The sequence below is a fragment of the Psychrobacillus psychrodurans genome, assembly GCF_050209195.1.
GTDB classification, from domain to species: domain Bacteria; phylum Bacillota; class Bacilli; order Bacillales_A; family Planococcaceae; genus Psychrobacillus; species Psychrobacillus psychrodurans.
In genome coordinates this window covers 2,249,190-2,305,998 of record NZ_CP189791.1, presented here as the reverse complement: position 1 = coordinate 2,305,998, position 56,809 = coordinate 2,249,190, and the positions used below count along the sequence as shown (strand labels likewise).

At 35.5% G+C, this 56,809-nt stretch carries 68 protein-coding genes and 1 riboswitch (2 of these 69 only partly in view); of the genes, 53 read left to right on the top strand and 15 right to left on the bottom strand.

Annotation, left to right across the window (positions count from 1 at the left end):
* Nucleotides 1–1,099, top strand: partial view of a Nif3-like dinuclear metal center hexameric protein gene (locus ACQCPR_RS11135; RefSeq protein WP_427137052.1) — the 3' portion only. It extends 20 nt beyond the left edge of the window; 1,099 of the gene's 1,119 nt are visible here — the last part of the coding sequence; its start codon lies off the left edge, out of view; the stop codon is at nt 1,097–1,099.
* A gap of 41 nt (nt 1,100–1,140) precedes the next feature.
* On the opposite strand, the gene ACQCPR_RS11130 is transcribed toward ACQCPR_RS11135, so the two are convergent.
* On the bottom strand, nt 1,141–2,118 hold the full coding sequence (locus tag ACQCPR_RS11130; RefSeq protein WP_093496104.1) for a 4-hydroxy-3-methylbut-2-enyl diphosphate reductase: 978 nt from the start codon (nt 2,116–2,118) through the stop codon (nt 1,141–1,143).
* A 67-nt stretch (nt 2,119–2,185) separates the two neighbouring features.
* Nucleotides 2,186–2,689: a VrrA/YqfQ family protein gene (gene vrrA, locus ACQCPR_RS11125; protein WP_427137051.1), complete on the bottom strand. Its 504-nt coding sequence runs from the start codon at nt 2,687–2,689 to the stop codon at nt 2,186–2,188.
* A 104-nt stretch (nt 2,690–2,793) separates the two neighbouring features.
* On the opposite strand from vrrA, the gene ACQCPR_RS11120 reads away from it, so the two are divergent.
* On the top strand, nt 2,794–4,092 hold the full coding sequence (locus ACQCPR_RS11120) for a DEAD/DEAH box helicase (RefSeq protein WP_269922878.1): 1,299 nt from the start codon (nt 2,794–2,796) through the stop codon (nt 4,090–4,092).
* A gap of 12 nt (nt 4,093–4,104) precedes the next feature.
* Complete coding sequence (locus ACQCPR_RS11115) at nt 4,105–4,989, top strand: deoxyribonuclease IV (RefSeq protein WP_093496101.1); 885 nt, start codon at nt 4,105–4,107, stop codon at nt 4,987–4,989.
* Nucleotides 4,990–5,186: 197 nt separating this feature from the next.
* On the opposite strand, the gene ACQCPR_RS11110 is transcribed toward ACQCPR_RS11115, so the two are convergent.
* Nucleotides 5,187–5,339, bottom strand: coding sequence for a hypothetical protein (locus ACQCPR_RS11110; RefSeq protein WP_269915818.1), 153 nt, complete (start codon nt 5,337–5,339; stop codon nt 5,187–5,189).
* 210 nt (nt 5,340–5,549) lie between these two features.
* Here ACQCPR_RS11110 and ACQCPR_RS11105 point away from each other — a divergent pair, with 210 nt between their 5' ends.
* The 5 genes from ACQCPR_RS11105 (at nt 5,550) to ACQCPR_RS11085 (ending at nt 8,298) form a co-directional block, all read left to right on the top strand.
* Entirely contained in the window at nt 5,550–6,317 is a 768-nt protein-coding gene (locus tag ACQCPR_RS11105; protein WP_090563787.1) for a metal ABC transporter ATP-binding protein, read from the top strand.
* The gene (locus tag ACQCPR_RS11100) at nt 6,314–7,162 is read left to right on the top strand and encodes a metal ABC transporter permease (protein WP_090563783.1); all 849 of its coding nucleotides are present in this window, start codon (nt 6,314–6,316) and stop codon (nt 7,160–7,162) included. The genes ACQCPR_RS11105 and ACQCPR_RS11100 overlap by 4 nt, the downstream gene beginning before the upstream one ends.
* Nucleotides 7,159–7,569 carry a Fur family transcriptional regulator gene (locus ACQCPR_RS11095; RefSeq protein WP_090563782.1) on the top strand — a complete coding sequence of 137 codons (411 nt, stop codon included), beginning with the start codon at nt 7,159–7,161 and terminating at the stop codon, nt 7,567–7,569. Before ACQCPR_RS11100 ends, ACQCPR_RS11095 begins: the two co-directional genes overlap by 4 nt.
* A 139-nt stretch (nt 7,570–7,708) precedes the next feature.
* Entirely contained in the window at nt 7,709–7,912 is a 204-nt protein-coding gene (locus tag ACQCPR_RS11090) for a helix-turn-helix transcriptional regulator (protein ID WP_093496099.1), read from the top strand.
* Nucleotides 7,912–8,298 carry a hypothetical protein gene (locus ACQCPR_RS11085; protein WP_427137050.1) on the top strand — a complete coding sequence of 129 codons (387 nt, stop codon included), beginning with the start codon at nt 7,912–7,914 and terminating at the stop codon, nt 8,296–8,298. Before ACQCPR_RS11090 ends, ACQCPR_RS11085 begins: the two co-directional genes overlap by 1 nt.
* Before the next feature lie 58 nt (nt 8,299–8,356).
* Here ACQCPR_RS11085 and ACQCPR_RS11080 read toward each other — a convergent pair whose 3' ends face one another.
* The 4 genes from ACQCPR_RS11080 to ACQCPR_RS11065 all read right to left on the bottom strand — a co-directional run bounded on the left by ACQCPR_RS11080 (nt 8,357) and on the right by ACQCPR_RS11065 (nt 11,036).
* A complete protein-coding gene (locus ACQCPR_RS11080; RefSeq protein ID WP_090563777.1) occupies nt 8,357–8,935 on the bottom strand; it encodes a hypothetical protein in 579 nt (192 codons plus the stop codon).
* A gap of 12 nt (nt 8,936–8,947) precedes the next feature.
* Nucleotides 8,948–10,072 (bottom strand): flavodoxin-dependent (E)-4-hydroxy-3-methylbut-2-enyl-diphosphate synthase, encoded by a 1,125-nt coding sequence (gene ispG, locus ACQCPR_RS11075; RefSeq protein ID WP_090563774.1) that lies wholly within the window; start codon nt 10,070–10,072, stop codon nt 8,948–8,950.
* Between the two features lie 93 nt (nt 10,073–10,165).
* On the bottom strand, nt 10,166–10,486 hold the full coding sequence (locus ACQCPR_RS11070; RefSeq protein WP_427137049.1) for a hypothetical protein: 321 nt from the start codon (nt 10,484–10,486) through the stop codon (nt 10,166–10,168).
* Nucleotides 10,487–10,535: 49 nt separating this feature from the next.
* Nucleotides 10,536–11,036, bottom strand: a complete 501-nt coding sequence (locus ACQCPR_RS11065) for a DUF1189 family protein (protein ID WP_427137048.1) — start codon at nt 11,034–11,036, stop codon at nt 10,536–10,538.
* A 173-nt stretch (nt 11,037–11,209) separates the two neighbouring features.
* Between ACQCPR_RS11065 and ACQCPR_RS11060 the strand changes: the two genes are divergently transcribed.
* From ACQCPR_RS11060 to phoU, 9 genes are all read left to right on the top strand, one after another.
* The gene (locus tag ACQCPR_RS11060; RefSeq protein ID WP_090563768.1) at nt 11,210–12,841 is read left to right on the top strand and encodes a Na/Pi cotransporter family protein; all 1,632 of its coding nucleotides are present in this window, start codon (nt 11,210–11,212) and stop codon (nt 12,839–12,841) included.
* Nucleotides 12,841–13,320: a DUF456 domain-containing protein gene (locus ACQCPR_RS11055; RefSeq protein WP_427138939.1), complete on the top strand. Its 480-nt coding sequence runs from the start codon at nt 12,841–12,843 to the stop codon at nt 13,318–13,320. The genes ACQCPR_RS11060 and ACQCPR_RS11055 overlap by 1 nt, the downstream gene beginning before the upstream one ends.
* A 267-nt stretch (nt 13,321–13,587) precedes the next feature.
* The gene (locus tag ACQCPR_RS11050) at nt 13,588–14,196 is read left to right on the top strand and encodes a superoxide dismutase (RefSeq protein WP_427137047.1); all 609 of its coding nucleotides are present in this window, start codon (nt 13,588–13,590) and stop codon (nt 14,194–14,196) included.
* 126 nt (nt 14,197–14,322) lie between these two features.
* The gene (locus tag ACQCPR_RS11045) at nt 14,323–16,524 is read left to right on the top strand and encodes a peptidoglycan D,D-transpeptidase FtsI family protein (RefSeq protein ID WP_427137046.1); all 2,202 of its coding nucleotides are present in this window, start codon (nt 14,323–14,325) and stop codon (nt 16,522–16,524) included.
* 665 nt (nt 16,525–17,189) lie between these two features.
* The gene (locus ACQCPR_RS11040; protein WP_093496846.1) at nt 17,190–18,170 is read left to right on the top strand and encodes a PstS family phosphate ABC transporter substrate-binding protein; all 981 of its coding nucleotides are present in this window, start codon (nt 17,190–17,192) and stop codon (nt 18,168–18,170) included.
* Between the two features lie 64 nt (nt 18,171–18,234).
* Nucleotides 18,235–19,203 carry a phosphate ABC transporter permease subunit PstC gene (gene pstC, locus ACQCPR_RS11035; RefSeq protein ID WP_427138938.1) on the top strand — a complete coding sequence of 323 codons (969 nt, stop codon included), beginning with the start codon at nt 18,235–18,237 and terminating at the stop codon, nt 19,201–19,203.
* Between the two features lies 1 nt (nt 19,204).
* Nucleotides 19,205–20,083: a phosphate ABC transporter permease PstA gene (gene pstA, locus ACQCPR_RS11030; RefSeq protein WP_093496845.1), complete on the top strand. Its 879-nt coding sequence runs from the start codon at nt 19,205–19,207 to the stop codon at nt 20,081–20,083.
* A 27-nt stretch (nt 20,084–20,110) separates the two neighbouring features.
* Nucleotides 20,111–20,911 (top strand): phosphate ABC transporter ATP-binding protein PstB, encoded by an 801-nt coding sequence (pstB, locus tag ACQCPR_RS11025; RefSeq protein ID WP_090563758.1) that lies wholly within the window; start codon nt 20,111–20,113, stop codon nt 20,909–20,911.
* 19 nt (nt 20,912–20,930) lie between these two features.
* Nucleotides 20,931–21,590, top strand: a complete 660-nt coding sequence (gene phoU, locus ACQCPR_RS11020; RefSeq protein ID WP_093496844.1) for a phosphate signaling complex protein PhoU — start codon at nt 20,931–20,933, stop codon at nt 21,588–21,590.
* 500 nt (nt 21,591–22,090) lie between these two features.
* Here phoU and ACQCPR_RS11015 read toward each other — a convergent pair whose 3' ends face one another.
* Nucleotides 22,091–22,558, bottom strand: a complete 468-nt coding sequence (locus ACQCPR_RS11015) for a hypothetical protein (protein ID WP_427137045.1) — start codon at nt 22,556–22,558, stop codon at nt 22,091–22,093.
* Nucleotides 22,558–22,908 carry a hypothetical protein gene (locus ACQCPR_RS11010; RefSeq protein WP_090563749.1) on the bottom strand — a complete coding sequence of 117 codons (351 nt, stop codon included), beginning with the start codon at nt 22,906–22,908 and terminating at the stop codon, nt 22,558–22,560. Before ACQCPR_RS11010 ends, ACQCPR_RS11015 begins: the two co-directional genes overlap by 1 nt.
* A gap of 174 nt (nt 22,909–23,082) precedes the next feature.
* Here ACQCPR_RS11010 and rpmG point away from each other — a divergent pair, with 174 nt between their 5' ends.
* The 5 genes from rpmG to ACQCPR_RS10985 all read left to right on the top strand — a co-directional run bounded on the left by rpmG (nt 23,083) and on the right by ACQCPR_RS10985 (nt 27,396).
* Complete coding sequence (gene rpmG, locus ACQCPR_RS11005) at nt 23,083–23,232, top strand: 50S ribosomal protein L33 (protein WP_090563747.1); 150 nt, start codon at nt 23,083–23,085, stop codon at nt 23,230–23,232.
* Nucleotides 23,233–23,295: 63 nt separating this feature from the next.
* A complete protein-coding gene (locus ACQCPR_RS11000) occupies nt 23,296–23,880 on the top strand; it encodes a 5-formyltetrahydrofolate cyclo-ligase (RefSeq protein WP_427137044.1) in 585 nt (194 codons plus the stop codon).
* A 1-nt stretch (nt 23,881) separates the two neighbouring features.
* Complete coding sequence (locus tag ACQCPR_RS10995) at nt 23,882–24,076, top strand: YqgQ family protein (protein ID WP_427137043.1); 195 nt, start codon at nt 23,882–23,884, stop codon at nt 24,074–24,076.
* Between the two features lie 222 nt (nt 24,077–24,298).
* Nucleotides 24,299–26,203, top strand: a complete 1,905-nt coding sequence (locus tag ACQCPR_RS10990) for an LTA synthase family protein (RefSeq protein WP_427137042.1) — start codon at nt 24,299–24,301, stop codon at nt 26,201–26,203.
* Nucleotides 26,204–26,292: 89 nt separating this feature from the next.
* Complete coding sequence (locus ACQCPR_RS10985; protein ID WP_427137041.1) at nt 26,293–27,396, top strand: hypothetical protein; 1,104 nt, start codon at nt 26,293–26,295, stop codon at nt 27,394–27,396.
* Between the two features lie 52 nt (nt 27,397–27,448).
* Here ACQCPR_RS10985 and ACQCPR_RS10980 read toward each other — a convergent pair whose 3' ends face one another.
* Entirely contained in the window at nt 27,449–27,628 is a 180-nt protein-coding gene (locus tag ACQCPR_RS10980; RefSeq protein ID WP_090563737.1) for a DUF2759 domain-containing protein, read from the bottom strand.
* A gap of 154 nt (nt 27,629–27,782) precedes the next feature.
* On the opposite strand from ACQCPR_RS10980, the gene ACQCPR_RS10975 reads away from it, so the two are divergent.
* Nucleotides 27,783–28,421, top strand: coding sequence for an MBL fold metallo-hydrolase (locus tag ACQCPR_RS10975; RefSeq protein ID WP_093496628.1), 639 nt, complete (start codon nt 27,783–27,785; stop codon nt 28,419–28,421).
* Between the two features lie 368 nt (nt 28,422–28,789).
* Here the strand turns inward: ACQCPR_RS10975 and ACQCPR_RS10970 are convergent, their stop codons facing one another.
* The gene (locus ACQCPR_RS10970) at nt 28,790–29,032 is read right to left on the bottom strand and encodes a DUF2626 family protein (protein WP_090563733.1); all 243 of its coding nucleotides are present in this window, start codon (nt 29,030–29,032) and stop codon (nt 28,790–28,792) included.
* 141 nt (nt 29,033–29,173) lie between these two features.
* Nucleotides 29,174–29,854 carry a helix-turn-helix transcriptional regulator gene (locus ACQCPR_RS10965; protein WP_427137040.1) on the bottom strand — a complete coding sequence of 227 codons (681 nt, stop codon included), beginning with the start codon at nt 29,852–29,854 and terminating at the stop codon, nt 29,174–29,176.
* A gap of 175 nt (nt 29,855–30,029) precedes the next feature.
* Here ACQCPR_RS10965 and comGA point away from each other — a divergent pair, with 175 nt between their 5' ends.
* From comGA to ACQCPR_RS10905, 12 genes are all read left to right on the top strand, one after another.
* Nucleotides 30,030–31,046 carry a competence type IV pilus ATPase ComGA gene (gene comGA, locus ACQCPR_RS10960; RefSeq protein ID WP_427137039.1) on the top strand — a complete coding sequence of 339 codons (1,017 nt, stop codon included), beginning with the start codon at nt 30,030–30,032 and terminating at the stop codon, nt 31,044–31,046.
* Nucleotides 31,033–32,091: a competence type IV pilus assembly protein ComGB gene (gene comGB / locus ACQCPR_RS10955; protein WP_427137038.1), complete on the top strand. Its 1,059-nt coding sequence runs from the start codon at nt 31,033–31,035 to the stop codon at nt 32,089–32,091. The genes comGA and comGB overlap by 14 nt, the downstream gene beginning before the upstream one ends.
* Nucleotides 32,092–32,101: 10 nt before the next feature.
* On the top strand, nt 32,102–32,437 hold the full coding sequence (gene comGC / locus ACQCPR_RS10950; RefSeq protein ID WP_269922904.1) for a competence type IV pilus major pilin ComGC: 336 nt from the start codon (nt 32,102–32,104) through the stop codon (nt 32,435–32,437).
* Nucleotides 32,364–32,864, top strand: coding sequence for a competence type IV pilus minor pilin ComGD (gene comGD, locus ACQCPR_RS10945; RefSeq protein WP_427138937.1), 501 nt, complete (start codon nt 32,364–32,366; stop codon nt 32,862–32,864). Before comGC ends, comGD begins: the two co-directional genes overlap by 74 nt.
* Nucleotides 32,854–33,162, top strand: a complete 309-nt coding sequence (locus ACQCPR_RS10940) for a hypothetical protein (protein ID WP_090563719.1) — start codon at nt 32,854–32,856, stop codon at nt 33,160–33,162. Before comGD ends, ACQCPR_RS10940 begins: the two co-directional genes overlap by 11 nt.
* Nucleotides 33,141–33,593 carry a competence type IV pilus minor pilin ComGF gene (comGF, locus tag ACQCPR_RS10935; protein ID WP_427137037.1) on the top strand — a complete coding sequence of 151 codons (453 nt, stop codon included), beginning with the start codon at nt 33,141–33,143 and terminating at the stop codon, nt 33,591–33,593. The genes ACQCPR_RS10940 and comGF overlap by 22 nt, the downstream gene beginning before the upstream one ends.
* Nucleotides 33,571–33,768, top strand: coding sequence for a hypothetical protein (locus tag ACQCPR_RS10930; RefSeq protein WP_090563715.1), 198 nt, complete (start codon nt 33,571–33,573; stop codon nt 33,766–33,768). The genes comGF and ACQCPR_RS10930 overlap by 23 nt, the downstream gene beginning before the upstream one ends.
* A 116-nt stretch (nt 33,769–33,884) precedes the next feature.
* The gene (locus ACQCPR_RS10925; protein WP_090563713.1) at nt 33,885–34,397 is read left to right on the top strand and encodes a shikimate kinase; all 513 of its coding nucleotides are present in this window, start codon (nt 33,885–33,887) and stop codon (nt 34,395–34,397) included.
* Nucleotides 34,398–34,512: 115 nt separating this feature from the next.
* A riboswitch (glycine riboswitch) is annotated at nt 34,513–34,607 on the top strand.
* Nucleotides 34,608–34,764: 157 nt separating this feature from the next.
* Nucleotides 34,765–35,868 carry a glycine cleavage system aminomethyltransferase GcvT gene (gene gcvT, locus ACQCPR_RS10920; protein ID WP_427137036.1) on the top strand — a complete coding sequence of 368 codons (1,104 nt, stop codon included), beginning with the start codon at nt 34,765–34,767 and terminating at the stop codon, nt 35,866–35,868.
* Nucleotides 35,869–35,892: 24 nt separating this feature from the next.
* Complete coding sequence (gcvPA, locus tag ACQCPR_RS10915; protein ID WP_427137035.1) at nt 35,893–37,239, top strand: aminomethyl-transferring glycine dehydrogenase subunit GcvPA; 1,347 nt, start codon at nt 35,893–35,895, stop codon at nt 37,237–37,239.
* Nucleotides 37,232–38,692 (top strand): aminomethyl-transferring glycine dehydrogenase subunit GcvPB, encoded by a 1,461-nt coding sequence (gene gcvPB, locus ACQCPR_RS10910; RefSeq protein WP_090563708.1) that lies wholly within the window; start codon nt 37,232–37,234, stop codon nt 38,690–38,692. The genes gcvPA and gcvPB overlap by 8 nt, the downstream gene beginning before the upstream one ends.
* 114 nt (nt 38,693–38,806) lie before the next feature.
* Complete coding sequence (locus ACQCPR_RS10905) at nt 38,807–39,331, top strand: DinB family protein (protein WP_427137034.1); 525 nt, start codon at nt 38,807–38,809, stop codon at nt 39,329–39,331.
* A gap of 240 nt (nt 39,332–39,571) precedes the next feature.
* Here the strand turns inward: ACQCPR_RS10905 and ACQCPR_RS10900 are convergent, their stop codons facing one another.
* From ACQCPR_RS10900 to ACQCPR_RS10890, 3 genes are all read right to left on the bottom strand, one after another.
* Nucleotides 39,572–39,877 carry a DUF2809 domain-containing protein gene (locus ACQCPR_RS10900; protein ID WP_427138936.1) on the bottom strand — a complete coding sequence of 102 codons (306 nt, stop codon included), beginning with the start codon at nt 39,875–39,877 and terminating at the stop codon, nt 39,572–39,574.
* Nucleotides 39,878–39,994: 117 nt separating this feature from the next.
* Nucleotides 39,995–41,269 carry an AAA family ATPase gene (locus tag ACQCPR_RS10895; RefSeq protein WP_427137033.1) on the bottom strand — a complete coding sequence of 425 codons (1,275 nt, stop codon included), beginning with the start codon at nt 41,267–41,269 and terminating at the stop codon, nt 39,995–39,997.
* Between the two features lie 67 nt (nt 41,270–41,336).
* On the bottom strand, nt 41,337–41,720 hold the full coding sequence (locus ACQCPR_RS10890; RefSeq protein ID WP_090563703.1) for a rhodanese-like domain-containing protein: 384 nt from the start codon (nt 41,718–41,720) through the stop codon (nt 41,337–41,339).
* Nucleotides 41,721–41,822: 102 nt separating this feature from the next.
* Here ACQCPR_RS10890 and ACQCPR_RS10885 point away from each other — a divergent pair, with 102 nt between their 5' ends.
* The 18 genes from ACQCPR_RS10885 to folD form a co-directional block, all read left to right on the top strand.
* Complete coding sequence (locus ACQCPR_RS10885) at nt 41,823–42,659, top strand: lipoate--protein ligase family protein (RefSeq protein ID WP_427137032.1); 837 nt, start codon at nt 41,823–41,825, stop codon at nt 42,657–42,659.
* Nucleotides 42,660–42,818: 159 nt separating this feature from the next.
* Nucleotides 42,819–45,380, top strand: a complete 2,562-nt coding sequence (locus tag ACQCPR_RS10880; RefSeq protein WP_427137031.1) for a vitamin B12-dependent ribonucleotide reductase — start codon at nt 42,819–42,821, stop codon at nt 45,378–45,380.
* Nucleotides 45,381–46,084: 704 nt separating this feature from the next.
* Nucleotides 46,085–46,939 carry an ABC transporter ATP-binding protein gene (locus tag ACQCPR_RS10875; protein ID WP_427137030.1) on the top strand — a complete coding sequence of 285 codons (855 nt, stop codon included), beginning with the start codon at nt 46,085–46,087 and terminating at the stop codon, nt 46,937–46,939.
* Complete coding sequence (locus ACQCPR_RS10870; protein WP_427137029.1) at nt 46,932–47,585, top strand: ABC-2 transporter permease; 654 nt, start codon at nt 46,932–46,934, stop codon at nt 47,583–47,585. Before ACQCPR_RS10875 ends, ACQCPR_RS10870 begins: the two co-directional genes overlap by 8 nt.
* Entirely contained in the window at nt 47,585–47,950 is a 366-nt protein-coding gene (locus tag ACQCPR_RS10865) for a GntR family transcriptional regulator (protein ID WP_427137028.1), read from the top strand. Before ACQCPR_RS10870 ends, ACQCPR_RS10865 begins: the two co-directional genes overlap by 1 nt.
* 182 nt (nt 47,951–48,132) lie before the next feature.
* Complete coding sequence (locus ACQCPR_RS10860) at nt 48,133–48,555, top strand: hypothetical protein (protein WP_093496642.1); 423 nt, start codon at nt 48,133–48,135, stop codon at nt 48,553–48,555.
* 71 nt (nt 48,556–48,626) lie between these two features.
* Complete coding sequence (locus ACQCPR_RS10855) at nt 48,627–49,688, top strand: M24 family metallopeptidase (RefSeq protein WP_093496643.1); 1,062 nt, start codon at nt 48,627–48,629, stop codon at nt 49,686–49,688.
* Nucleotides 49,689–49,703: 15 nt separating this feature from the next.
* The gene (gene efp / locus ACQCPR_RS10850; protein ID WP_090563694.1) at nt 49,704–50,264 is read left to right on the top strand and encodes an elongation factor P; all 561 of its coding nucleotides are present in this window, start codon (nt 49,704–49,706) and stop codon (nt 50,262–50,264) included.
* 417 nt (nt 50,265–50,681) lie between these two features.
* Nucleotides 50,682–50,891 carry a SpoIIIAC/SpoIIIAD family protein gene (locus ACQCPR_RS10845; protein ID WP_090563692.1) on the top strand — a complete coding sequence of 70 codons (210 nt, stop codon included), beginning with the start codon at nt 50,682–50,684 and terminating at the stop codon, nt 50,889–50,891.
* Nucleotides 50,892–50,894: 3 nt separating this feature from the next.
* A complete protein-coding gene (locus tag ACQCPR_RS10840) occupies nt 50,895–51,278 on the top strand; it encodes a hypothetical protein (protein ID WP_090563690.1) in 384 nt (127 codons plus the stop codon).
* Nucleotides 51,279–51,292: 14 nt separating this feature from the next.
* Complete coding sequence (locus ACQCPR_RS10835; RefSeq protein WP_090563688.1) at nt 51,293–52,204, top strand: stage III sporulation protein AE; 912 nt, start codon at nt 51,293–51,295, stop codon at nt 52,202–52,204.
* Nucleotides 52,205–52,705: 501 nt separating this feature from the next.
* Nucleotides 52,706–52,843 (top strand): hypothetical protein, encoded by a 138-nt coding sequence (locus ACQCPR_RS10830; protein WP_241600037.1) that lies wholly within the window; start codon nt 52,706–52,708, stop codon nt 52,841–52,843.
* A gap of 1 nt (nt 52,844) precedes the next feature.
* Nucleotides 52,845–53,375: a SpoIIIAH-like family protein gene (locus ACQCPR_RS10825; protein ID WP_090563687.1), complete on the top strand. Its 531-nt coding sequence runs from the start codon at nt 52,845–52,847 to the stop codon at nt 53,373–53,375.
* Between the two features lie 634 nt (nt 53,376–54,009).
* A complete protein-coding gene (gene accB / locus ACQCPR_RS10820) occupies nt 54,010–54,507 on the top strand; it encodes an acetyl-CoA carboxylase biotin carboxyl carrier protein (RefSeq protein WP_427137027.1) in 498 nt (165 codons plus the stop codon).
* A gap of 13 nt (nt 54,508–54,520) precedes the next feature.
* A complete protein-coding gene (gene accC, locus ACQCPR_RS10815) occupies nt 54,521–55,873 on the top strand; it encodes an acetyl-CoA carboxylase biotin carboxylase subunit (protein WP_090563683.1) in 1,353 nt (450 codons plus the stop codon).
* A 15-nt stretch (nt 55,874–55,888) separates the two neighbouring features.
* The gene (locus tag ACQCPR_RS10810; protein WP_090563682.1) at nt 55,889–56,281 is read left to right on the top strand and encodes an Asp23/Gls24 family envelope stress response protein; all 393 of its coding nucleotides are present in this window, start codon (nt 55,889–55,891) and stop codon (nt 56,279–56,281) included.
* Between the two features lie 116 nt (nt 56,282–56,397).
* The gene (gene nusB / locus ACQCPR_RS10805; RefSeq protein WP_090563681.1) at nt 56,398–56,772 is read left to right on the top strand and encodes a transcription antitermination factor NusB; all 375 of its coding nucleotides are present in this window, start codon (nt 56,398–56,400) and stop codon (nt 56,770–56,772) included.
* A gap of 30 nt (nt 56,773–56,802) precedes the next feature.
* A protein-coding gene (gene folD, locus ACQCPR_RS10800) for a bifunctional methylenetetrahydrofolate dehydrogenase/methenyltetrahydrofolate cyclohydrolase FolD (RefSeq protein WP_427137026.1) crosses the window boundary here: on the top strand, nt 56,803–56,809 show its 5' end (the start). It continues 851 nt past the right edge of the window; the window shows 7 of its 858 coding nt (coding positions 1–7); it begins with the start codon at nt 56,803–56,805; the stop codon falls past the right edge of the window.

Genomic DNA, 56,809 nt, shown 5'->3' with positions numbered 1-56,809 from the left:
ACATCTTATTTCCCTTTTCGAACATTGGGCACCAAAATCTTTGGCAGTCGATGGAGATACAGTAGGCTTACAAATTGGTACTCTCAATAAAACTATTACAAAAGTTTTGGTTACCTTAGACGTGAATCTCGATACAGTAGAAGAAGCGATTAAAAATGGCTGCGAGCTTATTATTGCTCATCATCCTCCTATTTATAGAGGAATGAAAAATATGCGTACAGATTTACCTCAAGGAATTTTAATCGAGAAATTGATAAAAAATGATATAGCCGTATATGCTGCACATACGAATTTAGATATCGCCACAGGTGGAGTTAATGATTTACTAGCTAATGCTTTGCAGTTAGAAAATATAGAAATCCTTGAGCAAACTAACTCAGAACAACTGATGAAGTTAGCAGTTTTTACACCAAAAGAGTCTACAAATGTGGTAAGAGCTGCATTAGATATTGCTGGTGCAGGCCAAATTGGAGAATATCAATCATGCAGCTTTACATCAGCGGGGGAAGGAAGGTTTAAACCTTCAGACTTAGCAAACCCCTATATTGGACAAGCGAATGAATTAGAAGTAGTAGAAGAGGATAAAATCGAAGTAGTGTTTCCTGTTTCTATAAAAAATAAGGTATTAAAAGCATTGTTGACAAATCATCCATATGAAGAGCCTGCATATGATTTAATATTACTGGAATCTGAAGTAAACAAAAAGGGTCTAGGAAGAATTGGGAAACTGCCTAAAAAACTAATATTAGCTGAATATGCTGAAGTAGTTAAAAAGCAATTAAATGTACCTTTTGTTAGGGTTGTAGGGGATTTAACGCAAGAAGTTCAGAAAGTTGCTGTACTTGGTGGAGACGGTAACAAATATATACAAACAGCAAAAAGAGCTGGAGCAGATGTTTTTATAACTGGTGATTTGTATTTCCATGTTGCACAAGATGCAGAGGCTATTGGATTATCGGTTATTGATCCAGGGCATCATGTAGAACAAATTATGAAGCACGGAGTTGCGGAGTATATGACAGAGGTTTGCATTCAGAACAATCTCTTAGTTGAATTCATCTCCTCAAAAATTTCAACTGATCCCTTTCAATTAATTTAATATGAAGTATATAAAAAAAGCTGCCCATTTGAGCAGCTTTTTTATTTAACTGTATAAGGTTCAATCCGGTTTACCGGTTTTGGTATTTTGATTTTAGGAAGAATTTTTTCTGGTACTGTTTTTTTCGTTATATCGTGAGTTGTAGGATCGTTTGGATCGTACTTTTCTAAAAAGTGAATAACTTCTTTTACGATAGGAGTAGGTGTTGAGGCACCTGCAGTTACAGCTACATGTGAAATATTATTCAACCATTCCAATTTTAAATCAGAGATGTCTCCAATTCTATAAGAAGGCGTCCCAGCAATTTCCTCTGAAACTTGTGTCAGTCTATTAGAATTATTACTCATCGGATCGCCTACTACTATTAAAAGTTCTGCTTCGCCAGCCTGTTCAGCTACTGCTTCTTGACGAACTTGAGTAGCCAAGCAAATTTCTTTATGAACTTCAATGTGAGGGAATTTCTCTTCTAATTTTTTCATTAAATCCACAACATCCCACTGAGACATTGTTGTTTGATTGGTAACAAGAAGTTTTTCAACAGAGATTGTTAAATTTTCTACATCCTCTAATGTTTGAACTAGATGAACTTTGTCAGGAGCTACCCCAATTGCACCTTCTGGCTCAGGATGTCCTTTTTTGCCGATATAAATTATATCATAGCCTTCAGCTGTTTTTTCTCTAATAAGGTCATGAGTAACTGTAACATCTGGACATGTTGCATCTATTGAAACAAGCCCTTTTTTACGAGCTAACTCTTTTACCTCTGGAGAAACGCCGTGAGCAGTGAAAATTACTGTACCTGTTTCAACTTTCGATAATATATCTAAACGATTTTCACCGTCTAAAGTAATTATTCCGTCCATTTCAAATGCATCAGTTACATGTTTATTATGGACTATCATTCCTAAAATATATATAGGCCTTGGAAGAGAGGTGTCTAGTGCAGCATTTCGAGCAATAACCATTGCATCCACTACACCGTAACAGTATCCTCTAGGCGAAATTTTTTGTACAATCATTTTACGTAACTCCCTTCAATACGAGCATACTCATATTATAACGGAGCACATGGATGATTACAAAACTTTAAATTGGAGGCTGGAATATTCTAGGTATCGAGGCTCCGTTAGTTACAGATGTTGCAGTACTAGCTGCTCTTGCTGCTGACGATGCAGCAGAAGCAGTTACATTACCTGCAGCAGCGGCAGTTGTAGCAGCTGGGACGGATTGAAAACCACGATATAGTTTTAACAGAGCTGGAACATTTTGTATCATAGGAGCAAATTGTCTAACCATAGGCGTAAGCTGCTGAGCTGTATTTAAGAATTTGTCTGCTGTTTGTAAATAACTCATTGTTTTGGTCATTGGTTGACCTTGTTGAATGCCTCCTGTGGGAGCCGATTGAAACTGACTAAAAAAATTAGTAGCCGGTCCTGCAGGGGGAGGTGGTGGTGGTGAAGCCTGTTCTCCTCCAAAAAAGCCAAAGGGATTATTATTCGGAACATTTTGGGGGTTAGGGCTAGGATTGGACATGCCAAAAAAATCATTTCCCCTATTTTGAGCAAATGGATAAAAAGATTGGTAGCGCATTTTTTCATCTCCTTTCGAACAACAAAGACTATTCTATTCTATGCAAATTATACGTTTTATGTACAATCGTGGTACAATAAAGAAATGTGAGGGAGTGACGTAGGATGTCCAAATATACAGATTATAGTTTTCAGCCTTTTTTACTAGACGCAATAGAAAAATTAGGCTTCCAAGAACCAACGCCAATTCAAAGAGAAATGATTCCACTTGTTTTAAAAGGGAAAAGTGCGATTGGCCAAGCACATACTGGAACAGGAAAAACACATAGTTTTTTGATCCCAATTGTTGAAAAAATAGATGCTAGTAAAATAGAAGTACAAGCAGTTATTACATCACCAACAAGAGAGCTTGCAACACAAATTTATAATGAGTTGAACAAGCTAGTAGAAGGCACAGAAATTCAAACAAAATTATTTATCGGTGGAACGGACAAAGCCCGTTCAATCGAAAAACTAAAAACACAACCACAAATTGTTGTTGGAACACCAGGTAGACTTCGTGATCTTACAGTAGAGCAAGCATTACTTGTTCATACCTCTAATGTTTTAGTTGTTGATGAAGCTGACTTAGCTTTCGATCTAGGTTTTATCAATGAAATCGATCAGTTTGCATCTCGCATGCCTGAGAAACTAGAAATGTTTGTATTTTCTGCTACAATTCCAGAAAAATTACAACCTTTCTTAAAAAAATATATGGATTCACCTGTTCATATTAAAATAGGCGAGAAACGTCGAGTAGCAGAGGGTATTGAATTTATTGTAACTCCAGTTCGAAGCAAATCTAGGAAGAAACGTTTACTTGATGTAATGGAAGGTATTAATCCATACCTAGCAATTATATTTGCAAATACGAAACAACATGCAGATGAAGTAGCTAACTATTTACAAGGAAATGGTGTAAAAGTTGGTATAGTTCATGGGGACATTTCGCCACGTGATCGTAAACGAGTGATGAAACAAATACATGACCTAGAATTTCAGTATATTGTAGCAACAGACTTAGCTGCACGCGGAATCGATATTCCTGGTGTCAGCCATGTTATTAACTATGAACTTCCAGACGATTTAGAGTTTTTCGTTCATCGTGTAGGAAGAACGGCACGTGCTGGAATGACAGGTATTGCAATTTCATTATATGAACCATCGGACGAAGATGCGCTAGTACGTCTTGAAAAAATGGGTATTCCTCTTGAACATAAAGATGTGATAAATGGAGAATGGTCAGAACTTAAAGAACGTCATGCACGTAAAAACCGTACGAAAAATGAAAATGAGATAGATGCAATAGCTAAAGCTCAAGTACGTAAACCTAAAAAGGTTAAACCTGGCTACAAACGTAATATGAAGTGGGAAATGGATAAAGTGAAAAAAAGAGAGAGACGTATTAAAAACCGTAAGAAATAAGGAGTTGCTATCATGTTATTAGGGTCACATGTTTCTATGAGTGGGAAAGAAATGCTACTGGGTTCAAGTAAGGAAGCTGCATCGTATGGTGCAAATACCTTTATGATTTACACTGGTGCTCCACAAAATACTAGAAGAAAACCAATTGAAGAATTGAATATTGAAGCTGGTATTGCACATATGAAAGAAAATGGGATGTCCAATATAGTCGTACATGCTCCTTATATCATCAATCTAGGAAATACGACAAAACCCGAGACTTTCGCTCTTGGTGTAGAGTTTCTACAAAAAGAAATAGAACGAACTGCAAATATTGGTGCGACTCAAATTGTCTTGCATCCAGGAGCTCATGTGGGAGCTGGAGCAGATGCTGGTATTGCTAGAATTATTGAAGGTTTAAATGAAGTACTAGCAACTGACTTCCCAGTTCAAATAGCTTTAGAGACTATGGCAGGAAAAGGGTCAGAATGTGGTCGCTCTTTTGATGAGCTTGCACAGATCATAAACGGAGTTGTGAACAATCATCGATTATCCATTTGCATGGACACATGTCATATTCATGATGCTGGTTATAATATTGTAGACGATTTTGATGGAGTCCTAAATGAGTTTGATAAAATAATTGGTATTGATCGTTTAAAAGTAATTCACATTAATGATAGTAAAAATGTATGTGGAGCAGCAAAAGATAGACATGAAAATATTGGTTTTGGTGAAATTGGATTTGAGACATTACAATACATCGTTCATCATCCTCAATTGATGGAGCTGCCAAAAATTTTAGAAACACCATTTGTTGGTGTAGACGCTAAATCGAAGGAAGCTCCATACAAGTATGAGATTGAAATGCTTCGAAACAAACAGTTTAATCCAGAAGCTATCGATGCGTTACGCTAAGAAAGCTGTAAGTGAAAGCGTCTATGTAAGCCGTAAGCCCGGACAAGTGCCTAAAGTATTTCACGTGTAAAGGTATTCTTTTCCTTTGCAGAAATACCGAAGGACTCGTGGGGCTAGGCGCTGAACTTGAACAGATTATCAAATAATAAGAATTATATACTTTGTTATTAGCAGAAACTGAAGGGTATTATCTTCTTTTAACTAAAGGAAGATGGTGCCTTTTCTTTTATTTCTTTATAAAGATCCATAGCACGTTGTTCCCCAAGTATTTGTATCAATTTTTGTTGAATAGCGAGTGGTACCCCGAAAACAACCCAGGAAAGTGAAATTTCTTTTAATAGTGGATGCACACTTTTCAATTCTTTATCTGATATTTGAATATCAAAACCTTTTACAATTGTTTTAAACTCCTTTAAAGTACATGTTTGTAGCTGCTGAATAAATTTATGGATATCCAGAAAAACATCCTTTCAAGCAATTTTATTTACACATGGCGCGTTTTGGATTATACTTTAACTTTGTAAATCGTAATCATTCTTAATTAGAATCGAGGAATAATAATGGGAACCCCATTGATCAACCTACATAATATTTCGTATCAATACGAACAAACCAAGGCTTTAACAGATATAAATTTAACCATAGCAGAAGGTGACTTTTTAGCTATTATTGGACCAAATGGTTCTGGCAAATCTACATTATTAAAAATAATCCTAGGGCTTTTAAAACCGACAAAAGGGGAAGTACTTCTTTTTGGGAAACCAGTAACTCAGTTTAAAGATAAAGAACGCATTGGTTATGTTTCACAAAAGTCAAATTCGTTTAATACTGGATTTCCTGCTACTGTCACTGAGGTTGTAAGAAGCGGTTTAGTTAAGAAAACTGGATTATTTCACCGATATCCAGCAAACGTAGATAAACTAGTAAAGCAAGCATTAAAATCAGTAGGTATGGACGAATTCTCTATGAAGAATATAGGTGACCTTTCTGGAGGGCAACAACAGCGTGTATTTATCGCCAGAGCATTAATCAGTAATCCCAATATACTGATACTAGACGAGCCAACAGTAGGAGTAGATAGCAAAAATGTAAAATCTTTTTATAATATGTTAAGCCATTTAAATCGGGAACATAATATTACGATTGTTTTAGTTACACATGACGTTGATGCAGTATCAAAGAGTATTAGCCACGTGGCTTGTTTGAATCAGCGCATTCATTTTCATGGCTTTAAAAATGATATGGATCAGATGAGTGACGAACAATTGGAAGCGTGGTATGGACATGCAGTACGTAAAGTCGATCACCAAAGTGAGGTGAAATCATGATTGAGTCTATTTTTCAGTATGAGTTTTTACAAAATGCCTTTGCCTCGGGCTTAATCATCGGTTTCATTGCTCCACTATTAGGTGTATTTATCGTCGTGCGAAGGCTTTCGTTAATAGCAGATGCATTGAGTCATGTTACGTTAGCAGGTATCGCTGGTAGCCTATATTTAAGTCAATCTATTGGGGCACTTGCTTTATTAAACCCATTATATTTGGGGATTGTAGCATCTGTAACTGGTTCATTGTTTATTGAGAGATTAAGAAGATTGTATAAACACTATGAAGAGCTTGCTATCCCAATTATCATGTCAGCTGGTCTAGGATTTGGTGCGATTTTTATCTCATTAGCAGAGGGATTTAGTTCTGATCTATTTAGTTATTTATTTGGTTCTGTATCTGCAGTAAGTCGTCAGGATCTTTGGATAATTATTGGTATTGCTTTGATTGTGGTAATATTTTTAAGTTTATTTTTTAAAGAACTATTTGTTCTTTCTTTTGACGAGGAATATGCCAAAGCATCGGGTCTTCCCGCTAAATGGATTCATGTTTTGTTTATGATTGTGACCGCATTAGTTATTGCAGGATCCATGCGAATTGTTGGTATCCTACTTGTATCGTCGCTTATGACATTGCCGGTAGCTGCAGCTATGCGTATATCCAAAAGCTTTAAACAAGCGATTTTGCTATCTGTAATATTCGGCGAGTTGTCTGTTGTTATCGGTCTTGTTAGTGCATTCTATTTAGATTTAGCACCAGGTGGAACAATTGTTGTTACATCGATTATTATTTTACTTCTAACTATTTTATCGAAAAAGATTGGAAGCAAGGGAGCTGTTTCAGGGTGAACATAGAAAAAGCATGGGACATTCTAAAAAATAAAGGTTTCAAAAAAACAGATAAACGTGAACAAATTCTTAGTATTTTTTCAGAGACTGAAAAATATATAACTGCTAAAGACATTCTTAATGTGATGAAAAAAGAACATCCTGGGATGAGCTATGATACGATTTATAGAAATTTAAGTACATTTGTGGATCTGGGGATTTTGGAAGAGACTGAGTTAACTGGAGAAAAACATTTTAGAATGCAGTGTGAGGCTGATCATCATCATCACCATTTTATCTGCATGTCCTGTGGCAATATTAAAGAAATTCCGTTTTGCCCTATGGAAGTGCTTCAAAATGCAATACCTGGCTATGAGATTGAAAATCACAAGTTTGAAATCTACGGCAATTGTCCTTCATGTCATTAGTAAAAGTAGTGTGAACCAACATATGGTTTGCACTATTTTTTTATATATAGAAAAATGTGTAAAACATATTTGACATTTTTAGTGGTATTTTTTATAATATAAATGTCAAACATATTTGACATGATGTGAGGTGTTTTCGGTGGAAAATATAATAAAAAGAGCACGTAAGGATAAAAAAGTGTCCCAAGATGAGTTAGCAAAGCTGTGCGGAGTTTCGAGACAGACGATTAATGCAATAGAAAATAACAAGTATGATCCGAGTCTAGTTTTAGCCTTTCAGTTGGCGAAAAATTTAAGTTTAACTGTCGATGAATTATTTACTTTTAACGGAGGGGATAAATAATGAGTAAAAAAGAGGTTGTAAGTCTTATTCTAATGCTGATTGTTACTTTATATTTTGGTGCTACTTTAATTAGTTACGTTGTAATGCCGAATGCTGAATTTGGGGTTACAGAGATTTTATTAATTATCGCTATAGTTGTTGGATGGGCACAGTTTTTTACTTGGCATGCACGAAAAGATGTTAAAAAGGACGAATTAGGCAAAAAAATAGTTCGGGAAAGTGCCTATCTAAGTCATCAAATTGTATTTGGTTCTTTACTTTTATTGTGGATAATTGACTTCTTTTTTATCAATAAAGGGCAAAATTTTGCTTTGTTTATTGCACTGGCTATTTCATATATTACGTTTCCTATAGTGCAATTTGTACAAGTAAAAAAGTATCTATGAATTTTGGCATAACTATAGAAGGATAAAAAAAGCTAACCTTAAAAGGTTAGCTTTTAATTTATTTAATGGACATTGAAAATTCCTTTTCAATCCAGTTATTTGCTTCGATCCAATTATTTACTCGGATAACGCGTGAAGGGACTGGCAATTGATTATAAGGAGTATTAAATAATAACACTGGAATATCAAGTTCCTCACTAATTTCAACCGCGTTGTCATGTTTGTCTTCAAAAAAAGCATGAACACCATGTCTACGAGCAGTTTCGATTTTGTTATGTGTGCCTATTAACTCAATGTGATCGTATAACAGTTCTTGCTGCTTGAACCAATCTAACGTAACATCCATCACGTTATCTCCACGAGCAGAAATGAAATACAGTTCGTATTTTTCTTTCCAAGCAGATAATACTGCATGTGCATCAGGTTGAATTGGGGATGTTGCATAAATGATAGGCTCCGCTTTCTTAAACCATTCGTAGAAATCCTTTTCACTTACCGGAAACGCCTTCGTTAAATCGTATTCTTTAATATCTTCTAACTGTAAATTACATTTAAATGCTTCGTTAATATGTGGAAGCAAAGAAGTAGGGGAGGTTACCGTCCCGTCTATATCGATACCAAATCGTATATTCGTCAATTGCACCAGTCCTTACGCTTGTTGTTTTTCTTGATCCTGCTGTTTTTCTAGTTCTTTTTGAGCAAAATATTCTGCTGCAATTTTATCTATTTCTACTTTAAGTTCTTCGACCATTGTTTCCTCAGGAACTTTGCGAACCGTTTTACCCTTCATGAATAACAAACCTTCGCCACGTGCACCTGCGATTCCAATATCAGCCTCTCGAGCTTCACCAGGACCATTTACAGCACAGCCAAGTACTGCCACTTTAATAGGAGCCTTAATATGTGAAATATACTCTTCTACTTCATTTGCAATTGTTATTAAGTCAATTTCAATGCGTCCACATGTAGGACAAGAGATTAATGTAGCTGCATTAGAAGATAGACCGAAAACTTTTAATAGTTCTCGAGCAACTTTAATCTCTTCAACCGGGTCAGCGCTTAAAGACACACGCATTGTATTACCGATTCCCATACTTAGTAGTGTTCCTAATCCAGCAGCACTTTTGATAGAACCTGAGAACAATGTACCAGACTCTGTAATCCCTAAGTGAAGAGGGTAATCAAATGCTTCTGACGCTTTACGGTAAGCCTCAACAGCTAGTGTAACATCCGATGCTTTCATAGAGACGATGATGTCATGAAAGTCTAAATCTTCTAGTATTTTAATATGATGCAACGCACTTTCAACCATTCCATCTGCAGTCGGATAACCATATTTTTCTAGAATTTTTCTTTCTAGAGAACCAGCATTAACCCCAATTCGGATTGGAATACCTTTTGCTTTAGCTGCATTTACAACAGCTTCCACTTTTTCTTTACGACCGATATTACCCGGATTAATACGTATTTTATCGGCACCTTGCTCTATTGCAATAAGCGCTAACTTATAGTCAAAGTGTATATCTACTACTAATGGGATATTAATTCGTTTTTTTATTTCTCCTATAGAATAAGCTGCCCGTTCATCAGGGCACGCGACACGTACGATTTGACAACCTGCTTCTTCTAATCGTAGTATTTCAGCAACTGTTGCCTCTACGTCATGTGTTTTTGTTGTTGTCATACTTTGTATAAATAGTTCATTGCTACCACCTATTGTTAAGTCTCCAACTCGTACTGGACGAGTTTTGGAACGATGAATTATTCCGCTCATGAAATTCTCTCCTTCTTGAGGCATATGCCATCACTATCCTACATTTTATCAGTCTTATGAATGAAATGACAAGAAAGAAAGCTCTTCTTTACATTATTTACATTCTGCAGGCAGTGTATAAACTGGTAATAATACATTTTCTCCTACTTTGAAGGACTGATTAATAAAATGTGGATTTAGATTATAAAAGTCAGTGAGTCTTTCTGTATAAGTGATAGACTCAGCAGAAGGATATAGAGAGAATAGTGAATGTAGTGTATCTCCCGCCATAACTTCTACTGTAATGTAATCTAGTTTTTTTTCACATTCAATTTGCTGGGAAGAGTAGGCAAGTGGTATGGTTCCTTCGATTAAATCTACTTTTACGATATAAAAAGATATAAGTAATAGAATCGTTGCTACGAATATTTTCATATAAAAACCCCCTTAACCTACTCTATGCAGGATAAAGGGGTGCTATGTATTATCTTTTGATTGGATAGTATTTAGTTGCTAAAACTATAATTACGAAACTCAGAATGTAGATTACAGCTTGAATATAATTATTCGAAAACTGCAATATAGCAACAATGATAGATAGCAACAATGGAATCGTGCTTGCAAATAGAGCAGTCCTCCAAATATGACGATATTCACCTTTTCTTTTTCTAATAAGCAGGATGATACTTCCTATATATGCAAAAATACTAATCCGAACAAATATAAACAAAGTATTCAATACAAATAAGAACAAAAAGGAGAATGGGTATAAAAGCCATTGAATCTGAGAAAAGTACTCCAGTAAACCCTCCATAGATTCTTGTTGACTAGAAATCCCGTTGACAAAATAAATAAAAGAAATAATGGACATAATAAATATGTAAGTAAATATATATTGCATAACTTTACCAATCGAAATAAGCCGAAATGCAGCCATTTTTTTAGGACTATGTAAACTAGATTTAAATAATTGAAATAAACTCAAATGGTGTCACCCTCTCATCTATATTCTATCATCAAAGGAACTGGGAAAACAGAAGGAGATTTTGCTTTGTTAAGAAATTGTAAAGAATGTCCGAATCTATTTACAATGACTTCATAATTGATGAATAATAGATGTGTATGTGAAAATTGTCGAAAACGGGAGTTGAGTATAGAGTGGAATTAAATTGGCAGGAAATGCTCTTTCAATTTTTTGGTGGACTGGGTATTTTCTTATTCGCCATCAAATTTATGGGTGATGGACTTCAAAAAGCTGCGGGGGATAGACTTCGTGACATTTTAGATAAGTACACGACCAATCCTTTTATGGGTGTTTTAGTCGGTATTATCGTTACAGTTCTTATTCAATCTAGTTCAGGTACAACAGTTATAACAGTTGGATTAGTTAGTGCAGGATTTATGAAGCTTAGACAAGCAATTGGCGTAATTATGGGTGCCAATATCGGAACAACAATTACTGCTTTTATCATTGGTTTTGATGTTGGTGCATATGCATTACCGATTATGGCAATTGGAGCATTTCTTTTGTTCTTCTTTAAGAAAAACAAAGTTCAAAATTTAGGAGAAGTAATATTTGGTTTTGGAGGGTTATTCCTGGGGCTAGAGCTAATGAGTGGTGGAATGAAGCCGCTTAGAGAAATGACCGCTTTTACTGATTTTACACTTAGTATGAGTGATAGTCCTATTCTTGGAGTAATTGCAGGAACACTTTTCACATTAATCGTTCAAAGTTCAAGTGCAACAGTAGCAATTCTGCAAGGACTTTATGCGGAAAACCTTCTTTCACTCCACGGTTCTCTTCCAGTTCTATTTGGAGATAATATCGGTACTACTATTACTGCAGTACTTGCTTCTTTAGGAGCTTCAGTTGCTGCTAAACGTGCAGCTGCTACTCATGTATTGTTTAACGTAATTGGTTCCATTGTATTTTTGATACTATTAACACCTTTTACGATGTATATCGAATGGATTTCTGGTGTACTTGATTTGGAGAGTAAAATGCAAATTGCATTTGCTCACGGTTCATTTAATGTTGCGAACACAATTATTCAATTCCCACTTATTGGAGCATGGGCATATCTGGTAACTAAACTCATTCCTGGAGAAGATGTGTCGATCGAGTATAAACCGAAACATTTAGATGTTCATTTTATTGAGCAATCACCATCTATTGCAATTGGACAAGCTAAAGAGGAAATATTGCGCATGGGTGCATTAAGTGTTCAAGGACTAGAAACGACTTATTCCTATTTAAAAACGAATAACAAAAAAGAAGCAGATTTAGGTTATCAAATAGAGGATGCTTTAAATAATTTAGACCAAAAGATTACAGATTACCTAGTAAAAATCTCTTCTCAATCATTGTCTGTTCAAGACTCTGCTAGACATAATATTTTAATGGATACAGTACGGGATGTAGAAAGAATTGGGGATCATTTTGAAAATATAATTGAATTAATCGAGTATAGAGAAGTGAATCGTTTAATTCTTACAGAAGATGCTTTAAAAGATGTTTCGGAGATGTTTGAGCTTACAATAACAACAGTTTCGAAAGCATTAGAAGCATTAGATACGAACAATGTCGAATTAGCGCAAAACGTATCTGAACAAGAAAACGTGATTGATAAAATGGAACGTCAGTTTAGAAAAAATCATATACTTCGCGTGAATGAAGGGCGATGCTCGGGACAAGCTGGAATAATGTTCGTAGATATCTTAAGTAACTTAGAACGTATTGGTGATCACGCATCAAATATAGCGGAAGCAGTTTTAGGTAAAAGAATATGATAGAAATTATCGGTTGGATATTAATCGTCTTATGTTTCATCGTTGCCTTTGTTGGAACGTTTTATCCAATCATCCCGTCAGTAGTGTTTATGCTCTTAGGGTATGTGCTTTACGGATTATTTTTCTCCTTTACAGAGTTAACATTACTATTTTGGGTAATTCAAATTCTATTTGTTATTCTATTGTTTAGTGCAGATATGGCGGCAAATGCATTTGGTGTGAAAAAGTTCGGCGGTACCAAAGCAGGGATGTGGGGAAGTACAATTGGGTTGCTTTTTGGTCCCTTTGTTATTCCGGTAGCGGGTATTCTAATAGGACCTTTTATTGGGGCTGTAATTGCGGAATTATTCGTTACACGCCATGGTTTAAAACAAGCAATTAAGTCAGGTGTAGGATCTTTAATAGGTTTTTTAACATCATCTGTAGTAAAAGTGATAGTTTTAGTTATTATGCTCATTGTGTTTGTTTTCTTCGTATAAAGTGAAACTCAATCAGTGGGGCGTATCTCTATCTACTGTTTGTTAGTTGAACCATTCGGGAGTTTAAGGGGCGTTGATCTAAACCATATGCTCAATTCTTGGGCAAAGTGTTAATGTGGAGTCATTATTACCCGTTGATGCGGGATAAATTCAGTCAAAAGTATGATAATAAATATTTTAGTCGATTTTAATTGAACGATTGTTCATAGTTTGATACGCTAATACATGGAAAGAATTTTCTAAAATATTCTTTAGGAGGAAACAATAATGGCATACGAATTACCAGAATTACCTTACGCTTATGATGCACTAGAACCACATATCGACAAAGAAACGATGAATATTCATCACACTAAACACCACAATACTTACGTGACAAACGTAAATAATGCGCTTGCAGATTATTCTGATTTACAAGGCAAATCAGTGGAAGAGTTAATCGCTAATTTAGATGCTGTTCCTGAAGCAATCCGTACGGCAGTTCGCAACAATGGTGGCGGACATGCTAACCACTCACTATTTTGGCAAATCTTATCACCAAACGGTGGCGGAAATCCAACAGGTGAACTAGCTACTGCAATCGATGCTAAATTCGGTAGCTTTGATGCATTCAAAGAAGAGTTTGCTAAAGCAGCTACAACTCGCTTTGGTTCAGGTTGGGCTTGGTTATCAGTAGCTAATGGAGAAATAGAAGTTTCTTCTACGGCAAATCAAGATTCACCAATTATGGAAGGTAAAACTCCATTATTAGGTTTAGATGTTTGGGAACATGCTTACTACCTAAACTATCAAAACCGTCGTCCAGACTACATCGGTTCATTCTGGAATGTTGTAAACTGGGATGAAGTATCAAAACGTTTCGCTGCTACAAAATAATTATTTTGGTTTAGCAGTATATTTTGTATAATAATTGAAACTTAGCACACACTTTTTCGTCTAAAAGTGTGTGCTTTTTGTGTTACACTGTATATAAGTAAATTATTTAATAAAGAAGGTGATCTCATGCGAAAAATTACAAATAAACGTGCACAAAGTATGAAGGCTAAACAACGAGCAAATATTACTTTTCGTATGAACATATTGTTTTTCTCGATTTTTGTACTTTTTACAATGCTAATTCTTCGTTTAGGCTATTTACAAATAGTAAAGGGAGAAGAATATACAAGTTATTTAGCCCGTAAAGAAGAAGTTCCTGTAAATACTAGTGTACCGAGAGGGCGAATTTTCGATAGCGAAGGTCGAATAATGGTCGATAATCTTCCTCAACGAGCTATAACATATACAAAAATGCAAACAACGAAATCCAAAGAGATGTATGAAATTGCAGAAGAGTTAAGTCTTTTAATAGAAAAGGAACCAGACGACATCACCAAGAGTGATTTGCAGGATTTCTGGTTAAAAAAATATCCCGAAGAAGCACTTGAATTAGTAACAGATAAAGAGCGTAAAGCAATAGAAGCAGATGAAGACTTAGAAAAAAAGGATAAAAGTAGAGCAATTGACCGCTTGACTAGAGACAGAATAACAGAGGAACAATTGAACTCCTTTACACCAGAAGAACTAGAAGTCATAGCGATTTATCGAGTAATGGCCTCTGGGTATGCATTATCTCCTCAAATTATTAAAGGAGATGATGTGAAAGAGGAAGTAACAGTTGAAGAATTTGCGCGAGTCTCTGAAAGACTAGGTGAATTAGAAGGTGTAAATACTACAACTGATTGGAGAAGAATAAAAACTTCTTCACTAGCGATATTAGGCTCAACAACATTACCAAAAGTAGGTATTCCAAAAGATCGATTAGATTATTTTCTTTCTCGGGACTATTCTCGTAATGATCGTGTAGGTACAAGTTACATTGAACAACAGTATGAGGAAGTACTCCAGGGTCAAAAGAGTGTCGTCAAAAATATAACGGATGGAAAAGGAAGAGTTTTTGATATTCAGACAGTTTATGAAGGAGAGCCTGGTAAAGATTTAGTGTTAACAATGGACAGTGAAATTCAATTAGCACAAGAAGAAATTCTTGCAGAAGAACTACTTAAATATAGTAAAAGCTATGGTGGAAAATATTTAGAACACGCTTATTTTATTATGATGGATCCCTATTCGGGTGAAGTACTTTCATTAGTAGGTAAACGGGTTGGAATAAATGAAGATACAGGGGCAAAAGAAATACAAGACTACGCATTTGGTGCATTTACGAATGCATATGAAGTTGGATCCACTGTGAAACCAGCTACAATACTTACTGGTTATCGCGAGGGAGTCTTACAAATCGGAACCTCCCTTGTGGATGAACCAATCCGTATAAAGGATTCGAAGCCTAAAAGCTCTGTATTTAACCGATCCGGAAGTATACGGATGACTGATTTACAAGCACTAGAGCGTTCTTCCAACGTGTATATGTTTAAGACAGCTTATGGTATTGCAGGCAGTACTTATCGAGCAAATCAGTCTATTAACTTTGGGACAGATGCCTTTCTTAAAATGAGAAGTGGTTATGCTCAACTTGGACTCGGTACTTTAACAGGAATTGATCTTCCGGGGGAAGTAAACGGGAGCACGGGTGGATTTGAAGATGGTAAGCTACTTGACCTAAGTATTGGACAGTTTGATACGTACACTACATTGCAACTTGCTCAGTTCGCTAGTACTCTTGCAAATGGGGGCAGTAGAATTCAACCTCATGTAGTTAAGGAAATTAGGGAGCCTTCTGGGGATGGTATCCAACTAGGGAAAGTTGTAAAAGAAATGATTCCTACTATATTAAACACTGTAGATAATTCACGTGAAGAAATCGAACGTGTTCGTCAAGGGATGAAACTTGTGTATTTTGGTAGTAAAGGAACGGCTAGAAGCGCATTTGGAAACGCTCCATTCACTGGGGGAGGAAAAACTGGTACTGCTCAAGCTAGCCACTTCGATGCAGATTTATGGCAAACATTTAATACTGTTAACTTAACGCATATCGGATTTATACCTTATGATAATCCGGAAATAGCGTACGCGCTTGTTATTCCAGATGCTTCGTTGGAATCAACATATAAAACTAATTTTTCTACCCCAATAGCAAAAAGACTTGTCGATAAATATTTTGAGATTAAGCAAAAAAATAATGCAAAATCTGTAAGTGATTCTACTTCATCCTCACTTATTAAACCGGCATTCACAAATGCTAAAATAGATGAAGAAGAAACAGAATAATTACGTTGGTAATAGAGTAAAAAAGGGAAGTGAGTCCATCACTTCTCTTTTTTATTTGTTGAAAAGCTAACTCAGCCAAGAAATCCCTGTATACTTGCAGGGGTTTTTAAGTGCAGTGGTATTCTACTTCAATCAAAAAAGTGAGCAGATAAATTTATCGAATTCGCTATAACGAAACGATGATTAAGAATAGCATTAATACAGGTTCTAGTTAATATAAATAATGGATTACCATGCTTTGGAAAGTGTTTTCCCCCTCAGCTGCAATCACAAGGATATGCTGCTGAGCACATCCTTGTAGAATCCCCCCTCATCGGGTAGGTATATTTATACTGAAAGCTATTTATTTGCTGCGCCATGTCGTTTACTTGCCCTAAGTGCAACTCACTTAGTAAATGGTGATAATTCAACCAATTTCATACGAAGCATACAGAAGCGCACATTCTTGAGGACAGGATTTCTATTATATGGATACTTTGAGCTTCTTGATTAGATACTTTTTTCTATATAAATAGTTTTAACTGCATAAACTTCACTAATATTTCCGACCGCGCTCCGATTCTATTTACAAAAGCTTTACACTCCATTCATACCGACTAAACATAAACCCTTTAAAGTAAAGCTTGTAAGAAAAAGAAAACAAAACATATAGGGGGATTTACCTGATGAAAAGCTGGAAGTATTTTATGATGACAACAATGGTTGGTTCTGCACTTGCACTAGGAGCTTGTGGAGATGATTCAACTACAGATGAAGTTGAAAACGAAACTGGTACAGAAGAAGCTGCAACAGGTGATACTCAAGATGAAGAGGCAGTTCTAGAAGGACAAGTATCTGGTGACGGTTCAAGTACAGTAGCACCAATTATGGAAGCTCTTGTTGAAGAATATGCAGCGGTACAAAATAAAGTTCAAGTAACTGTAGGTGTATCTGGAACTGGTGGAGGATTTGAAAAATTCATCGCTGGTACAACTGATTTCTCAAATGCATCTCGTCCTATTAAAGATGAAGAGAAAGCAGAATTAGAAGCAGCGGGAATTGATTTTACAGAATTTAAACTTGCAAACGATGGTTTAACAGTAGTAGTAAGTAAAGATAATGACTGGGTTGAAGATGTAACAGTAGAAGATTTAAAGAAAATGTGGATTGAAGATGGAACGACAAAAAAATGGTCTGATATCAATCCAGATTGGCCAGCAGAAGAAATTGTCTTCTACTCTCCTGGTACAGATTCCGGAACTTATGACTATTTTGATGAAGTAATTCTTGATGAAGCAGATCTTGTGAAATCTGCAACGCTATCTGAGGATGATAATGTATTAGTTCAAGGTGTCCAAGCGGACAAAAATGCAATTGGTTTCTTCGGTTACGCTTACTACTTAGCAAACCAAGATACTTTAAAAGCAGTTAAAATTGGCGGGGTTGAGCCAAATAACGAAACAATTGAATCGGGTGAATATACACCACTTTCACGTCCACTATTCACTTACGTTAGTAACAAAGCACTTGCAGAAAATGCTGCATTATATGACTTCATGCAATATTCTTTAGAAAATGCAGGAGATATGGCTGAAGCGGTAGGGTACGTTCGTTTAGAAGATGCAGAGTATGATAAGGGTCTATCTACTCTAGAAGGCTTAAAATAAGTTGCTATATAGGTAAACGGAAAAGGTGAGGAATGGGTAGCTCATGCTACTCATTTCTTGCGTTATGGTAAAAGGGGGATTCACCGTGGGTCAAAAACATAGTGCCCAAAAGCTTTCAGTACAAGAGCTTATCCAGAAATCTAGTGGCAAAAAAAAGAAGAAAGTAATAGAAAAGATGATTCCGATTATCCTTTTATTGATAGCTTCTGTGTCTGTCCTAACGACATTTGGAATCGTTGGAACATTGATTGTTGAAACAGTTATATTTTTTAAAGAAGTAAAAGTTACAGAATTTATATTCGGTACAGAATGGTTTCCTTTTGCAAATACAGAACAATTATTTGGAATCCTTCCATTAATAGCAGGGACATTAAAGGTTACAGCTATTGCCGTCGTAGTTGCGGTTCCATTTGGAATTGCATCAGCAATTTTCTTGAGCGAGTATGCTTCTGATAAATCAAGAAGGATTATTAAACCGATTTTAGAAGTGCTAGCGGGAGTTCCTACTATTGTATACGGCTTCTTTGCACTAACATTTGTTACGCCTTTACTTCAACAGTTTATACCGGATTTAAAAATCTTTAATGCTCTAAGTCCTGGGATTGTCGTAGGCGTTATGATTTTACCGATGATTGCATCATTATCAGAAGATGCACTGTCATCTGTACCTAATTCAATACGCGAAGGTGCATTAGCAATGGGCTCTACTAAATTAGAAGTCGCATTGAAGGTAGTTTTACCAGCAGCACTTTCTGGAATTATGGCATCTATCGTACTAGCAGTTTCTCGTGCAATTGGTGAAACTATGATTGTTTCTCTAGCAGGTGGATCTACACCAAAGTTCGATTTTAATGTTACAGAATCTATTCAAACAATGACTGCGTATATCGTTCAAGTTTCATCAGGTGATGCAGGTTACGGAACAACTATTTATTATTCTATTTATGCGGTCGGATTTACGTTATTCCTCTTTACATTGTTAATGAACTATCTTGCTCATGTTATTTCCAAAAAGTATCGGGAGGAATATTGATATGAGATATGTAAATCATGAAGCGGTTGTAAAGAAAATGAACAAACGATTAATAGTAAACCGCATTTTCAAAACTATATTTTTTGCTGCAACTTTATTTGCTTTATTGGTTTTAGGAGTACTTTTCTACCGTATTATCTCTCAGGGAGTTGGTTACTTAACACCTGAATTCTTCCAAAACTTCGGGTCACGTATACCGGAAAAAGCAGGGATTAAAGCAGCGTTAATTGGTTCGATATGGTTGATGTGTGTAGTTGCACCGGTATCTATTATTCTAGGTGTTGGGACAGCTATTTATCTTGAAGAATATGCAACAAAAAATAAATTAAATGATTTTATACGAATGAATATTTCCAACCTAGCTGGTGTTCCATCTGTAGTGTTTGGTTTATTGGGTTTAACGATTTTTGTTCGGGCTTTGGCGCTAGGGAATAGTGTTTTAGCAGCAGGTTTTACAATGAGTTTGTTAATATTACCAGTCATTATTGTTGGAGCGCAAGAGGCAATAAGAGCAGTTCCGCAAGATGTTCGCGAGGCTTCTTATGGCATGGGTGCAACAAAATGGCAAACTATTATTAATATTGTACTGCCTTCAGCTATACCAGGTATTTTAACTGGCGCTATATTAGCACTTTCTCGTGCTGTAGGAGAGACGGCACCTTTAGTAGTAATTGGTATTCCGGTAATTGTACACTTTCTGCCGGATAATTTACTTAGTCAGTTTACAGCACTCCCGATGCAAATTTATGATTGGGCGAAAAGACCTCAAGAGGCTTTCCAATACGTTTCTTCAGCTGGAATCCTTGTTCTTATGATTTTCTTGCTCATTATGAACTCTATCGCTATCTTTATCCGAAATAAATTCCAAAAACGCTATTAAACATGATGAATATTAGGAGGAACTAAAATGGTACAATTGTTGGAAAAAGGGTCAGCAAGTAAAATGGAAACATCAAGTATTGTATACGACACACAAAAATTAAACTTATGGTATGGAAATCATCACGCACTGAAAAATATTGATCTACAAATTAAAGAAAATGAAGTTACTGCTATAATTGGACCTTCTGGCTGCGGTAAGTCAACATATATTAAAACTTTAAATCGTATGGTAGAACTAGTACCAACTGTCAAAACGTCTGGGGAAATCCTTTATCGTGAACGAAATATCTTTGATGCAAATTACGGGGTAGAAGAACTTCGCACAAAAGTAGGGATGGTTTTTCAAAAACCTAATCCATTTCCAAAGTCTATTTATGACAATATTGCTTATGGTCCGAGAATACATGGTATAAGAAATAAAAAGGTTTTAGACGAGATTGTTGAAAAAAGTTTACGTGGAGCTGCTATATGGGATGAAGTGAAAGATCGTTTAACAACGAATGCTTATAGTTTATCTGGTGGTCAGCAGCAACGTATTTGTATTGCTAGATGTCTTGCTATAGAACCAGATGTTATTTTAATGGATGAACCGACATCGGCACTCGATCCAATTTCAACTCTTAAAGTAGAGGAATTAATACAAGAACTAAAAGAAGACTATTCAATTATTATCGTAACACATAATATGCAACAAGCTGCTCGTATTTCTGATAAGACAGCATTTTTCCTGAATGGGGAAGTTGTAGAATTTGATGCAACAGATGTTATTTTTTCAACGCCTGAAGATAAACGGACAGAGGATTATATATCAGGTCGTTTTGGATGATAAAGGGGGTTATTCAAACATGGTAGGAAGAGAGAAATTCGATGCGGATTTAAACCAAGTTCAGTCATTGTTACTGGAGTTAAGTAATACAGCTATCGACACTTTAGATAATTCTATGAGTTATCTTTTTGAGAAAGATATTGAAGGTGCACTGGCTATACTTGATAATGATGAACACATTAACCATTTGGAAGAAGAAGTGAATGATCGAGTAATTTTGTTAATAGCAAAACAACAACCTGTTGCAACCGATCTACGTAGATTAATGGTGCTAGTCAAAATTGCGGCAGACATGGAGCGAATTGGTGATTATGCTTGTAATATTGCTAAGGAAACAATTCGTATTGGGAAAGATGAGCATATTGAGACAATTGCTTTGCTTGAAGAAATGCGCAGTAAAACGATTAAAATGCTTAAACAGGTTCTCGATGCATTTACGAACGAGAATATGGAAGAAGCTAAAAGTATAGCAAAATTGGATGATGAAGTAGATGAAATGTACGGGCATATTATTCGTACACTTCTCAATACAGGCGTAAATAATCCCGCCCAGCTAAGCCAGGTCACTCAATTATCTTTTGTGTGTCGTTATTTAGAGAGATCTGCCGACCACGCTACAAATATCGCAGAACGTCTATTATATTTATTAAAAGGAAAGCATTACGAATTAAATAATTAATACGTGAATCAATTTTATAAAGAATATTATATAGTTAAATCCGAACAACGCTGATTTCCGCTCTAGGCGGACGCTTTCCGCGGGCACGGCTTCAATCTCCTCGTCGCTATACTGATGGGACTGAAAAAATTACATTATATTTAATGATTTGTTTTTCAAGATTAAAATAGGGCACTTTTTGTTCAATATGAACAAAAAGCGCCCTATTTTATTGTCCAGTTCTTACTATGATTTGGCGAAGCGGATTGACATCACCTACATTTACTTTCCTTTAGTATACTAAGAAAATATTTTTGAAGGGAGTGAGTGCAAGTTACAAAATTGGATTGAAGTGAAGAGTGGCGACTCCAGTGGGAACAGCGCGAGCTGAAGACCCTGGACTGAGCGTGCGAAGGAAGCGGCTGAAGCCGTGCCCACGGAAAGCGTCCGTTCGAAGCGGAAATTAACGCATATCTTCATCTCTATTATTGAAGACCTAAAGTCTTTTTGCATGTTCTTTCTTAACGAGTAATTGTTTCGGCAATTTGTTTTAAAGACATGGAGGAGTTTAGTTCATAATTTCCTATTTGGATGCGTTCTGCTAAACCTTGATCTGATAAATAATTATCCATATCGACTTTGTTTAAAATGATACCAGCTTCTGCTAGCTGTGCACTTATTTCTGATGAAGCCATCCCTACCTCAACAGAGAGAGTCATCGACGCAACAGTTGGGGTTTGTTCAGTAGTTGCGGTTTCGACAACTTTATCTGTTGCATTTGTTTGGTCTTGTTGTGCAGTATTTAAATCTAGTTGCAGTTCAGCGAGTTGTTTTTTTACTTCAGTAAGTTCCTGTTGAGCCTGCTCATAATCATCCTCAGTACTAGTACTAGTAGAAGTTATTTCCTCTTTTTCGACAATTTCTTCTATTTGAAATGCAGCACCAGCAAGAAATAATCCGATTCCTATATTTCGAATGGTTTTATTCATCACTTTCCACCACCAATTACGTATTTTATTTCATCAATGGTTAAAGAGGAACGGGTACCAATTTCTTTTAATGAATAACCTTGTTTATGCAATTCTAAGACTTGGTTTTTTATAATGTCATGAATGACAGGTTTGTTTTGTTTCTTTAATGGTGCAGTTACTTTTGTAGATTCGATTAGTAGTTCTTCCTCTACTACTTTAAGTCTGCGCTTTATAGTGCTTGTTTCTTGATAAACCGTGAATGAAAGATCTTCTAATTCTGATTCCATTTTTTTGGAGGAATCCTTGAAGAAAAAAGAAATTGCTATTAATACAACACCAATAATCATTATAATGATGGAAAAGTCCATTGTATTCACCTCTATTGTTATATTCCTATACTCATACTACCATATTCAAAAAAACTTTGAATAAATTCTTGTATAAATAGTAGATTTTATTTGGATCTATGCTATAATTGGTTAGTCGTATAAATCATGCTCAAGTTTTATATTTAATCCTGACAAAGAGTGGGAGGGACAACCATGCGCGTTAATATTACATTAGCTTGTACAGATTGCGGAGAGCGCAACTATATTTCTAAGAAAAACAAGCGTAACAATCCAGAACGTCTTGAACTTAAAAAGTATTGCTCACGTGATAAGAAAATGACTCTTCATAGAGAAACTAAATAATAACCTAAACCAAAACCAAGTATGGTTTTGGTTTTTTTCTATTGTAAGGAGGAATGACTTACTTTGACAAAGAAAATTGCGAGAAGTGCGATGAGAGATCGATTAACTTCTTTAGATGAAGTAACATATAATAATTATTCAAAACAAATTGAAGTACAGTTTTTGAGACATATAATGGATTTAGACGTTTCCACTATTGGATTAACGATTTCTAACTTTCCTGAAGTCGATACATGGAGTATAATAAAACAATTATGGAGCATGGGAAAAAATGTTGTAGTTCCTAAATGTTCACCTTCGGATAAATCTATGGTATTTTATCAAATACAAAATTTTGATCAATTAGAACGTGTTTATATGCACTTACTCGAACCTAATCCACTGAAGTCTAAAGCAATTATCCCGCAAGAGATTGATATACTAGTCGTACCTGGAATTGTATATAGTGAAACAGGATATCGTATTGGTTATGGTGGGGGCTATTATGACCGTTTTCTAACCAATTTTAGTGGAGATACAATATCATTGGCCTTTGATATTCAAGTAGTGGAATTCGTTGAATATGACGTGTTTGATATTCCTGTAGATAAAATTATTACACCGAACCAAACTTTTCTGTGCAAACAGATTCGACAAAAGGATGAATAGTATGAATTCAGTATACGACGTTATGCAACTTTTGAAACGATTTGGGATATATGTATATACGAAAGATCGTCTAGCAGATTTAGAAATAATGGAAGATGAAATTCGAGAGCTATATAAAATGCAAATGATTGAGTCAAAAGAATTTCAACTAGCCATTTTATTATTGAGAAAAGAACAGAGTAATTGTAAAGTTTAGAACACGTCAGAGTTGATTTTGCTCTGACGTTTTATATTTTTATAAAAAAATGAAACTTTTTACTGGTTGAATCCGTCTAATATAGGGTATGGTATGTAAGACTTGTACAATTGTATCAAAATCCTTATTCTTTTATGTTGATTTATTGTAAAGAAAGGATTAAGATAAGTTTTGTTGCTTTTAACATATTAAATTAAAGAGTAAAAAGGGGAGGGTGTAGGCATGAATAAAAAAAATTGGCCAACACATTCTATTCTGATTCTTGCTATTGTGGCAACATGGATAAAAACATATATCGTTTACCACACGAGCTTTGACATGGATATTGAAAATTTGATGCAACAACTGATACTTTTTATTAATCCGCTAAGTTTTTTACTATTTATCTACGGACTTTCCTTATTTTTTAAGAGTCCTAAAGCTAGAAATAGATATATAGTAATTGCTAGTATAATACTTTCAGCTGTTGTATATGCAAACGCTGTATTTTACCGTTTTTTCACAGATTTCATTACAATACCGGTACTATTTCAAACAAGTAATTTTGGCGATTTGGGTTCCTCTGCAGCAGAAAGTATCTTTTTAACTGATATTTTCTATTTCACAGATGTTGCCATCATCATTATTGCATTGAAGTGGTTGAAAATCGGGGACAAAGTTACACTTGTAAAGCCTGCTGTAAGAAGAGCTTATTTTGTAATGACTGCAGCAATTCTATTTTTAAACTTAGGTTTATCTGAAATTGAGCGACCACAGCTACTAACACGAAGCTTTGATCGTGAAATGCTTGTAAAGAATATCGGACCGTATAACTATCATTTATATGATATATATATCCAATCTAAATCACATGCTCAAAGAGCACTTGCTGATGGTAGTGAATTAGTAGAAGTTAATAACTATGTGCGATCAAACCAATTAGATGCTAACGAAAAAATGTTTGGAGTTGCAGAAGATCGTAATTTAATCGTAGTTTCTATGGAATCCTTACAATCATTCGTTATTAACAATGATATGAATGGTCATGTAGTGACGCCATTCTTAAATTCTCTAACGCAAGATAAAGACACATATTATTTCTCTAATTTTTACCATCAAACAGGGTTAGGGAAAACGTCTGATTCTGAGTTTTTATTAGAAAATTCTTTGTACCCATTAGGTGGAGGAGCAGTATTCTTTACCCATAGTGGGAACACATTCCATTCGATGGCAGAAAGCTTAAATGAAGAAGGATACTATACAAATGTATTACATCCTAATAATAAAAGTTTCTGGAATAGAGATATAATGTATCGCGCATTGGATATTCAAAAGTATTATGATGAACAAAGTTTTGTAGTGAATGAAGAGGATTCTGTTAACTGGGGTATGAAGGATATTCCATTCTTAGAGCAATCAGTTGATTTAATGGCAGATATGCCTCAGCCATTCTATTCACGTCTAATTACATTAACAAATCATCATCCTTTTACTTTGGATGAAGAAGATATGCTTATTCCGGAGTATAATTCTAACTCTAATACACTCAATAGATATTTCCAATCTGTTCGATATATGGACGAAGCATTGAAACTATTCTTTGAGGACCTGAAAGAACAAGGGTTATATGATAACTCTATTATCGTTATGTACGGAGATCACTACGGAATTTCCGAAAATCATAACAAAGCAATGGAGCAATATTTAGGGAAAGAAATAACTCCATATGAATCGGCTAAACTTCAACGTGTTCCATTATTCGTTCATATTCCGAATAGTGGAGAAGGTAAAGAAGTTACCGAGACGTCTGGTCAAATTGATTTGCGTCCAACAATTTTACATGCATTGGGTGTTGACACATCTAAAGATATGCAGCTTGGAGCAGATTTGTTCTCAGAAGAACATGAAGAATTTGTTGTATTCCGAGATGGCGGTTTTGTAACTGATAAACTTGTTTATGCAGGCAATGCTTGTTATGATAATGGAACAGGTTTACAGATTGAGATGGAAAGCTGTCAGCCTTATATAGATAGAGCCACTCAAGAACTTGGATATTCCGATCAAATTATTAATGGTGATTTACTGCGTTTTTATGATTTGAAAACTGGGAACTTGCTTATAGATGAGGCAATAAAAGAAGATGAATAAGAAAAAGCACGGACATTTTATTGTCTGTGCTTTTTTATGAAACAAAATCGCTTTACATTCGTCTATTAAGATAAGAAGGGGGGAGTATGTTGAAAAAAGCTTTTATATTATTATTTTGTGCCATCTTCCTCCAAGCATGTGCAGACATTGAAACAAACATTCCTAAAAACGAGGTTGAAAAACCATCCGATATTGATATAGTTGAAGTCGATAAACCAACTGATAAAGAAATACCATCAATCTTGTTGGATAACAATGCCTTTCAAAGTGTGGTAGGGTGGATGTCTAATGAAGAAATAGTTTTTATTATTGCGGAAAAGGGACAATGGTTGGTTAGATCATATAATGTTTCAACGAATAGTTGGCGAACAATTTATACTACGACTACTCCTATTATTCAGGGTACCATTCATCCTTCTAAAGAAATGATTTTATTACATACTTCCAAAGACTCTTCAACAGCAGAAATTCAATTTTTACATAAAAATGGTTATGTTTCTCAAAGCCTATCGTTCGAATCCGCTGAAATTTACATGGATTGGCATCCAACAAATCCAAACTTAGTTGTTTTTTCTACCTTCTATGAGGATTGGTCTTATAGTACATTCGTATATGACGGTGTTACACAAGAGTTAACTTCTATTGAAGTAGAAAATCCTTTTGTGAAATGGTATGACGAGGAAAAATTAATGGTTTTTAGATGGTCTGACTCTGGATTAGATGGTAGTGAACTTTTGCTTTACTCAATCTTAGATGGAACATTAAAGACTACTGGTGAAGAAAAAATATTAGACGTAACAAACATAGGAGAAGCAATTGTTTACGTTCAAATTAACGAAGAGAAAAAGCAATTTGAGTACCGTCTTGAAGAGTTAAATGGTACTAAAAAATATGAGTGGGTAACACCTGCAGTTTCAAATTATTCCGAATGGGTCACTTCGTCTATGTCTATTATTTCACCAACAGAATTTATCTTACTAAACGCAAAAGAGTTTCGTAATCAGGATGATGATAACCAACAGAGTGTATTGTCAAAGATATCTTTAGACGGCCAACAGATATTGGGAGAAACAAATGAACAGCCTATATCTTGCTCTCCTAACGCAGAAAATTGCTTGGGAGGATTTGCAAAGGAAAATTGGATTATTACGAATCCGATGGTCGAAAAGAAATGGATTCATTTAAATGAATAGAAAAAAGCTGCTGTACATATATGAAATGTACAGCAGCTTTTTTAATTACGTTTTAGTGTAAGCTTGGTGGGAAGCCTTGGTTCACAATAGTCATGACTGTAAAGAAGCCAAAAACAGCGAATGTACCAAAGTTAAATAGAACACCTAACACATTCTTTTCTTTAAAAGCTTGATAAGTGCCAACTACAGCTAAAAGTGTAACTAGACCAAAGATAACCATTAATAAGTTCATGAAAAGACACTCCTTTCGACATCAGAAAATGAATGTCGCATTTGCATATTCCTCTTCTATTGTAATTCTAATTGTAAGTTTTGTCGAGTAGAAAAGTGGTGAATAATTGAACAAAAGATGGTATTTCGTTTATGATAGGTAAGAGGTGATTATTATGTTAAATGTTCGAACTTATCCACTAGGTTATATTCAAACAAATTGTTATTTGGTTTCTAATAACATGAAGCAATGCTTAATTTTTGATCCAGGAGGAGAAGGGGAAAGAATAATTAGTGAACTTCATCGTTTAAAGATGAAACCGCTAGCTATTTTATTAACTCATGCACATTTTGACCATATCGGAGCAGTAGAACAAGTGAGAGAGTGCTTTGATATTCCAGTATATATCCATACATCAGAGAAAAAATGGTTGGCAGATCCTTCAAAAAACGGCTCATCCAAATATGCTGAAATCCCTTCTATTATTTGTAAAGAGGCGGATTATTTAATAAATAATGAGTCAGAGTTAAAAATTGGAGAATTCCACATGGAACTACTACATACACCAGGACATTCACCTGGTAGTTTAACCTACTATTTTCAAGAAGAGAATTTTGCTATTGTGGGGGATACCCTTTTCCAAAACAGTATCGGGAGGACAGATCTCCCTGGAGGTAACCAATCTGAGCTAATGAAAGCCATTCATACAAAACTGCTAACACTACCCGAAACAACACTTGTTTATCCAGGTCATGGTCCATCCACAACTATTGAAGCAGAAACGGAGTCGAATCCATTTTTAAATGGATTTTAATAGATGTGCTCCTCCTAAATTAAAATTATATTTTGGGTTCACGGGACATATAGAATGTTTCAGGTAGACGCTTTAGGAGGCGTTACCTCAGCTTAACACGATAGATGGTCATGAAGGTGTCGCGATCGCGAGGGGGAAGTCTCAGCCTTCTTATTATAGTGTGCTACGTTGTTCAGCATAATATGTATTTACCCAGCTATATGATATTTACTTAGTTGATGAAAATGGTCATTATCACTAAAAACCCACTTGGGAAAAATAATACAAAACGTCTGTCCAATGGTCTTCGAGAACATTAGAAACAGGTTTATCCTAAATAAGCAAAAAAGCAACTCAATAAATGAGCTGCTTTTTTGGGGAATGAATTATTAATGTCCCGCGCCTGGTACATGCATGAATGTCGTGTAATATGTAAATCCTGCGAAGAAGAACATTAAGTAAGCTCCGAAGATGTACATATACATACGCTCTGAAAGGTTTAAAAACCCTAAAAGAAGGAATAATCCCGTATTTGCTAAAAATAGTAAAGAAGCTTCTGTCATATCACCTAAATAAAACATAACTGCAAAAATCCCTGTCCAGAAAGCCATTACTTTATACATATTGCCCATTTGTAGTCCCTCCTTTTACAACCATACAAATAATTCTCATATTTATTATAAATGAAAGTGTTGATACATGTAAACTGATTATTAGTTTTCTTTACACATTATACTCTGCATTGTCACAAATATGTATTATCTATGCACTCATTATAGAACTTCTATTTGATATACGCAATTGCTACAGTGATTTTGTTTACTTTCTAGCTGAACAAATTCATTATTTGGAAACAAAGCATCAAACTGTCCTTTTAAAAATGATTCATGGATACTACAAATAATGTGTGGATGATTAGACAGTTGTCCTTTATAGGGACAATTATAAATAGAAAATGTAATAATTTGTTTATCATCTTTATTCGTGATATTTGGAATATAGCCAACAGAGAGAGCGGCGGCAGATAGTAGCTCTATTTTCTGATCGAAGCTCTGCTCAGCTAATAATGACTGTTGGATAGAATTGTGCCCAGAAGTATAGCTGATATTTTTGGCTTTTTCAAGCGCTTCAATACCCATAGTTTCTACTAACTCTAATAACCACTCTAACAGTAAATGATTTTCCTGTTTAGGAAAACTTAAGTGTATTGGTAGATCTGCAAGTGAATATATACGTGCAGGGCGACCGCCTTTTTTGTTATTAAGTAACTCAGAAGTAATTAACTTAGATTCATTAAGTTTGGTTAAATGGAGTCGAGCAACATTTGGATGGATGCCGAATTGATCTGCAATTTGTTGCACATTTACTGATTGGACTTGTTTAACAATATATTGATAAATCGAATACCTAGTTTCGTCTGCTAATGCATTTGTTAGCTTTAAAGTATTTGGCATACAATTACCTTCTTTCTGATATTAGTTACTATTATAATAAAGAAAGAGAGATTAACAAAATAATTATCATATAACAGAAAATTTAAAAAACTACTTCCATTTCTCAATGTAACCAAGTATAATACTTAGTACAAGCTGTTTGCGGTCGCAACTTGTATCTGGGGAAAGGAAAATTATGCAACAAATAGAAAATATGATTGAACAAAAGTGTTTTCGCTTACTTAGTAAAGCCCATAAATTCGGTGCAACAGACTTGCACATGATTCCTAATGAAGAAAACTACATTTATTACTTTAAAAAAAATTCTCAGATGTTTGAAGCAGGCAAGCTCCCTTTGAATTTAGGTGAGCGTATCATTTCATTCTTCAAGTTTTTATCCTCTCTTGATATCAGCGAAAAAAGAAAACCACAAAGTGGTTCCTTTCAACAAGTATTCGATTCTCATAAATTCTCATTTCGTGTTTCTACACTTCCTTCCATTTTTAGAAAGGAAAGTATGGTAATTCGCCTCCAACTGCATGACAACGCCAAAATTATTCATTCCCTCTCTCTATTTAGAGATGCAACTGAAAAAATTGTAGATCTTGCGAATAATCGCCAAGGATTGATTTTATTCGTTGGCCCCACTGGCTCAGGAAAGTCCACCACTATGTATTCACTTACCAAATATTGTGCAGAAAACTTAAATCGACATGTAATTTCGTTAGAAGACCCAGTCGAGAATAGTCAGTCTCACTTACTTCAAATACAAGTAAATGAACGTTCCGGAGTGACCTATTCTGCAGGATTAAAGGCTATATTACGCCATTCACCAGATGTAATTATGATAGGGGAGATTCGAGATGAGTCCACTGCGAAAGCAGCTATCCAAGCAGCGCTCACTGGCCATCTTGTCGTTTCAACCATACATGCAAAAGACGGCGTAGGATCTCTATATCGTCTATTAGATTTAGGTGTCACTACAGAGGAGTTAAAGCAAACGATTATCGGTATAGTTACTCAAAGACTAGTCGTAGCTTCAGCAGAGAAAGACTCTGAATTATCTGCAGTGTTTGAGATTCTTTCAGATGATTTGTTAGAGGAAGCATTTCACTCTATGTTAATAGGTAAAACTTACCGTATTCCGTATCCCCTTTCTTTATCCTATCAAATTGAGAGAGGTGTAAGAGAAGGTGTTATTGAAAAAGGTTAAAAGTTATTTGGAAAGGAAGCATCAAACAATCCCGCCAAATATGCATTCCTCTTTTTTGAGTAGGCTTAGTGATCTTTTAAAAGAAGGTTACACATTTCACGAATCAGTGACTATGCTATTGCCATTTCATGTGAAAGATTCAGAGACTGTTAGCAAACAAATAACGGATGTGCAAAGAAGTGGATTATCCGCCGTTGATGTTTTTAAGTTATTAGGGTTTCCGAGCAGATTATTGTTGCCATTGAATCTTGCTTCAGTACATGGCAAATTACAACAAACAATTGCTGTATTAGGGGTGAATACTGCATTTTTTGAAGGCGCGAAAAAACGTTTAAATAACTTATTGTTGTATCCAATATTTTTATTTTTGATACTTTTTTTATTGTTTACGATGTTTAGAGTTTATTTCTTACCAAATATGGAATCTTTAATTGGTTCTAGAGTAAATATGTCATCGGATAATTCTTTAAGTTGGACAGGATATCTCTTGCAAATGCCAAATATATTTTTTGTAACGGTGATAATTTGCTCCTGTCTAATTATTTTGTCCAATACGATTGTGAAACGGCTTCCCATAGAGAATCAGCTCTTGATTTATTTAAATTTACCTATAGTTAGAAGTTGGTACCGTTTGTTATTGACGAGAGTATTTGCAAGAGAGATGGGAGTGCTCTTGGAAAGTGGTATGCCATTACAACAATCATTTGAAGCATTGATTGCTCAAAATGAACATAAAGTGCTGCAGTTTATCGGTGATCAGATGAAAGAGAAGGTTATACATGGTGAATCGTTTTCCAGTGCGGTTCTGCTATTAGGCACGTTTACAAACGAATTATTTCATTTTGTTGTGCACGGTGAGAATAGTGGTTATTTGGGTAGAGAGCTATCTCTCTACAGTGAGTTTCTCAGTCAAGAAATTGAAAGAAAGCTTTCTCGATATATAAGTATAGTTCAACCAACTTTATTTTTAATATTAGCTGTTTTTATCATTGGTGCTTATTTAGCAATATTATTGCCTATTTATAACATGATTAACATTGTGTAAAGGAGATATTATGAAGAAACTACTGAAAAATAACAGAGGTTTTACTCTAGTTGAAATGATGATTGTTTTGCTTATCATATCTGTACTAATTCTCATATCAATTCCTAATGTGACAAAGCATTCTGCAAATATTGATGAAAAAAGCTGTCAAGCATTTGTGAAAATGTTGGAAGGTCAAGTTGCTGCATACAAAATTGAACATAAAAAAATCCCTAGTTTAGCTGAACTTGAAGAAGGTGGGTATTTGCCGGGTATTGACACAACATGTCCGAATGGAGATCCAGTTAGTATTGATGCTTCAACAGGTAAGGTCAATAGTAATAATAACAAAAATGGAAAGAAATAAGTTGAACGAGAAGGGGTTCACAATGATTGAGATGTTACTTGTTTTATCGATTGTGATTGTAGTATCTTCTTCGGTTCTTCTATTAACATCTACTAAGATGAAGGAAATGGAGGAAGAAAGATTCTATAGACAACTTCATTTGGATATTCAGCGGCTTCAGGCGATTTCAATTACAGATTACAGATATACTCACTTAACATTTCCTGCGAATAGAACTAAATATGAGGGAAAGATCGCTGATAAGCTTTTGTTTGAAAAAGAGTTACCAAAGCATATGCGTTTAAGTGTTGATAGTACTTTAAAAGGTATTGCATTTCATCCAGGTGGAAATGTAAATGATTTCGGTAACTTTTTGTTTGAAACAGATAAAGGCGAGAAGCGAATAACGCTTTATATAGGTAGAGGTGTCGTAAATTATGAAAAATAGTAATGGTTTTTCTTGGCCGGAGACAATTTTATCATTAAGTATCACTTTTCTAATTGCTACGACAATATTGCCGTTATTAAGTAATATGATGGTTCAATTAGAAGATCAAAAGAGGAGGTATCATACTTCATTGGTCTTGTATGAGGTTGCAAAGACTTATACATTTGAAAGTATTTCGAATGGTGTGATGTATATAGAAAAGGTTCCATATTCTTATGAAATAGATAACGAAAATATTTGTATAAACTACGAAGGGATGCGAGAGGTGCAGCTTAAATGTGTACCATTAATAAAATGAAAATAAGTAATCAATTAGGTTACACATTACTAGAGGGGATTCTTCATCTAGCAGTGTTTATGCTGTTTGCTCAAGTGCTAGTAGCTACTATGTGGTGGTTAACAAACACGGAAGCAAGCGTGACTGATAGTACTGAAATAGAATGGGCGTTGTTCATACAATATGTAGATTCCTATCTAACCGAAGTGGACTCCATTGAGATAGAGAATTTAAACAACTTTACGATAAGAAACGATAAAACAACTTATAAAGTGGGATTATACAAAAATCTGGTCCGGAAACAAAAAAACGGAGATGGTCATGAGCAGATGTTGGTTAATGTTGAGTCCTTATTTGTTACGATGGAGGATAAGTTACTTCAGATTAAAGTTAATTTCTTGAATGGTATAGAGAAGGAGCATGCGTTTTATGTTACATTTAGTACAGAATGAAAGAGGGGTTTTCTTTCCAGCTGTAGTTATTTTGTTGCTAGTTGTAACTGTCTTCTTACTGACAATTACCGCAGCATATCAATCCAAATATCAAACGTACGATGCCTTGGAGAAGTTTTATACAAATGCAACAGTTGAAAGGTTAGAGATATTTCATCGACAAAATATGCGATAGTTGTTACTGAATCCATTTTTTTATAGTTGTAATAAAAAAAGCCACTCTCTATAATAAAGAATAACTTGTTGGAATTATGGCACCGAGAAAATTGGAGTTTAGTGAGTTGGTGAATCATGTATAAAGTATATTTAGTTGGATTTATGGGCAGTGGTAAAAGTGCGATTGGTAGGAGATTGAGCTTTTTCTTAAAAATGCCCTATTATGATATGGATAAGGAAATTGTGAGATTACAAAATAGAACGATTCCTGAAATTTTTGAGCAAGAGGGAGAAGCTTACTTTCGGAAAGTAGAGACTGACTTCCTAGAAAATTTCCGGAACGAATCGTGCATTATTTCTACAGGTGGTGGGGTTGCCATGAACGAAAAAAATATTGAAGTGATGCGAAGAACTGGACTTGTACTTTATTTAGATGCAACTTTTGAAGATATATGGATGAGAATTAAAAGTGACAAAAACAGACCAATTGTGCAAAATAGTACAAAGGAAGAATTAGAACAATTGTATAAAACGAGGAAATGGTTTTATAAAAAGGCTGCACATATAACAATTCGGACAGAACATCGACCATTAAGACAGATTACGGAGTATGCTGGATACCAAGTGAATCGTCTGAAAGGCGAATGATTTTATTTATTTCGATTTAAATGTTCGTGTTTTACTAATTTTATTAAAAAGTATTGCTTCTGATTTACTTGAATGTTAGGATATAGACAAAGAGTGAGTTATACAGATATCGCGAATGATTATACGGGGAGAGAACGCATTAGCTGCGTCGCCGAAGGAGCAAGTAATGAAAATTATGAATCTCTCAGGCAAAAGAACTCGTATAGGACGCAACTCTGGAGAGCGCTTTCGTTTATACATACGTGAAGCCACCAAAGAGGAAAGCCATTTTTGGTAAACTTTCAGGTCCCAGGACAGAGAACCCTTGTTTTTTCAAAGGGGTTAATCTGTCCTTTTTTGTATGGAAATAGTGAAGGAGGAGATTATTTTGGCAGAACAGTTGAAACGAACACCTTTATTTGATGTATATGCAAATTACGGAGGAAAGACCATTGACTTTGGAGGTTGGGAGCTTCCAGTACAATTCTCAAGTATCAAGGCAGAACATGAAGCAGTAAGAACGAAAGCTGGTTTGTTTGATGTTTCTCATATGGGAGAGATAATCCTGACAGGAACAGCTAGTGAGGAATATCTTCAAAAACTTATGACGAATAATGTCTCAAAATTAGTAAATGGTCAAGCACAATACACAGCCATGTGTTATAAGGATGGCGGTATCGTTGATGATCTATTGATTTACAAAATTGAAGACAATCATTATCTTCTTGTTGTTAACGCTGGAAATATCGAAAAAGATTTTAACTGGATGCAGGAAAATATTACTGGAGATGTAACACTAGTAAATAAATCAGAAGATTATGGTTTACTTGCTTTACAAGGACCGTTAGCGCAAGTAATTTTACAGAAGCTGACTACCAAAAATTTAGATGAGATTGGATTTTTCCGTTTTGCAAATAATGTCGATGTTGCTGGTAAAGATGTCATTATCTCTCGAACTGGCTATACAGGGGAAGATGGATTTGAAATATATGCATCTGCAAATGATGTAACAGAGCTGTGGAGCAGCATATTAGAAGCAGGTAAAGAAGAGGGTATTATTCCATGTGGTCTTGGTGCTCGAGATACATTACGTTTTGAAGCTTGTTTACCACTATATGGACAGGAACTAACAAAAGATATTACTCCTCTTGAAGCTAATATTGGATTTGTCGTAAAACTTAACAAAGACCAAGATTTTAATGGTAAAGCTATCTTGCTTGAACAAAAAGAGAATGGTGTACCAAGAAAAAGTATTGGTATCGAAATGATTGATAAAGGAATTCCTCGTACGGGCTATCCGGTATTTGTAGATAACAAGCAAATTGGTCACGTTACATCGGGTACACAATCTCCTACTCTTAAGAAAAATATTGGTTTAGCTTTAATTGACACAACATTTGCAGAACTTGGGCAAGAGGTGGAAATTGAGATAAGAAATAAACGATTAAAAGCAATTACAGTAGCAACTCCGTTTTATAAAAGAGAAAAATAAGACATAGAAAGAGGTTGTCCATTGATGAAGCATCGTTATTTACCAATGACTGAACAAGATCAAAAAGAAATGCTAGATGTAATTGGCATTTCTGCGATTGATGAATTGTTTGCAGACATTCCTGAAAAAGTTCGTTTTAAAGGTGAGTACAATATTAAACCTGCAAAAGCGGAATCAGCTCTACTTAAAGAATTGAGCCAGCTAGCTGCAAAAAATGCTGACAGTAAACAATACGCGTCATTTTTAGGTGCTGGGGTATATGATCATTTCAAACCGATTATTGTAGATCATGTTATCTCTAGATCTGAATTTTATACAGCTTACACTCCTTATCAACCAGAAATTTCACAAGGTGAGCTTCAAGCAATTTTTGAATTTCAAACAATGATATGTGAACTTACGGGAATGGACCTAGCGAATTCATCTATGTATGACGGTGGTACGGCATTAGCAGAAGCAGGGAATCTTGCTGCAGGTCATACACGTCGTAAAAAGCTAATTGTTTCTGAGGCTGTTCATCCTGAATATATCGATGTAGTGAAGGTATATGCACAAGGTCAGAATATTGAAGTAGTTACTGTGCCGATGAAAGACGGGGTAACGGATTTAGTGAAATTAGAAGGGTTAGTAGATGAAGATACTGCGGCAGTAATGGTCCAATATCCTAATTTCTTTGGACAAATAGAGGATTTAGCGGCAGTGGAACAACTGACACATGCGCAAAATGCGCTATTCGTTGTATCCTCTAATCCACTTGCACTTGGTGTGTTGACACCTCCAGGTAAATTTGGAGCAGATATTACAGTAGGAGATGCGCAAGTCTTTGGAATATCTGAAGCATTTGGTGGGCCACATTGTGGATTCTTTGCGGTAAATTCTAAGCTTATGCGTAAAGTACCAGGTCGTTTAGTTGGTGAAACTACGGATGAAGAGGGCCGTCGTGGCTATGTGTTAACGTTGCAGGCTCGTGAACAGCATATCCGTCGTGATAAAGCTACTTCGAACATCTGTTCAAATCAGGCATTAAATGCACTTGCTGCTTCTGTTGCGATGACTGCACTTGGCAAAAAAGGTGTAAAAGAAATGGCAACCCAAAATATCGTAAAAACACATTATGCAAAACAATCCTTTGAAAAAGCAGGATTTGAAGTGGTGTATCAAGGAGCTCATTTTAATGAAATCGTTGTAAAAGTAAACGGTTCAGTTGCAGATGCAAATAAAGGACTTCTTGAAAAAGGAATTATCGGTGGTTTTGACTTAGGTCGCGTAAATGCTGATCTGAAAAATCATGTATTAATCGCTGTAACAGAACAGCGTACAAAAGAGGAAATAGATGCACTCGTGCAAGAAATGGGGGCTCTTTATGCATAAGGATAATCAACCACTAATTTTTGAAATAACAAAAGAAGGTCGTGTAGGATATAATCTACCTGAACTAGATGTGCCTGCAGTAGATTTATCAACTCTATTACCAGAAGGTATGCAACGTGCTGAGGAAGCTGAATTACCAGAAGTATCTGAACTAGATATTATGCGTCACTATACAGCTTTATCTAATCGTAACCATGGTGTGGATACAGGATTTTATCCACTTGGATCATGTACGATGAAATACAATCCGAAAATTAATGAATCAGTTGCACGTTTCCCTGGCTTTGCTAATATTCATCCATTACAAGATGAAAGCTCTGTTCAAGGTGCAATGGAATTAATGTATGATCTTCAAGAGCATTTAATCGAGATAACTGGAATGGATGAAGTGACACTTCAACCTGCTGCAGGTGCACATGGTGAATGGACAGCTTTAATGATGATTCGAGCTTTCCATGAAGCAAATGGGGATACACAACGTACAAAAGTAATCGTTCCTGACTCTGCACATGGAACTAATCCTGCTTCAGCTACAGTTGCAGGCTTCGAAACGATTACAGTAAAATCCAATGAGGAAGGCTTAGTAGACTTGGAGGATTTACGTCGTGTTGTTGGCCCAGATACTGCTGCGTTGATGCTAACTAATCCAAATACTTTAGGTTTATTTGAAGAAACTATTCTGGAATTAGCTGAGATTATCCACGGTGTGGGTGGTAAATTGTATTATGACGGTGCAAATTTAAATGCTGTTATGTCAAAAGCACGTCCTGGAGATATGGGCTTTGACTGTGTTCACTTGAACTTGCATAAAACATTTACAGGTCCACATGGCGGCGGAGGTCCGGGTTCAGGTCCAGTTGGAGTTAAGGCTGATTTGATACCGTTCTTACCAAGTCCAGTTCTTGTAAAAGAGGAAGACAAATATACATTCGATTATAATCGACCGCAAACAATTGGAAGAGTAAAACCATTCTACGGAAACTTCGGTATTAATGTACGTGCATACACGTATATTCGTTCGATGGGGCCAGATGGTCTTAAAGCGGTAACAGAGTATGCTGTATTAAATGCAAACTACATGATGAGACGTTTAGAGGAACATTTTGATCTACCTTATAATCGTCATTGTAAGCATGAATTTGTACTAAGTGGTCGTCGTCAAAAGAAACTTGGTGTTCGTACGCTAGATATGGCAAAACGCTTGCTTGACTTTGGTTATCATCCACCTACGATCTACTTCCCATTGAATGTAGAAGAGGGCATGATGATCGAACCAACAGAAACTGAGTCAAAAGAAACTTTAGATGCTTTCTGTGATGCGATGATTCAAATTGCGAAAGAAGTAGAAGAAAACCCAGAAATCGTTCAAGATGCACCGCACACTACGGTGATAAACCGTTTAGATGAAACAAAAGCCGCACGTAAGCCGGTATTACGATATACAAAAGCATAATAGCAATCGTGCGATTCTTCCTAGGATCGCACTTTTTGCCATTCATTTCTAATTTAAAGGAATTATTGAACTTCCAATAGAATAAATACTTTATAAAGTATAGGAGGGGTTATAGTGCAAAAAATACTAGGAAAAGCTGAATATGCTCCGTATTATCAAAGTTATGTTGAACTTGTTTCTGAAGGGGATTTTGTTAATCTATTAGAAGAGGGTATTGATAAAACTACTAGGCTCGTTTCCCAATTATCTGAGGAACAGGGAATGTTCCGTTATGCGGCTGAGAAATGGACCGTTAAAGAATTGTTAGGGCATATGGCAGATACAGAACGAATTATGGCTCACAGACTATTGTCTGTTGTTAGAGGGGATGCAGTATCACTTCCAGGCTTTGATGAGGAGGTATATGTAAAAGCAGCGTCATTCAATGAGCAATCGATAAATGATTTGTTACAAAACCTCCAAGCTGTTCGTAGTTCAACTATTCATCTCGTGAAGAGTATAGATGCGGAGAGTATGCAAAAAAGTGGAACTGCGAATAATTCTAATGTAACTGCAAGGGCACTGGTTGTGATAATTCTAGGTCATGAGCTACATCATTGCAATATTTTGAGAGACCGTTATTTAGAAAATGAGCAATAAAAAATAGTTTTCCAGATGAGTGCTTTCTTCCCTTCTTCAGACGGCGAAGGACAGTTAATCCCCATAAGGGTACCGAGAAAAGAGAGATTGTTCGTAACGTCAGCTACGAATAATCTCTCTTTAATCTGTCGTTTGTAATATAGCTACAAATCTGTCCAAAACCTACTGAAGACGTTAGAGGCAGATTTTGACTTTAAGATGGGCTTACGACGTTCATAACAAGTAATAACATATATAATTCTAATGATAGTTACACCACTTAGTAGAAATCCATTTATCCAGCAAATAAGCTAATAAAATACCAATAGAATATCGTATCAAATCTTCAGGAAGGAATCCTTTGCCAAGTATTAGAGAACCGAGCAAAGAACCTCTTATTGTATTTATCCAGTCTGCCTGATATAGCTGACTAAATTCGATGCAAAAACAAAAAACAAGGCTTAAATAAATCGCCAAAAGCAGACTTTTGTGTACAAAGATAATTCGAAATAGAAAATACACCATAATTGCCCAAAGTGTATCACCAGCATGATTTACTATAAACATAGGTAAAGCACTGATATATCTACTAGCTAGGCCAAAAACTATGGAGACTAGAATAGCGATTACATAGTAAAATCTTTTCGATTCTTTAGTAACATGCATATTATATCACTCAGTTCATTAATAGTTAAACCCAATTGAACTTTCATCATTTTCCCATTTGTTCTTATTCGTACGGTTATTTTGCTTCGTTAATTCCTCAATTCGCTTCTCGAAGTCTAATTTTCCATCATAGTGCCAGTTCAGAGCTACGGACATATATAATTCGTTTAATTGAGACATTGAAAGGCCTTTTGAGAGCTTTGCCATTTTTTTTACTTGATCGTCAGAGAAGATTTCTTTGATATCAAGTCTACGTAAATAATTTTGTCGTACCGTTTCTGTTGGAGAAGGAATTTCATATGCCCGATCAAATCGACCGGCACGATTTATAAGTGCTGGATCTATTTTTTCAGGGTAGTTGGTTGTCCCTATGATAAATAGTCCTTCTCTGGATTGCGCACCGTCTAGGGTATTTAAAAAGACCGAGCGAGTATATTCAGGCATGGAGTCTATATCCTCAATAACTAAAATAGCAGGAGCTAGCCTCGTAACAATACCAAATACTTCTTGAATAGAATGACTGCCAGTGAACTCTGTGATCTGCCAATAGACAACAGGTGCTTTTGTAGAGCCTGTTATCGATTTTACTAATGTTGTCTTTCCATTACCTGGAGCCCCATATAGCAGAATTCCACGTTTGTACGGAAGTCCGTAATCCTTGAAAAAATAGCCATCTTTTTTAAAAAACTCATCAATCGAGCGGAAAATATCCTGTTTAATACTTTCTGCTAGAAGGACATCCTCCCTATTAACTGCAGCTTGCTCTCCGTAATTTCTACGCTGGACACCATTTTCCGTATCCACAAGATATGTAACGGCCTGCATTAATAATTGTCTCAGCTTTTCGTTAATTTCTTGTAAAAAATTTAACGCCTGTTCAACAGATGTTGAATAAAGTTGATATTCCGGCCATGTATTTCCGCCAGAATAATTGAATGCTAAGGTCAATGCAACATTATATTGTGGAAATAAAATCAAATTGTTCTCAAAGGTCTCTACAACCTCTAGTTTATTTTCGAAGGATAATTGAGACTTGCTGGAAATTTTGCCCTGAGATTTTGCTTCGAAAATGGAGCAAAGCACCTCATATTTTAGCAAGTTTTTTTCCATCATTTCTAACAAGTTCCCATCTAGTTGGAGGATGGATTCACCAATATCGATAGATTGCCAACTTTCATTCGTCCGTTCGTTCAATAAAGCAATAATTCGTCTAGAAACTATCGCAAAATCTTCATAATGTGGGTGAGTCTTTCTAAAATCTTCTGAATGGGAAAATAATATATGTTTTTGCATCTAAACCCTCCAAAATAATATGGATGAAAGAAAAAAGGTTCCTCTTAAATTAGAAGAACCTTATGTATTACTTAGATTTAACTTTACCTGTCCAAGCTTTGAATCCGCCTTGGAGTTGGAATAATTGTGTATATCCTTTTTTCTTTAAAAACATCGCTGAACGAGAACTTCTTGCGCCACTTTGATCATACAAATACACTGGCTTGTCTGGTCGAATTTCTTTGTATCGTTGACGAAATTGAGATGAAGGGATATTTCTTGCTCCCAAAATATGTCCACCATCAAATTCTTTCGGTTCACGAACATCAATCAGTTGGGCTTTACGATAGCCTTCAATGAATTGCTCTTGCGTGAGGTTAGTAACAATTTTTTTTAAACGATATGCCGAGATTCCAGCATAGACTAAAAGTACAACGAGTATAGCAATGACAAAATACAATAATTCTAACACGGTCTTTCCCCTTTCTATGTTTCCTATTCATTATAAAAGAAGTGCTAGATACAATTCAATCTATTTGATAAAATGATACTCGTTGTGAAGGGAGAGATTAAGGTGGAAAAGGCAAAATGGTACTTCATAAATTCTGGACCCTGTAGTCCATCTTATAACATGGCGATGGATGAAGCATTACTTGATTGGCATAGTGAAGGGCTTATTCCGCCAGTTATTAGATTTTACGAATGGAATCCAGCTACATTATCAATTGGTTATTTTCAAACCGTAGAAAAAGAGATTGATATGGATGCAGTAAAAAGATTAGGACTAGGTTTTGTTCGTAGACCTACTGGTGGAAGAGGGGTGCTTCACGAACACGAACTTACATACAGTGTGATCGTTACAGAGAGTTACCCAAGTATGCCTGCTACTGTAACAGAAGCTTATCGTGTTATTAGTGAAGGTTTACTATTAGGATTTCAAAACCTTGGTTTAAACGCTTATTTTTCTATTCCGAATACAGATAAACAAAAAGAAAATTTAAAAAAACCAAAATCCGCAGTATGTTTTGATGCACCGAGTTGGTATGAACTTGTGGTAGAAGGAAAAAAAGTGGCTGGAAGTGCTCAAACAAGGCAAAAAGGTGTTATTCTACAACATGGTGCGATTTTACTTGACCTCGATGAAGATAAGTTAATTGAAACGTTTAAATTTACTTCTGACGAGGTAAGAAATAGAGTGAGGAAAGGCCTATCTCAAAAAGCTGTCTCTATTAACAAAATAATATCAAAACCGGTAACGATTGAAGAATGTAAAGTTGCCTTTAAAAAAGGATTTGCTGATGCTTTGGAGATTGAATTGGTTGAATATACATTAACAGAAGAACAACAAAATTACGTAAAAGAACTAGAAGCGACAAGGTATGACAATGATGAATGGAATTTTAAAAAATAAAAGTAACAATGTCTTATAGCAAAAATGAAATATAGGAAATTAGTTCTTATATTTAAAATCCCTAATCAATTTGCTTTACCTTCTACATATTGTGTCGTATTATTATTAAAACCACTACATATTGTGTCAATCGCAATTTGTAGAAAGGAGGAAGAGTAAATGGTGACAGCCAAAAATGAAACCAAACTTACTTTAAATGTCGAAGCATTAAATAAAGATATCCAATTATTTCCACAAGTTCACCCTATTACGCAAGATATGACACTTACACATAAAGGTGTGTCGAGACTTGTCATGATTGATCGCTATTCTTTTAAGGATACTGAAAAGAAAACGTTAAAAGCAGGAGATTTTGTCGTTTTAACGGTAAAAGAAGATCCGAAATTCCCAGCTCGTGGTCTAGGCTATATTGTTTCTATTAACGAACAAGCAAAAACAGCTGAGGTGCAGATCGAGGAAGATTACCGAAGTGCAATTGAGGATGCTGCTAAAATCGAGTCTGGAATTATTACTCGTCCTTTAAGTGTCATTGAAAAACCTCTTGAAGTTTATTACGAGCAAATTGCAAAAAGAAATGCAACAGGACTCGCATCTGTAGAAGAAACAGAAGAAAAACGTGGAGAATGGTTTGAGAAATTCTATCAACAACTAGTTTCTTTGAAATTTATCCCAGCTGGACGAGTATTGTACGGTGCAGGAACAGGAACAGATGTAACTTATTTTAACTGTTATGTAATGCCATTCGTTGCAGATTCTCGTGAAGGAATCAGTGATCACCGTAAGCAAGTAATGGAAATTATGAGTCGTGGCGGTGGTGTTGGTACAAACGGCTCTACTCTAAGACCAAGAAATACGTTGGCTCGCGGAGTGAACGGAAAATCATCTGGTTCTGTTTCATGGTTAGATGATATTGCTAAACTGACTCATCTTGTTGAACAAGGTGGATCACGGAGAGGCGCACAAATGATAATGCTAGCAGATTGGCATCCTGATATTGCAGAATTTATAATTTCGAAAATGCAAAATCCTCGTATTCTGCGTTTCTTGATTGAAAATACGAATGATGAAACAATTAAACAACTAGCGAAGGACAAGCTTAAATTCAAACCTCTTACAATCCAGGAAGAAGCTATGTATCAAGGCATTATAAATTATAAAGCAATTCCAGGTTTAGGTGGATTTAATAGTGAGATAATTCGTGATGCGGAAACAAAATTACGTGATGGCGGAACTTATTCTGTTCATAATTCCGAGTTTTTGACTGGTGCAAACATCTCCGTTACGCTTACGGATGACTTTATGAAGGCTGTAGAGGAAGACGGCGACTTTGAATTGCGTTTCCCAGCAACCGAAGCTTATTCTCCAGAAGAGATGAAATTCTACAATGAAAATTGGCATAAAATTGGTGATGTTCGTGAATGGGAAAGAATGGGCTACGAAGTACGTACTTATCGCACAGTAAAAGCGAAAGAGTTATGGAATTTGATTAACATTTGTGCTACTTATTCAGCAGAACCAGGTGTTTTCTTCATTGATAATGCTAACGAAAAAACGAATGCAACAGCATACGGACAAAAAGTTGTCGCAACTAATCCTTGTGGCGAACAACCGCTTGCTCCATATTCTGTATGTAACTTGGCTGCTGTGAATTTAGCACAATTTGCAAATAAAGACACAAAAACAGTCGATTATGAAGCGTTAAAAGAAACTGTTCGTGTTGGTGTACGCATGCAAGATAACGTGATCGATGCTACGCCATATTTCTTAGAAGAAAATAAAGTACAAGCACTTGGCGAAAGACGTGTAGGTTTAGGTGTGATGGGTCTTGCCGACTTGTTAATTTATTGTGAAAAAGAGTATGGTTCGGATGAAGGTAACGTTTTAGTGGACGAAATCTTTAAAACAATTGCAATTGCAGCATATGAAACATCTGCAGAACTTGCTGTAGAGCGTGGAAGCTTCCCATTCCTAACTGGTGAAACAGAAGAGGAAACGAATCGTTTACGTAAAGCATTTACGGAAACTGGATTTATGAGTTCAATGCCAGAAGACATTCGAAACTCTATTTTAGAAAATGGTATTCGAAATTCTCATTTATTAACAGTTGCACCTACTGGTTCTACTGGAACAATGGTAGGCGTTTCTACTGGACTGGAGCCGTATTATTCATTCACTTATTACAGAAGTGGACGTCTAGGTAAATTCATCGAGGTAAAAGCAGATATTGTACAAGAATATTTAGAGAGCAATGAAACAGCAGAAGAAGAAAATCTTCCAAATTGGTTCGTTACTGCTATGGAACTTGCTCCAGAAGCACACGCAGACGTACAATGTATAATTCAGCGCTGGATTGATAGTTCTATTTCTAAAACGGTCAACGCACCACGTGGTTATACAGTTGAACAGGTAGAGGGTGTTTACGAGCGTTTATATCGCGGAGGAGCTAAGGGTGGTACTGTGTATGTCGATGGAAGTCGTGACTCGCAAGTTTTAACCTTAAAAGCAGAGGAAAATACATTAGAAGATCATCCAAAGGAAGAAAAAGTAGAAAAAAGACATGTAGTTTTAATAGATACCATTCAAGATTTACGTTCAACTAATGTAACAATTGGTTCAGAGGTAGGAAATACATGTCCTGTTTGTCGTAAAGGTACTGTAGAAGAAATGGGTGGATGTAATACATGCACCAATTGTAATGCCCAACTGAAATGTGGGTTGTAATTTAATAATTATAAAATCGCATGCAGCATTGAAATAAAGTTTTATAAAAAGTAACCTCTTCGGTAGGATGCCGAATGAGGTTACTTTTTTATATTTCTTAAAAATATAGTTATAAATGTACATTAATAAATCATTTCTATAAAAACGTGCTAAATAGTTAAATCCGAATAACGCTGATTTCCGCGGGCATATCTTCAATCTTCTCTGGCCCAACGGGATGTTGTTCAGGAAAGCGTTGGATCGCGTTATGGTGCAACATAGCCCTTGTGCCTTACAAGCTTTCCTCGCGCTGGTCTAGCTGGAGTCACCACCTGCTGCTCCAATCAACGTAAAGGACTTTTTAAACAACCTAAAAATAAATTGCGATTAAAAGTAAATATTCGTTTTATTACTTACTCTAATTCACTTCAAATGCAACAATTTTTTAAAAGTGGGGAGAGAGCAAAACGTAAAAGTAGATTGCTAAGAAAATATTCAATAGAAGAAAGGAATAAGGATAACTGTTGAAGTAAAATAGCGATTTATTTATGCTATTAAGAATTTTAGCAAAAAGAAAACATCTTTCACTTATGAACTTGTACAGAACAAGCATTATTGAAAACATATATATAATTTTAAATTTTTAAAAAATATTGACAGTATTATTTCCTCTTGATATATTGTGTATATAAGGTATACACAGTATACACGGAAGGGGATGTAATATGATTGCTTTGGAAGTTAAGAATATAAATAAAAAGTATAAAGATTTCCAATTAAAAGATGTATCGTTTCAACTGGAAAAGGGTTATATTATGGGTTTTATTGGTGCTAATGGTGCAGGAAAAACAACTACAATAAAATCGATTTTGAATATGAATCATCTGGAAAGTGGCGAGATTCACATTCTTGGTAAAAATATAGTCGAATATGAGCTTGAATTGAAACAGGACATAGGATTCGCATTTGGCGGCACTGATTTCTATACTCGTAGCAAAATCAAAACGTTGACCAATGTAATTAAGAAGTTCTATAAAAATTGGGATGATGAATCCTATTACAACTATTTAAGGAAATTCAAATTGGACGAAAATAAAAAAATCGTCGAATTGTCTACGGGAATGAAAATTAAGTATAGTTTATCACTTGCCCTATCCCATGGTGCAAAGCTTCTCATCCTCGATGAACCGACTAGCGGACTTGATCCGGTTGCTAGAGATGAACTGTTGGATATTTTTCAAGAACTCGTATTAGATGGCGAAATCAGTATTCTTTTCTCCACCCATATTACGTCAGACTTGGAGAAGTGCGCCGATTTTATTACTTTCATTGAAAATGGACAAATAATTCACAGCCAGGAAAAAGAAGAGTTTAAGGAGTCCTATCGTCTTCTAAATGGCAACGAAAGCCAGCTAAACGAAGTTAAAGCTAAGTTGATTTCCTACAAAATTAATTCATTTGGCTTTACAGGATTAATTCAATCAAAAGATTTTAATTTGGCATCCAATATTAAAGCAACCATACCAAGTCTTGAAGAAATCATGATTTATCTAACGAGAAAGGAGAATAAGCATGTATAACTTAGTGATGAAGGATTTAAAATTAGCCATCAATCCTTGGTTTCTGGCGATGCCTTTTTTAACAGGTGCTTTAATGCTTATACCTGGTTGGATATATTTAATAGTTCTTCAGTATTTTTTTTGGATATCGATACCGAATATTTTTGGTCAATTTAAAGCGCAGAACGATCTGATATTTACTACATCAATGCCTGTATCTAGAATAGACATGGTGAGGTCAAGGGTAATTGTTATTGTTACCTTGGAATTATTGCATATTGCAGTTGCAATGTTCTTTGGTATGTTCACGATTCACTTATACCCGAATATGATCTACTATTTCTTCGCACCGCATATGGGTTTTTGGGGGCTGTGTTTTGTTATGCTTGCAATCTTCAACATCATCTTTATCCCCATGTACTACAAAACAGCGTATAAATATGGTGCTGCGGTGACTGCATCCATTACGGCTTCATTGCTTTTCTCTGTAGGTGTGCAATGGTTGGGAATCCAGAATTCTTTTGTATTCAACACTTTTAATGGTACTGGTGCTGAGAATATGATGATTCAACTATTAATTTTACTTGCAGGAATTGCAATATTTACATTGTTTACTGTTACAGCCTGCAAACTAGCAATTAAACGATTTGAGAAAGTAGATATTTAATGAACATAGCTATTTCTAACACATCTGAAAAACCAATCTATCAGCAACTTTTTGAACAAATCAGTGCCCAAATTATCAAGGGCGAGATAAACCAAGGCTATAACTTACCACCAATACGACAAGCAGCCAAAGAACTTAGTGTTAGTATTATTACCATAAAAAAAGCTTGGGAAGAACTCGAAAGATGTGGTTTGATTTACACTATAACTGGTAAAGGGTGTTTTGTCTCTGAACTCTCATCTGTTGAGGTGCTTCAAAAACGTAATGAAATGATTATGAAGCAAATGGTTAAAGACGTGTCATACTATAAATCTTTTGGCCTGACCTTAGATGAAATAATTGAACTGTTACAAGAGAGTTATTAACAATATTTTTATTGTAAATGAGTGTTGTACTAAACTTCACAATAAATAATCTGTTTTAATCCAACTTCATTTTAAAGCCAAAGCACAAGCTGATAAGCCCTTATCACTTGTGCTTTTATTTTATTCCTACGTTTAATAACTAGTCCATTCGCTTAAACTATGGAAAAACAAAGGAGATTTACATGAAAGGATTATCAATTAGTACTAGTCTCGTTGCAGCAATTTTCACGACCATTCTATTTAAATTTCTGGATTATTTCCAATTTATTAAATGGGATCCTATAGGATATACAAAGACGTTTCAATTTTTAAAAGGGAGCAACGTATATGTTAAATGGATAATTTTATTTTTAGTCATATGGGGGATTTGTTTTCTTTTATATTATGTTTGTTTATTGTTTGCCAAAATTCCAGTGTCCATAACTAGTATTGCTTTGGGTCTCCTAATCGCCATAGCACTTGAATGGATTATTTTAGATGCAGATTCAATAGAGAAAACAATAAAAAAATTATCTATACCATTTATATGTATAGTTATTGTTGCTGTTCGTTTCATCATGGAATCAGCGATATTTCACTCCCAGGACACCCCACTTGGAAAATGAAAATTTACCGCCCCCACTTACTGTGATAAAATATATAAATAGGATATTTTAAAATGAGAAGAGGGCTAAAAATGAAACTAGGTAAATTACGTGCAGCACTTGAAGAAAACGGAGTAGATGCTTTATTAATAACGAACGGTCATAGCATACGATATATGACAGGATTTACTGGAACAGCTGGTGTAGCAATCATTTCTAAAAATGACGCTATGTTTATAACGGATTTCCGTTACACAGAGCAAGCAGCGAGTCAAATCAAAGATTTTCGTATAGTACAACATAAGAAAACAATAATCGAAGAAATTGCTACTCAAGTTACAGATATGGGGATAAACTCATTAGGATTTGAAAAAAATGATGTCACTTATAGCGACTTTGAACTATACAAACAAGCAATACAAGCCGATTTAGTACCACTATCAGGACTTGTTGAAAAAATTCGCTTGATTAAGACGGACGAAGAGATTAGTATAATAAAGGCAGCTTGTCGTATTGCTGATGAAGCATATGAATATATCTTAACTTACATAAAACCAGGTATGACCGAGCTTGATGTATCCAATGAATTGGAATTTTTCATGCGTAAAAAAGGAGCAACTTCCTCTTCCTTTGATATAATAGTTGCTTCTGGAACACGTTCAGCACTTCCGCACGGGGTTGCTACTGATAAGGTCATTGAAAATGGAGATTTTGTAACATTAGATTTCGGTGCATTATACAATGGGTATATTTCAGATACTACACGTACGTTAGCTGTTGGAGAACCAAGTGATAAATTGAAAGAGATTTATCAAGTAGTCCTCGACTCACAGCTACTGGCTTTAGAAAAAGTTAAACCTGGAATGACTGGGAAAGAAGCAGATGCTATTGCTAGGGATTATATAGCTTCAAAAGGTTACGGTGAAGCATTCGGTCACTCATTAGGTCATGGGATCGGATTAGAAGTACATGAGGGTCCGGGATTATCATTCCGTTCTGATATTGTTTTGGAGCCAGGTATGGTTATTACGATAGAACCAGGTATTTATCTTCCGAACATTGGTGGAGTGCGAATCGAAGATGATGCTCTTGTTACGGAGAATGGTTTAGAAAAGTTAACGCATTCGACAAAAGAATTACTAATTTTATCTTAATTTGGAGGGAAAATAATGATTTCAGTAAATGATTTTAAAACAGGCTTAACAATACTAGTTGATGGGGTACTATACAGAGTATTGGATTTCCAACATGTTAAACCTGGTAAAGGCGCAGCATTCGTACGCTCTAAATTGAGAAATTTACGTAACGGTTCAGTAAATGAAAAAACTTTCCGTGCTGGAGAAAAAGTAGAAAAAGCACAAATTGATAACCGTAAAATGCAATATCTATATGCTAGTGGAGATCAACATGTATTCATGGATACAGATTCTTACGAACAAATCGAATTAGGTGAAAACCAAATTGAATACGAACTAAAATTCTTACGCGAAAATATGGAAATACATGTAATTCAATTCCAAGGAGAAACATTGGGAGTAGAATTACCAAAAACAGTTATTCTTGAGGTAACAGAAACAGAGCCAGGTATCAAAGGGGATACTTCAGGTGGCGGTTCTAAAACTGCTAGTCTTGAAACTGGTTTAGTAGTAACGGTTCCATTGTTTATAAATGTTGGTGATAAACTAATTATCAATACAGATGAAGGCTCTTACGTATCAAGAGCTCAATAATTTAATGATATACAATGTAGAGTCTCACATTTGTGAGGCTCTTTTTTAATGAAGAATTACTAAGAAGTCCTAGTATTTAAAAGAATAATATCTATAAGAGAGGGACGTTTTGGCTGAAATCAAAGATATGTAGGAGTTATAAACGCCATGGAAACATACGATCGCCCAGGACACAGGTGTATGAACCCTCGCCCAGCAGTAATCCTCTCTTGAAACGCTCAAACGCTCGGGAAACTAGTGTAACCACCCTAGCTCCTCAGCGATTTGCCTGATGAACTGCTATATCCACCTGATCCCGATTTAGGAAAGGCTTGTCGATCTAAAGCCCACAAGAAACGAATTAAAAGTGGTTTAGTACTTTCTTTCATAATCCATCTTACTTCATCATATGTTGTTTGTATGGAAGGGGGAGGCATTGTGGAACTTCACGATGTACTTCGAGTTGCGGGTATTGGTTTATTAATAGCAATACTTCACTTGTTTTTTGAATCCACTGGTAAAAAGGAGTTTGCATTTTTTTTGTTTTTTGTTGGTTATATATATATGACAATTGAATTATTGCGACTGTTGAAACTATTTTTTTACGAAATATCTACATTTTTAGAATGGCTTATGATGACGAGTTAGCTAATGGTCATTTACATTACAATTATACTAGCATTTGTTTTGCTGCAATTAGTAAAAGAAACATACCCTCGCATTCATTCAATTGTATATACGATTTACATTTTTCTCTTTTTAACTTATATATTCACGGTACTTATCATTCCTTATGTCTCCCAGTACATCTCCGTCATTCCAGCAAATCTACTACCAGTCTTTAAACTACTTTTATTTTCAGTCGTATTATTATTTCTTTCACAGATCATCGAAGAACTTTTTTTGGACTATGAATATACAAGCCTTGCCACGCTATTCACTTTTACGACAAAAGCTATTTTGCTCATTGTCTGGCTAAATCATATGCAGCAATTCTATGACAAGTTTTTATCAATTTTGGGACTACTCTCTTGAAGGAATGAACAGCAATGGAAGAAATACTAATGTCTTTACTGCAGCCTATAAAAGAGGTAGCGCAAACATTTTCGTACATTCTATTATTTGGATTTGTCTTTATATGTCTAGAGTGGTTTATTCCGTCTAGTAAAAGATTGTTTAAATTATTATTTATGCTCATAGTATGCATCTACTGTTTGGAACCCGCTATTCGAGCATTAGAAATGATACAGGCTATGACGAGTGAACTAGTTACTCTCTTCCTTGGTATATATCCCATTTTAACACTCGGGATTGCTGCTTCAGGAGGAGCATTTCTAATTACATCATGGAATCCAGCTGTGATGTTATTTGCTTCCTTCACTACAGTATTAGCTGGGAAAATTTTAATACCTGCCATTATGGCTGCTTTTATATTTGACTTAATAAGTAGAATTCATCCTCCTACTTCATTTTCAAAAATGTCTGATCTCATCCGTTTAACTTTAATAGGATCTACTTCTATTATTCTTCTCTTATATAGTATTTTCATGTCAGTGAACGGTGTGATTACGTGGTCTGTAAGTGGGACCGTTAATGAGACTGTAAAGCGGTTAATTCAAAATAATATTCCGTTTGTCGGATCTTTATTGACGGAAAGTATTAGTACAATGAAGAACTTTTCCTCCTCTGCTTCAGTTATAACAGGAAACGCAGTTATTCTATCTGTGCTAATGTTGGTATCAATTCCAACCATACAAACAATTCTTATTGCTTTTTTATATCGTTTACTCGGTGCTATTTTAGAGCCTTTTGTTGACGGCAATATAAGTGGACTACTAGATGATATTGGTAAGACGCTGTTCGTACTTTCTATAATTTCAGTGCTAATTGCGTTTACGTTTTTCTTTACAATTATTTTAACAATGCTATTTGCAAAACTATTAATAAGTGGGAAAGGATAGTAACCATCGTTACGACACTTCTCTTAGGTATTTTAATGATTGTTCTAATTGGAGAGTTAATCTCTATATTATTGGAGCATACCGATAAAGAAAGGAACGGATTTCTTGTGAAAATTGCAATTATCTATTGGATTCTTTCCTTTCTCTTCATATAAACAGGTTGTCTTGCATAAAGTATTGTAACCATCATGAAAAGAAGGGTGATTCACAATTTCATTCAAACAAAAACCCACTTTTCGTTTTGTTGTCATTTGTATAGCTGTTCTTTTCATTAGTCTACTTTTTTCTGACCTACTTACTCGTGATGAAGGGAGCAATGTTGAAACCCAAGTTCCAGCCTATCAAGACTCAGAAAATCTAATATCTATTTTAGAAAAGATTAATGGGGTAGGTAAGGTTGCAGTTTATTTTCATTACGATGTTAGTTCTGAAAACACTTCGGAAAGTGATGATCTTTCATTATTCCAGTGGACAAGTGACAGTAAAAAGGACAAAGAGGAATTGATTGGAATACTAGTAGTTGCGGAAGGGGCGAACGATAAACGTATACAAAATAGTTTAATAAAGACACTTTCATCTGTACTGCAAATATCTCCACATCGAATTGTGATAGAAGAAATGGAATTGGAGGATAAATAATATGAATAGAAAAAGATCTGTATGGTTTTTAACATTATTTAGTTTAGTAGCAGTAGTGACGGTTTTCTATGTATCGGATCGACCATCTCCATTCGATGGGATTCAACTATTTTCCGATGATACGTTAGATGAGGTAGGGCTAGTAGAGACTTCGTCGACAAATGAAGAATCATTTGTTTCTAAAAGTAATGCATTTGAAGAAATGAGAATGGAAGTAACTGAAAAACGCAGTCAACTTCGTGATCAATTAACTACAAAAGTAGGTTCCAATGAATTTACTGCGGAACAAAAAGACGAGGCATATAACCAAATTGAGGAACTAGTTAAAATTGATTCCACTGAAGCGATGCTGGAATTAATCATCAAGTCATTAGGTTATGATGACGCATTAGTTCGTATAGAAGAGAGTGATGTTTTTATAGATGTTGTATCAAATGAACAATCGACTAAAAAAGCATCAGAAATTATTTATCAGGTTAAACGTGAGTGGCCGGAAGCTTATAATGTTGAAGTAAGTTTTGATGGTCAGTAATCTATAAAAAGATTAAAATACTTAGTATATAGTAATTTAGAAGAGTGCCTGAATAGGCGCTTTTTTTTATGAGTAATTGTAAGTGAGCACTGGTTTCATGATATTTAAAGGATGAATAACCCAGCCAGTATTCATATGCAGTGAACCTTCCGCTTTTCATTAGCAGTGCTCAATAATATATTTTACATAGCTGATTGATGTTACAAGAGCAGGGACATCCCATCCGTAAATTCCGGTAGGTAATTGTTAAATGTAGTTAACTCACTAAACAAAAAGTAATTTAAACTATTGAGATATGGAGTAATTTCATTTTAAGAGTATTGGACGACAAAGATCTAGTTGGAGTACGGCTGACAGACAAATGCCATAAATTACCGAAAAAAGATAGATCAGTCTTGACCGCACTAATTAATAGGTTCTAAAAATCAATGTTAATATAACGAGCAGTATGTCTTTCCGAAGCCTAATGAAAAGCCTAGAAACAGTTTTTTAAACTATAAAGACGAAGCTTATTATTTGTCTGTTTTTATTTATTATTTCAGAATAATTAACCCTATCTATTTCAAATTTGCACGAAAACGTCTAAAATAGAAAATGGAGCAATTAATAATGTAGATTAAAGGGGAATAGCTAAATGAAGATTCAAGAAATAAGAGAAATTATTAAACTAGTCGATCAGTCGTCATTAGATGAATTTTTATACGAATCAGAAGGTACAAAAATTAAACTGAAAAAAAATGCAAAAGGTACTGTAAATTCTACTAGTGAAACATTTGATAGTTCATCAATTGTAGAACAACCAAAACAAGTAGAGGTAAAAGCCCCTATCGTTCAAGAAATACCAAAAGAACCTGCTGTAGTAGAAACTGCCGAAGATGTAGTGGATAGCTCATTACATACCATTATTTCACCAATGGTTGGTACGTTTTATCAATCCTCTTCACCAGATGCAGCTGCATACGTTGAAGTTGGTACGAAAGTATCGTCTGATTCTATCGTCTGCATCGTAGAAGCAATGAAGCTGTTCAATGAAATTGAAGCGGAAATTGATGGAGAAGTAGTAGAGATTCTTGTGAAAGACGGACAACTAGTTGAATATGGTCAACCTCTGTTCCTCGTTAAAGGAAACTAAGAAAGGAGCAAGGATGATGAAAAAAGTACTAATTGCGAATCGCGGAGAAATAGCTGTCCGTATAATACGTGCATGTAAAGAATTAGATATTGAAACTGTTGCTGTGTATTCAGAAGCAGATCGTGAAGCACTTCATGTTCAAATTGCTGATGAAGCTTACTGTATTGGTCCGAGACTTTCAAAGGATTCCTATTTAAACTTCTCGAATATTATAACTGTAGCAAAACTAACTGGCTGTGATGGAATTCATCCTGGTTATGGATTCCTAGCGGAGAATGCCGAGTTTGCTGAGCTATGTGAAGAGTGTGATATTAAATTTATCGGGCCAACTTCTTCTGCTATTAAAAGTATGGGAATTAAAGATGTTGCTAAAGAAACAATGCAAAAAGCAGGAGTTCCAACAGTGCCAGGATCTAAAGGCATTGTAGAAACCGATGAGGATGCATTGAAAGTTGCAAATGAAATTGGTTTTCCAGTAATTATTAAAGCTACTGCCGGTGGCGGTGGTAAGGGAATCCGTGTAGCTAAAGATGAAGAAGATCTTCTAAAAGGAATTAAAATAACTCAAAAAGAAGCGGCAGCAGCATTTGGCAACCCTGGCGTTTACTTAGAAAAATATATTGAAGTATTCCGTCACGTAGAAATTCAAGTGTTAGCTGATGGTCACGGAAACGCGGTCCACCTAGGAGAGCGCGATTGTACCGTTCAACGTCGCATGCAAAAGCTAGTAGAAGAAGCACCATCACCAGCATTGTCCGAAGAGCTTCGCGCTGAAATGGGAGAAGCTGCTGTGAAGGCAGCCCTTGCTGTTGGTTATGAAAGTGCGGGTACAGTAGAATTTATTTTTGATCATATTGAACAAAAATTCTACTTTATGGAAATGAACACACGTATTCAAGTGGAGCATCCTGTCACAGAAATGATTACAGGTGTAGATTTGATCAAACAAATGCTTTTAGTTGCAGCTGGTGAAAAATTGCCTTTCGAACAAAAAGATATTAAACTTAATGGATGGTCAATTGAATGTCGTATTAATGCGGAGAACCCTGCGAAAAACTTTATGCCTTCTCCAGGACTAGTTGAGTTTTATTTACCTCCAGGTGGGTTAGGAGTTCGAGTAGATTCAGCTGTATACCCGGGTTATACGATACCACCATTCTATGATTCGATGGTTGCTAAGCTTATAGTCCATGCTGCAACTCGAGAAGAAGCAATCGCTAAAATGAAACGTGCACTAAGCGAGTTTGCTGTTGAAGGGGTAGAAACTACGATTGGATTTCATTCGAAGCTCATGAATCATGAAGTATTTGTGTCAGGAGATTTTGACACGAAATTCTTAGAAAAATATGATGTAATGAATTCATAATAAGGAGTGAAGGATATGACAGAAACTACTGAACAAAAATTTGTTCAAATGACTCCTGAAGGAAAAGAATATTTAGGGACAATAGAAATTGCTCCTGAAGTAATTACAGTAATTGCTGGAATTGCTACAAATGAAGTAGAAGGTATTGCTGGTACACGAGGAAACTTTGCAGCAGGAGTAGTAGAACGCTTAGGGAAAAAAGTACATGGCAAGGGGATTAAAACGGAGATAAACAATGAGGGATTATTTATCGATGTATATTGCCTTGTGAAATATGGCTCATCTGTTCCTATAGTTGCAAGAGAAGTCCAATCCCAAATTCGCCAATCAATCGAGAATATGACGAGTTTGACACCTAAAGAAGTGAATGTACATATAACAGGTGTTCAATTCGATACAGTAGAATAAAAGAGAAAGAGCTATCCGTTAGATGGCTCTTTCTTTTTTTTGCCTTTCTAATACACATACTGCAAAAAAATATGCTATGATTGTCTAGATAGTTACATTTAAAGGAGAACTAAATAATGAAACGAAGACAAGCGAGAGAATTAGCATTACAAGCATTATTTCAATTAGACAATCATGAAATTTCCATAGAAGAAGCTATTGGACATGTTACGGAAGAAAAAGATTCCTTCCTAACTCAAGTAGTGTCTGGAGTCGTGAATCACAAAGAGGAAATAGATGCTTCTTTAACAGATAAACTAGAAAACTGGTCGCTTTCCAGACTTCCGAAAATTGAACGTACGGTGCTAAGAATTGCAGTATTTGAGTTACTATACACTGAAGAAACACCAGCTAAAGTTGTAATTAATGAAGCACTAGAAATTTGTAAAGTATTTGGAGACGAGAAATCAAGTCGTTTCGTAAATGGTGTTTTATCTAAATACGCAGAGTAATAATCTACATTGACTTAAGGAGCGTTTGAAGTGTCTA

Excerpts from the sequence above, each read along its gene's own strand:
- ACQCPR_RS11130 (WP_093496104.1), bottom strand. The coding sequence starts at position 2,118 with ATGATTGTACAAAAAATTTCGCCTAGAGGATACTGTTACGGTGTAGTG.
- vrrA (WP_427137051.1), bottom strand. The coding sequence starts at position 2,689 with ATGCGCTACCAATCTTTTTATCCATTTGCTCAAAATAGGGGAAATGAT.
- ACQCPR_RS11120 (WP_269922878.1), top strand. The coding sequence starts at position 2,794 with ATGTCCAAATATACAGATTATAGTTTTCAGCCTTTTTTACTAGACGCA.
- ACQCPR_RS11115 (WP_093496101.1), top strand. The coding sequence starts at position 4,105 with ATGTTATTAGGGTCACATGTTTCTATGAGTGGGAAAGAAATGCTACTG.
- ACQCPR_RS11105 (WP_090563787.1), top strand. The coding sequence starts at position 5,550 with ATGGGAACCCCATTGATCAACCTACATAATATTTCGTATCAATACGAA.
- ACQCPR_RS11100 (WP_090563783.1), top strand. The coding sequence starts at position 6,314 with ATGATTGAGTCTATTTTTCAGTATGAGTTTTTACAAAATGCCTTTGCC.
- ACQCPR_RS11085 (WP_427137050.1), top strand. The coding sequence starts at position 7,912 with ATGAGTAAAAAAGAGGTTGTAAGTCTTATTCTAATGCTGATTGTTACT.
- ispG (WP_090563774.1), bottom strand. The coding sequence starts at position 10,072 with ATGAGCGGAATAATTCATCGTTCCAAAACTCGTCCAGTACGAGTTGGA.
- ACQCPR_RS11070 (WP_427137049.1), bottom strand. The coding sequence starts at position 10,486 with ATGAAAATATTCGTAGCAACGATTCTATTACTTATATCTTTTTATATC.
- ACQCPR_RS11050 (WP_427137047.1), top strand. The coding sequence starts at position 13,588 with ATGGCATACGAATTACCAGAATTACCTTACGCTTATGATGCACTAGAA.
- ACQCPR_RS11045 (WP_427137046.1), top strand. The coding sequence starts at position 14,323 with ATGCGAAAAATTACAAATAAACGTGCACAAAGTATGAAGGCTAAACAA.
- ACQCPR_RS11040 (WP_093496846.1), top strand. The coding sequence starts at position 17,190 with ATGAAAAGCTGGAAGTATTTTATGATGACAACAATGGTTGGTTCTGCA.
- pstC (WP_427138938.1), top strand. The coding sequence starts at position 18,235 with ATGGTAAAAGGGGGATTCACCGTGGGTCAAAAACATAGTGCCCAAAAG.
- pstA (WP_093496845.1), top strand. The coding sequence starts at position 19,205 with ATGAGATATGTAAATCATGAAGCGGTTGTAAAGAAAATGAACAAACGA.
- pstB (WP_090563758.1), top strand. The coding sequence starts at position 20,111 with ATGGTACAATTGTTGGAAAAAGGGTCAGCAAGTAAAATGGAAACATCA.
- phoU (WP_093496844.1), top strand. The coding sequence starts at position 20,931 with ATGGTAGGAAGAGAGAAATTCGATGCGGATTTAAACCAAGTTCAGTCA.
- ACQCPR_RS11015 (WP_427137045.1), bottom strand. The coding sequence starts at position 22,558 with ATGAATAAAACCATTCGAAATATAGGAATCGGATTATTTCTTGCTGGT.
- ACQCPR_RS11010 (WP_090563749.1), bottom strand. The coding sequence starts at position 22,908 with ATGGACTTTTCCATCATTATAATGATTATTGGTGTTGTATTAATAGCA.
- rpmG (WP_090563747.1), top strand. The coding sequence starts at position 23,083 with ATGCGCGTTAATATTACATTAGCTTGTACAGATTGCGGAGAGCGCAAC.
- ACQCPR_RS10995 (WP_427137043.1), top strand. The coding sequence starts at position 23,882 with ATGAATTCAGTATACGACGTTATGCAACTTTTGAAACGATTTGGGATA.
- ACQCPR_RS10990 (WP_427137042.1), top strand. The coding sequence starts at position 24,299 with ATGAATAAAAAAAATTGGCCAACACATTCTATTCTGATTCTTGCTATT.
- ACQCPR_RS10980 (WP_090563737.1), bottom strand. The coding sequence starts at position 27,628 with ATGAACTTATTAATGGTTATCTTTGGTCTAGTTACACTTTTAGCTGTA.
- ACQCPR_RS10975 (WP_093496628.1), top strand. The coding sequence starts at position 27,783 with ATGTTAAATGTTCGAACTTATCCACTAGGTTATATTCAAACAAATTGT.
- ACQCPR_RS10970 (WP_090563733.1), bottom strand. The coding sequence starts at position 29,032 with ATGGGCAATATGTATAAAGTAATGGCTTTCTGGACAGGGATTTTTGCA.
- ACQCPR_RS10965 (WP_427137040.1), bottom strand. The coding sequence starts at position 29,854 with ATGCCAAATACTTTAAAGCTAACAAATGCATTAGCAGACGAAACTAGG.
- comGA (WP_427137039.1), top strand. The coding sequence starts at position 30,030 with ATGCAACAAATAGAAAATATGATTGAACAAAAGTGTTTTCGCTTACTT.
- comGC (WP_269922904.1), top strand. The coding sequence starts at position 32,102 with ATGAAGAAACTACTGAAAAATAACAGAGGTTTTACTCTAGTTGAAATG.
- comGD (WP_427138937.1), top strand. The coding sequence starts at position 32,364 with ATGGAGATCCAGTTAGTATTGATGCTTCAACAGGTAAGGTCAATAGTA.
- ACQCPR_RS10940 (WP_090563719.1), top strand. The coding sequence starts at position 32,854 with ATGAAAAATAGTAATGGTTTTTCTTGGCCGGAGACAATTTTATCATTA.
- comGF (WP_427137037.1), top strand. The coding sequence starts at position 33,141 with ATGTGTACCATTAATAAAATGAAAATAAGTAATCAATTAGGTTACACA.
- ACQCPR_RS10930 (WP_090563715.1), top strand. The coding sequence starts at position 33,571 with ATGTTACATTTAGTACAGAATGAAAGAGGGGTTTTCTTTCCAGCTGTA.
- ACQCPR_RS10925 (WP_090563713.1), top strand. The coding sequence starts at position 33,885 with ATGTATAAAGTATATTTAGTTGGATTTATGGGCAGTGGTAAAAGTGCG.
- gcvPA (WP_427137035.1), top strand. The coding sequence starts at position 35,893 with ATGAAGCATCGTTATTTACCAATGACTGAACAAGATCAAAAAGAAATG.
- gcvPB (WP_090563708.1), top strand. The coding sequence starts at position 37,232 with ATGCATAAGGATAATCAACCACTAATTTTTGAAATAACAAAAGAAGGT.
- ACQCPR_RS10900 (WP_427138936.1), bottom strand. The coding sequence starts at position 39,877 with ATGTTTATAGTAAATCATGCTGGTGATACACTTTGGGCAATTATGGTG.
- ACQCPR_RS10895 (WP_427137033.1), bottom strand. The coding sequence starts at position 41,269 with ATGCAAAAACATATATTATTTTCCCATTCAGAAGATTTTAGAAAGACT.
- ACQCPR_RS10880 (WP_427137031.1), top strand. The coding sequence starts at position 42,819 with ATGGTGACAGCCAAAAATGAAACCAAACTTACTTTAAATGTCGAAGCA.
- ACQCPR_RS10875 (WP_427137030.1), top strand. The coding sequence starts at position 46,085 with ATGATTGCTTTGGAAGTTAAGAATATAAATAAAAAGTATAAAGATTTC.
- ACQCPR_RS10870 (WP_427137029.1), top strand. The coding sequence starts at position 46,932 with ATGTATAACTTAGTGATGAAGGATTTAAAATTAGCCATCAATCCTTGG.
- ACQCPR_RS10865 (WP_427137028.1), top strand. The coding sequence starts at position 47,585 with ATGAACATAGCTATTTCTAACACATCTGAAAAACCAATCTATCAGCAA.
- ACQCPR_RS10860 (WP_093496642.1), top strand. The coding sequence starts at position 48,133 with ATGAAAGGATTATCAATTAGTACTAGTCTCGTTGCAGCAATTTTCACG.
- ACQCPR_RS10855 (WP_093496643.1), top strand. The coding sequence starts at position 48,627 with ATGAAACTAGGTAAATTACGTGCAGCACTTGAAGAAAACGGAGTAGAT.
- efp (WP_090563694.1), top strand. The coding sequence starts at position 49,704 with ATGATTTCAGTAAATGATTTTAAAACAGGCTTAACAATACTAGTTGAT.
- ACQCPR_RS10840 (WP_090563690.1), top strand. The coding sequence starts at position 50,895 with ATGGTCATTTACATTACAATTATACTAGCATTTGTTTTGCTGCAATTA.
- ACQCPR_RS10835 (WP_090563688.1), top strand. The coding sequence starts at position 51,293 with ATGGAAGAAATACTAATGTCTTTACTGCAGCCTATAAAAGAGGTAGCG.
- ACQCPR_RS10825 (WP_090563687.1), top strand. The coding sequence starts at position 52,845 with ATGAATAGAAAAAGATCTGTATGGTTTTTAACATTATTTAGTTTAGTA.
- accB (WP_427137027.1), top strand. The coding sequence starts at position 54,010 with ATGAAGATTCAAGAAATAAGAGAAATTATTAAACTAGTCGATCAGTCG.
- accC (WP_090563683.1), top strand. The coding sequence starts at position 54,521 with ATGATGAAAAAAGTACTAATTGCGAATCGCGGAGAAATAGCTGTCCGT.
- ACQCPR_RS10810 (WP_090563682.1), top strand. The coding sequence starts at position 55,889 with ATGACAGAAACTACTGAACAAAAATTTGTTCAAATGACTCCTGAAGGA.
- nusB (WP_090563681.1), top strand. The coding sequence starts at position 56,398 with ATGAAACGAAGACAAGCGAGAGAATTAGCATTACAAGCATTATTTCAA.